Raw genomic sequence first — 55,120 nt, forward strand, 5'->3', positions numbered from 1 at the left:
GGAGTTTGGCCAGCTGGCATTTTTGGTGGGGCCGACGCGATCGGGCAAGTCCACCGCGCTGGAGGCGTTGCTGCACGCTCTGTTCTTGTCGTCGGCTACCGTCATGCCGCAGGTGAGGAAATGCGACCTGTTGCAGGTAGTTTTCCCGTGGGTGATGTGCGGTGGCAGGCCACTCGCTCCGGCCGTACCTCTCGCGGCCTGGTGTCGTTCAAGAATCTCAGTGATCCCTCGGCCGCGGAGCGGGTCTTTCCTGTCACGACCCACAAGGCGGGCGAGGTGGGTGCGGGTGGCTTCATCCAGGAGCTGCTCGACGTCCCGGCAGCCAGTCATGGGAATATCACGGTCGGGCTCGATCAGGTGCTGGGCAGCACGGTGGTCTTGAGGCAGCGGCGATCGCTTCTGCGTTCCTCGATGGCAGCGACGCCGAACGGATCTTGACATTGAAGGCCGTGCTCGGCTTGTGGGGGAGAGATCTGGAACAGCTTGAGAAGGCCGCCACCGAGGCGAAATCCCGCCACAACGCTGCCCGGCGGACGCTGACGCAGTTCAAGAAGCTGCGCGACGATGGTCTGCTGACTGACCCTGATGCCATCCGCGGGAACATGAACAGAAGGTCCGCGATCACCAGATGGCTGCTGCCCGGTGGCAGGAGGCCGAGGCACGGCTTGGTGGGTTCGCAGGTGAACGCGGTCGGCTCGATGCTCTCTACAAAGTCGCCGACAAAGCGCGCAGGAAGGCGCTCAAGAAGGCTGAAGAGGTATCTGCCACGTTAGGCAAAGCCATCGACGTGCACGCGCGCGCCGCGGCCGAGGCGAACTCGCCGGGCTGCTGCAGCCGGCCCCGGAACGCTGTTCACGCTGCCACCAGGTACTTCCCGAACGTGAGGCGGGGCTGTGTACCCAGTGCGGGCAGGCCTGCGGCGAAGGGCTTGAGGACCTGCATGAGACACGGATTGCGGCAGCACGCGCCAAGGTCGAGCACGCGCGGTTGCTGCGCACCGAGACGGAGAAGGCTGCCCGTGACGCACGTGAGGTAGCTGCTGCAGCGGACAGGGCGGCCGGGGATGCACTGGCTGCCCGTGACGCGTTCGATCGGGATGTGGTCGATCCTCAGCGGCGCGCTACCCGCGATCTGGAGAAGAAGGCAGAACGGCTGAGCGGTGAGGTGGAGCAGCTGAAGCGGAGGCTGAACGACGCGGACTTCATCGCCGTCCAGGAGGAGCAGGTCCGCTCACGCAAAGAGGAGATGGAGGGGCCCAGGCCCGGCGTGATGTAGCCCAAAGGGCACACGATCAGCGGCGCAAGGAACTGGTCCACAGTGGTCGGCGTTCTTCCGCGCACGCCTGCAGCAGATCCGGCCGGCCGTGGAAACAGCGGTGATCAGCCCCGAGGACTTCACCACGCTGGTGCGCGAACGCCACGACGAGGGCGCGCAGCTGTTTACCGAGGGCGCGGTAGCCGGTCACGCGCGCGCTGTCATCAACATCGCCATGCTGCTGAGCCTGCGTGACTTGGGACGCGCGGTCCCCGCGGTCCGCGTCCCGCCGCTGATGATCATTGACTGCCCCCTGGCCGGTCTCGACACCGGTGAGGCGGATCAGGAGACTGGCCTGCGGCTGTTGAACACGCTTGCTGCAGCGGCCGACGAGCGGGATGACGAGGGGCATGCCTGCCAGATCATCGCCACGACCAAGGGGCTGCTTCCTACAACGGCTGGCCGCGGCGTGAGCGATCCGTCTCGCTGAGGACCATCGCTTCTTCGACCACGCGCCCCGGCTAACTGCATGACCCGCTCCGGTGAGGGTGTCAGGGCGATACGGGACCGGGCTGCGGCTGGGCGGGCACCGGTGAAAGGGCGCTGGCCGTTGGGAGGGCTGTCTGCTCGGCGAGCTTGCGGTAGCCGGTCACGGTGAGAGCGCGCCAGGCGCGGTAGAAACCGAACGCGGTCGCTATGCCCAAGACAGTGGTGGCTCCCAGGATGAGCGGTCGGTGCTCGAAGGAGTAGCGCAGCATGGCCAGGGTTGCGGTGAGGGTCAGGGCCAGGGTGTTGAGGATCCATCCGCGGCAGATCCGCATGCGGGAGCGCGCGTAGTCGGCGCGGGCGGCCAGGATCGGAAAGTCAGCCAGGCGCAGGCGGGCTTGGGCGTAGGCGGTGCTGGAGGGGAAGAAGCGGGTGCGCAGCCGGCGGTGTGGGGTGAGAGCGGCGTCGGCCGCCCGGTCGAGGAGAATGCCCAGGGCGTAGGCTGCGGCGAGTCCGACTGCGGCAGCCGCGGACGAGCCCGCTAGGGGGGCGAGTTTGGCGGTGGTGACAGGGCCGATGAGGGCGATGAAGAGCAGGGCTGTCGCGGTGAGAGTGCCGATGCCGACCACGAGAACCTCGACGAACATCGCAGTGGCGGCCGCCAGGGCGGGGGGCTCCGGCGAGGTGGGACCGGTCATAGGGAAACCCCCCAAATCTGTGCCATATCGGTGAGCATGTCTTCCGGCAGTTCGCTGTGGTGCCAGGCGATCCGGAGCTCGACCGGGTGCGTACATTGTTCAGTCGTTCAAAGATGATCAGGCTCTCCGGCTGGCTGGCCAGCAGGTAGCGCCGCGCTTGAGGAAGAGTGCACTGGTGGGGCCGTATTCGTATATGCCTGCTCGAGGATGCTGCGGTGGTCCGCCACGAACTGAGTCAGCTGCTCGTTGTAGTGGGTGGTGTCGCCGATGGCGTGAGACAGGACCTCGCTGACCTCGCGGGAAAGGTCTGTGCTGTGGGGGTGGCTGGAGAAGGAGCGGTAGATCTGCTCTGCCAGCTCGAGGAGCTGGTGGGTGCGGGCCAGTTCGGGGCGTGCTGCCATGGCTTTCACCCCCGTTCAACCTCGTGGTCGAATAGTTCGACCAGGGCAATCAGACGGTACAGCGAGCGTCTGACATCGGCGGGCAGAGAGCCGTCGGTCTTGTACAGGAGCTTGTGGGACATGCGTGTCCACAAGTCGATTGCCTCGCTGCGCAGTTGGATCTCACACTCGTACGGGACTCCGTCCGGATCCCTTTCCCCGCCTGCCATGATGGCTTGGATGTGCAGCCGGGGTAGCGCAGGAGGTCCTCGTCGCCGGGGTGTCGCGGTCGTCCTCTATGCGGACGACGTCGAGGCAGCCTTGGATGACTTCAAGGGTGCCGTCGAGGGCCCCCCGGTGGGGGACGACGACGCGTATGCCCGCTTTATCAGTGATCTGCTTCCAGGGGTCCGTATAGCCCTTGCGGTAGATCTTGTTCTGGAAGCTGCTGGCTTCCTTGACGCGCGAGGTCACTGCGCAGGCGATTCCCTTGCGGCCGGTGGCGTCCAGGAGACGTGCCTCGGTCGCCTTGACGGCGCTCTCGATACGGGACCGCTCCTGCTGGAACCGCTGAAAGGCTTCGTCTGCGGTCAGAGGCATGGCGGACTCGAAAGAGGATATGCAGGACTGACACGGCTCACGACTGCGTCGGCGGGAGTTCACCGGTGACGGGCGGCCGCTCCGTCTGCGTGGTGCGTTTCACCTGCGTGGGGAGCGCGAGGACGCTTTCGAACCCTGGCAGTACTTCTTTCTGGGCCGGCCGTTCAGGAAGCTGCTGAGCAGGCTTGGCGGAGCGAGCCGCTGATGCGCCGCTGCCGGTGTTGGTCAGTTTTGCGGTGACGGTGACCGTGGTCCGGCCGTCGCCGAGATCCTTTACCTGGACCGTGCCGTCCTGCACCGCTTCCAGCGGTGCGACGAGGAAGGCACCGTTGGACAGGTCCACTCTCATCTTCTCGAGCCTGGTACTGATGAGTTCGGTGTTCTTCTCAAATACACCGACAGGAACGTCACTGTCGGCAAGGAACGCGGTGAGGTCGGCTTGATGCTGCTCTTGCAGATGCGTCTTGATGAACTCCGTGGGATCTAGATCCGAGACGGTGTTCTGGAGTTCCACCATGACGGCCATGACGTATTTCATACGCGCATCGGCCTCGATGGGACGGCTGTTGACCCAGTCCATCGTGGCATCGTGGAACCGGCGGGTGAGTTCGCGGGGGTCGTTCTGGTGCCGGCATCCCAGGAATCTTTCCAGGAAGAACCGCGCCACTGCCTTACCCGTCGTCTGCGGGTCGGCAGCCCAGCCCTGAAGTCCTGCACCCGTCGTTCCCTCTTCCGAGAAGAGGGCCACTTTGTACACCTTGGACTTCTGGGTGAACAGAAGATCGTCGAGGTACTCCATGGTGAAGGTACGCAGGCCGTCGGCCACGATCGCGTTGGTCTGCATGCCGGTCTCATGCTCCATCTTGACCACCAGCAACGCGCGCTGACCGTCGAGGCGAGCTGCAGCAACCAGGAGGAGCCCGGCAGAGCTAGAACCGTTCTGGCTGTCGCGCAGAGCGTAGGCCAGCTCCCCGGAGACTTCCACAAGCCCCCGCTCGGCGCCCAGGAAGGACCGGACCGCATCAGGCAGGGGGGACTTGAGCTCTGGGTCCTCGACAACCTCCCGGCCCAGCTTCGCGAAGACATCACGGAGCTTGCTCTGCAGTTCAGCGCGCACCTCTTCGTCGAGATGGCAGAATGTCTGGCTGAGCTGGAGAGGACGGGGCTCCTCGTTTCTGGCCTGCTTCGGCACACCATGCACGATGGCCTGCTCCACCACGAGACCTTTGAAATCGGTCCGCACTTCCCACCACACATCCTCGCCCGCTCCCCCAAAGGGCGGACGCCGCTGTCCATGCGCGGCCCGTGTCAGTGGTCGGTGCTGTCCTGCCCGCGGCGCGCTTCTGTGCTGAGGGCCTGGCGGGCGACCAGATGCTGTTTGTCTGTGTCACATGCCAAAAACCGTGTCGCTCATCGTAACGGAGCGTTTTAGGAGCTGTGGTTGGGATGCCAGGGGCGGTGGCCGAACTTCAACGGTGAGCGGGGCGCAGGGCCTCCCCTAGCCCAGAGCGGGCCCTGGTCACGACCACCGGGCGGCGCCCCGCACAAAGGCTCTGTAAGGCGTGACTGCTCTGGTCGACCGACTACTTCAGCCGGCCTCGGCCACACACTTCTGGCACGATCTGCCCGAACAGGCCCCAGACGGCGCTTCGATGACCGATACTGGTGAGCAGGTTCTGGCGTGCCCGCAAGAGGATGCACGCGGCCGACGAGCAAGAGAAAGGCGGCGCGGAAGAAGCTAAATGAATTGGCTTAAGGGTTTTATCAGCAGTCTTTTTGTTAACTGCGACAGTTGACCCACCCTGCCCAAAAAGCCGAAGAAAAGCTCCTCCGCAAAAACCGCCGAACCAAGTCTTTGAACCACCCCACGGGACCACCGAACCGGTTTCCAAGGGGGCTAGCAAGCCTGCCGTAAAACACACCGGCCCGCCCCGATGCGGCGCCGGGACCTCGGCATGCCCTCACACGGCGCACCCGTGCCACCTCACTCCGTCCCAGCCGCTCTCCTGCGGCTCGTTCAGGCATGAGGCGGCCCAGCCGTCACGTGCTGGAAGGGCATCCACGCGATGAACTCGTCCTCCCTCGGACCCATCGGCGGCATCCTGGCCGGACTTCCCGCCGTCCTGGCCGGTGCCCTGGGCGGCGCACCCTGGTGGGCGGTCGGAGCGATCGTCATCGCCGCGTATCTCGCCGTCCCCCTCACCAGTCTGATCCTCGACCACAACCGCCAGCGAAAAGGAAATCTCGTCGACGAGAAATTCGCGGGCCACCCTCGATCAGATAGCAGACCCGGAAAAAAGAATCCAAGCCATCATCAACTACCGTCAGGCCGCAGCCTCCACGGCCGTTCCGCAGCCACCACCGGAACCGCCACCGGGAGCGCTGCCGCCCCCGGGCCCAGACGGCACCAGCCAGTCAGCGGCATCCGCCTAGACGACCGGGGAGGGGCTGGCCGCGTCGCTCACCGAGTAGTCGCCGGGACGTCTCTCCTTGGCCTTGGTCGAGCACTGGATGAACTGGGCTTGTCAGTCGGCGTGGTGGCGGACAGGTGTCGGCAGCAGGCGGCGGCGTGCCAGTCCTGTGCGGGGTGCGGGTGCGTGACGGCCGGGATGTCGAGGCCGGCATCGCGAATCAGGTTGTCGAAGCGAACAGGGGTGCCGAAGCAGCCGGCGAACAGTCCGAGGTGGTCGGTGGTGCGCGGGGTACGGCGGCGGAAGGCGAGCGCGGCGGCGAGCAGGGGGCGGGCGCGGGGTGGGATGGCGTACATGTGCCGCGGGCCGGGCGGCATGCCGATGTGGATCCGCGAGTCACGGTCGATGGCCAGGCGGGTGGTGTGCTCGTCGACGCTGACGATCTGGGTCATGGACAACAAGGACTGATCGGTGCCGGTGAACAGCAAGGCGGCCGCTGCGGCGGCGCGCACGGATTGGGCAGGCGCGTGGACAGGACGTGGGCCACGTGCGGAGTGATCGGCACGGTGGTGATTCCGGGCCCGCCCCGTTCGTTGAGGTCTTCAGGGACGTCGAGCTGGAGGTGGCGGCTGAGGAACCCCCTCTGCGCTCCGCGTATGCGGGCGAGTGTGTGCTGAGAGCTGGGGCTCGAGACGGTCAGACGGGCCAGGAACAGGCGCAACCCCTCCATGTCCGGCCCGGCGTCGGGCTCTTCCTCGGCAGCAGCTGTGGCCAGTGGCCAAGGCGTGTCGATCGAGGCATGGTGCGGGCGAGCCAGGTGCGGGCGGCGGCGCAGCCGCCTGGTACTGGCCGTCGATGCGGCGAAGTCGGCTTCGTCCGAGATGGAGTCGGCACTCGTCGCGGAAGGCGGCAGGGTCGCCGCCGGGCAGGTCGGGCAGCGGATGGACCTGGTCGGGCGGAGGCGGGCGCAGGGCGGGTGGTGACGGGCGGGCCGATGGCCTCCGCGATGGCCGACGTGCCGGTTGCGGTCCGTAAGATCGGTGAATCGGGCGGCGGTGAGACGGTCGCGCAGACGTTGCTCAGCGGCCTGGTGGGTGTGTGGGCGATGAGGACGAGGCGGATGCCGGTCTCCACGCGCCAGGTGGCAAGACGTCTCAGTCGCTCGGCGTGAGGCGGTGGGCGCGCAGCACGATGGCCTCTTTGAGTCCTGTGTCAGGGTCCAGCAGGTCACGCGCGCCAGGCCGCGTCGGTGGACATGCGCTCGGCGTCGGGGTGGGCGAAGCTGTCGCGGCCCATGGCGCGCAGCAGGTCCAGAGCCAGGTAGGCGAGGCTGTTGGTGTGCGGGGTGGGATCAGCGGTGATGCGGCCGCCCTTGGGGTGAGCGCGCTGGCGGGCGGCGTGCTGGACGGCGCGGTCGTCGCCCTCGTCCAGGAGCAGCAGGACGGGCGGCAAGGTGGCCGGTGTGAGGGCGGCGGGGGCACGTTGGATCATGGGCGGCATGAGGTGTCGATGCGGTCGAGGGTCTGACGCAGCAGATCAGGGTCCGGCTGAGCGCGCCCGGTGGCGGACACGGATCGCTGCACGTGATGGGTGAGCAGGGCCCAGCGGCGCAGGCTGCCCTGGGCGAAGAGGCCGTCCAGGAGGCGGAGTTGGTCAGGAGCGACGGTCTGCCACACCGGGTGCAAGGCCCGGGCGGTACTCGGAACCGACACCCGGGCGAGCGGTCTGAGGGTCAGCCACTGGGCGGTGCGGGTGGCCAGCATCTGCCGAGCGCGCAGGGCCTTCTCGCCGCGCTGGCCGGCGATCAGGACCACGCACAGGCCGTCAGGGGTGTCGTCGTGCAGGAACCGCAGGTACTCGAAGCACGCTTCGGACATGCGGTCGGCTTCGTCGATGACCACGATGTACGCCTGTGCGGCGAGCGCGCGCCGGATGAGCGCATCGGCGAGTGCGGGCGCTGCAGGCAAAGCGTCGTGGAGGCCGAGAGCGTCGTGCAGGTGGGCGCGCAGATCGGCCGGTGTGGGCCTGGCTCCCAGACGCAGCGGAACGTGGGACCGGGGGAAGCGGGTACGGGCGACATAGTGGACGGCGAAGGTCTTGCCGACCCCGGCGTCGCCCAGCACGCACAGGAAGCGCCGCTGCTGGTGGGCGGCGGCGAGGGCGTCATCGGCTGCCCTCAGGCCGGGAGTGACCACGGTGCGGGCGCCGGCCAGGCGGAGGAAATGCAGGTGCCCGGGCGCGGCTGTCCCGGCCAGAGACACCAGCTGCGTGGCGGCACCGCCGGGCGGCCCAGGAGCGGTCAGCACCGGGCCAGGGCCCAGTCGACGACCTCGTCATCGACCTGTTCGGCGCCGAAGTACTCCATGCCCTTCAGGACGTGCTTGGTCACCTTCACCCACTCACGGAAGGAGCCGAGTGCGTACTGGGTGTCGATCCGCCTGAGCAGCGCCTCGTCGGCACCGCGCCACACGGGGTGGGAGTCGGGGACCGTTTTGAGGATCTCGTCCTCGGTCATCGCGAGGATCTCCAGACGGATGTAGATCCTGGAAGCGAGTGCCGGGTCGCTCTGCAGCGTCTCGTAGGCCTCGCGGCCGCCGACGAACACGATGGCGGGCTGAGGAGCGCAGTTGTCCCACAGCTTGCGCAGGAACTCGAAATTCTCCCTGCGGTACTGCTGCGCCTCGTCGCACACGATCACATACGGGCGGCGCGGCAGGGCTTCGCGCAGCAGCTTGTCGAACGCGGTCGGCGTGCCGGGCATCTTGCAGTTGAGCCGCATCTGGTGGAACAGCTCCTCGCGCAGGTCCTTGGGTCCAGGGCGGGAGCGGGCGAAGTCGAGGGGGAGGACCAGGTCCGGGTTCATCTCCTGGATCGTGGCGCGGGTGGAGAAACTCTTGCCGAGCCCCGGGTCGCCGTAGATCACGGACATGGCCCTGGACTCGACGGTGTCGATGACGGTGTCCTTGATCTGCAGCAGGGTGTCTGTGGCGACCAGCGTGGAGTCCTTCAGGCCGAGAAAGTGCTGCGGGTACAGGTCGGGACGGCGCCTGGATGTCTCGCTCGCCGGCGCGGCCGACTGACGGCGCTGGCCAAGGTGCTTGCGCTTGGGGGCAGCTGTCACCGGGTGCCGTCCTTGGGTTCGGTGTCAGTGGATTCCCTGTCAGTGCGGTCTTGGCCGGGGCGTTTCCAACCAGCCGGGACAGGAGTCAGGGGCCGGTACGGCTGGGTGCGGCGCCGCGGCGTGTCGGGCGCCTTCGTGCCGTCGAGTTCGGCACGGGCCTCCTGCTCGGTCATCCGCAGAGCCCGAACAGGCACTTCGGGCCGGGTGGACGGCAGGTGGCGTTCCCGCCGGCGCTCGCCGGAACGCTTCAGGGCCGCTCGCAGCGCCTTGCTGTGTTCGTCGCGTTCGAGGAGCACCTTGGCGCGCAGGTCCTCGCTGGCCTCGTTGCTGAGGAAGGCCCGGCCGAGGTAGCGGTTGCCGCGGAAGGCGTACAAGTCGATCTCGTGGGTGTGGTGCGGCATCCACCGCACCCGCACCTCCAGCCCGATCCGGCCCACCCCGTTCTTCGGCATGTAGGCGCGGCCCGCGAACTCCACCCCGTGACTGGTGATCTTGTGGACCTTGTGGTCGCTCTCCAACATGAAGGCGCGCAGCTCGCACGCGTTCGGTTCGGGCCGGATCTCGGTGGGATCTCTCTGCCAGGCTTCAAACGGCGTCATCTTGGTGCGCTCGATGACGTGCTCGGTGTTGTGCTTGGCCACCCACTCCCCCAGCAGAGCGACGAACGCCTCGAACGTCAGCGGCGGATCCCCATCACCGAGGCGACGGCGGTGATCGAGCCGGGGCGCCTTCGTGTAGCGGGGCAGGTCAGCGAAGAACCGGGTCATGCTCGTACGGTTCAGGCGCTCGATGCCGCCCTTGTGCCGGGCACTGCGCACCCGGTGCACCGGGACACCGAGGAGCCCGAAGGCCCGTCGGACGGTTGTGGACAGGAAGTCGGCGCCGCCATCCACACGCACCAAGTGCGGCAGCCCCCCGGCCGGGCCGTAAGGATCCTCGCGCAGCACCGACATGCGCACTGCGGCCAGGACCGAGCCCCGGTGCGCGGAGCCGGCGGTGACCGCCCAGCCCATCACATAGCCCGTGCCACGGTCCTCGAACCACGTCACCCACACCCTCGACGGCTTACCGTCCGGCATCATCACCACGGTCTCGGCCTGCTTGTGGTCGCCCTCCCACACCGCGTTCCGCGCCACCTGCGGCCGCTGAAAGCACGGGTCGAAGCCGCGGGCCGCCGGGATCCCCTCACGCAGGCCCGCCATGAAACCCGGATCGAGATCCCGCGCGATCGCATCATGCAGCGTCGTCAGCCCCGGCGGCTTCTCCTCTGCCGCCACCGCTACCTCGACCAGACGCTCGTGAGCACGCTTCACGTTGCCCTGATAGTCAGCAAGGACCTCGACGACCTCATCGGTGATCCGGAACCGGCAGCGTTCCGGCTTCTCCGGGCTGCCGGTCTCCTCCGCACGGGCCAGCCAGCTCCACACCGTCCTCTTGTGCACGCCCACCGCGTCAGCGACCAGCCGCACATGCGCCGTCGTCAACTCCCCGGACGCGCGCAGCCGCAGCAACTGGGCCACCGCAGCGGGCCTGAGCTCATCCCGATGCCGCCCCAAACCGCCATCCACGGCCCCAGGGGCACCACCGCCCGCTATCACCAGAGCCGACCATCGCACCAGGAGCGAACCGGTAACCAATCAGTGATCACAGCACCAGCCTCCGGCCGTCAACTACCGCCCCACACAGGGCAGTTCACATCGCACCCGCGGCAGGCACGACAGAAGAGACGCTAAAGCCGGCACCCCGGCCCCAGCCCCGCAGACCACCCGAGCGGGTGACACAGCCCCACTCCACCTCCACCCCCACACCCTCATGCGCTATAGAGCACGCCACAAAGGAGATTCGACAACCACAGCACCGACCGATCCGGGATCACGCCACCACCGAATCCGAGATACCACCACCAAGATCAACCATCCGAAATACCCACCCACCAGCACAACAACGAACTCGCATTAATGGCGAGAAACCCCGAACACCTCAGTGACCCCCTCCCCGAACCTCACAGCCTCAGAATGCCCGGCTCCTGGTTCCAGGTCTGGTGCAAGCTCGTGGCGCTACAGAACGCCAACCGCGCCGACGACCAAGTCCGCGCCGCAGCCCGCGGCTTCGTGAAAAGCAGCCAGCGCGACCTCCAGGCCCGGTGCAACCTCTCAGCGTCTTCCGTGAACGAGGCATCGCAGTTCTTCGCGCACATTGGCTGGATGCGCACCGCCAAGCGCGGCATTTTCCAGCTGAACCCGTGGCTGACGGTGGCCGGCACTTCCGACGAGCAAGGAAAGTGGCAGGTGGTGTGGAACAGGGCCAAGGGCCCGGCTTGCATCATCCCGCACGCCGACTACCCCGCAGAGTGGCGCCAGGCCCGCATCGCGGAGAAGAAAGCCGCCGAATCGGCCCGCCGTAGGATGAAAGTCGTCACACTCCAGCAGCCTCGCCCCGTACACCAGACAAGCGCATAACCCCGTGCGGCATATCCTCAGTGATGCAACGTCCACCTAAGCGGAAGCGGTGAGCCTCCGTGAGCAACTCTTACGTCCCCAGCCCGCCCACAGACGCACCCCTCACCATCGCTCGTAACGTCCTGCGCCTCCTGGCCCTGGTCGACATCTCCACCGCAGGCCGCCGCGTCCTGGACCAGCTGCTCTACCTCAGCGATCCAAAGACCGGCACCGCCGCTATCAGCCAGAACGAGATGTGTGCCGAACTGGGCGCCAGCAAGCCGACCGTGAACCGCGGCTTCAAGGAACTCCGCGAGTGCGGACTCGCCTGGAGCCTTGAGAACGGCCTCTACCAGCTCCACCCGCTGCTGACCGGCGGGGCTGTCTCTTCGCCCGTCATGATGGTCCCAGAGATCAGGGCTGCGGAACCCAGCCGCTTCACCGAACAACGACGAGCTCGCTTCGCCGCACAAACAGCCAACCTCACCGCCACCAACTGACTCCCCGTCACGGAGGCTTCTGTGCCAGGGCGGATCCGTTGCGCAGGTACCGAGGACGTCTATCCGTTGTTGCCGACAGCGCCGCAGTCAGGCGGGGAGCCAGCCGGTCGCTGAGCCGGCTCCCGGCGACAGCCGGGGTGACGAATCCGGCCTCAGTGAGTTCGCCGTCGGTGAGGGTGAATTCGGCGATCTGTTCTGTGGTGTGTGTGCCGCCATCGAAGACGAAGGCGAGTTGGTCGTCCCAAGGTTCATGGGGACTGGCCCAGTCGACGACGAGGAGCGCGCCGACAGTGCCCGATATGCCCTCATCATTGAGCGGGGTGGCCATGACTGTGGCCGGGTGAGGCACTTGGCAATACATGACGTTCTCCCGAGTAGCACTTCACACACTCGTCAACGCTCCGGCGTGCGGCCAAGTCTCGTACCCGGTTCTCCCCAGGACGAGCGGACGGAACTGTTCCACCCTCGATCGAGGGACGACGCGGCTGATACGAGCGCGCTCCTGTTGTCGGAGCTCGTCACCAACGCGGTGCGTCACGGCCGCGTCACGCCATCCGGGTCCACGTCGAGCAGCCCCGACCCGGTCTGCTGAGGATCGCTGTCACCGACAAGTGCCGCCGTGTGCCCCGTCCGCGCCGACCAAGCGGGACCCAGGCGGTCGCGGCTTGATGCTGGTCGATGCGCTCGCCCAGAAATGGGGCACCGACCTCCTCGTCTTCGGCAAATGTGTATGGGCCGAGGTGCGTAACACCGAGGCCTCACCGCATCACACGTACAGGGTCGAGCGATTGCAGTACGGCCCGTTCGTCGGTGGGAACGTACTGCCCTGGCTCACCTCCGCACGGCCAGGTGCTTCACGCCGCGAAGCCGATGTTCGATACGTACTCGTACTCTCCCCACTGCGACCCCAGATCGACCAGCACGTCGTTGGTCCACGTCTCGTCCAACGCGCTCATGTCCCCAGCGGCCCAGGCGCGCACGATGCGGTCCCAGTTGCGGACGTTCAGCGAGCGGTAGTCGATGACGCGCTGGCGCGGGCGCGGCACCTGGGACTGGTTGAGGGGATGGAACTCCACTCTGGTGCCGCGGCCCTGGCGGTTGAGGCGCGCCAGTAGGTAGCGGGCCACGTTAGCGCGGCGCACCGTGCGGTACGCGGCGTCGATGCGTTCCAGGTTCGCCTTCGACGGTGAGCGTTTGCCCTCCAGCCAGGCTCGCAGAGTGCGGTCCGTGACCGTCAGACCTGCCCGGCGGGCTGCTGCCGCCGCGTGGTCCGTACGGGTCAGGTAGCGCAGACGCGCCATCAGGCCGCGGCGTTGCGTGACCGGTGTGGCGATGAAATCGGCCAGACGGTCCAGCTGGCGGGCCACCGCCTCAGAGCCCCTGATCCCCTGAGCACCGAACTTACCGAACTCCCTGTTCCTGTGCGGCATATGCCCGCCCTCCCCCACTGAGGCCCTGCTGCCTCTTCGGCCTCTACAACGCCGCAAGACCTGACGGGAAACCGGGAAGAGCCACAAAAGGTGGACCGGGCGCCAGGAGACACCGACGGGAACTCGACGGTGATCACGACCGTCGACGGCGCAATGGACCGGACGCAGCCGTCCGCTCTCGGTCGGGGTGCATCACGGTGGACCACGAGGGCCTCCCTGGTGGGTGTAGACGTCGCAGTCCACACCAACCCGGGAGGCCCTTACCCATGCGAGATTCCTCAGCCAAGATCTGGCGGTCCCCTGCCGTGGCAACCGACGGCGACACCGCATACCCCAGGTCAGCGCCGTGCTTTGCAGTGTGTCCCTACCGGACGCCTTTGCAATCTGCGTAGGGCGCCGCTCCGGCTGATGCGTGACGGTGAGCGCGAGCAGCCCGGGGCGTACGAGGCGGCCGTCGGCCACGTCGAGGAAGGCGCGGGTCAGTCACTCTCGTGCGCCTGTTCCCAAGCCTGTCGCAGGTCGGCCGGGATGCGGCCGCGCATGGGGACGGTGTAGCCGTTCGCGCGGCCCCAGGCGCGGATGTCGTCGGGGTTGACGGGCGGGCGTACCGACGGCATCGGTGGCGTCCACTGTTCTAGGTTGGAGGGTTCGAAGCCGACGTCGCCTTGCAGGAGGTCCTTGGGGAACTGCCGGACCTTTGTTTCTCCGCTCAGTACGGATACCAGGAACTGTGTCAGGGTGCCGTCGAAGGTGAACCAGCGGGGCCCGCGGGCTTCGTTGACGGCGATCGTCCAGGCGTCCGGCTGTCCTTGGGGATCGGTGACCCAGAACAGTCGCTCACCGTTGTCGGTGCTACCGCACGGCAGCAGGAGCGCCGCGTCGACAGGGGCCGGGTAGATGTCCTGCGCTTGGTCGGACTTCATCTGTTGCCGGAGTTGGTCGCTGGCGGGACCGGTCAGGTTGACGTGGACGGAGGTCTGGCGGGGGTCGTAGATCCATAGGTAGCCGGCGAAGCAGCCCGGGTCGTAGATGGCGGTGCGGCGTTTGTAGTCCTCGGGAAGAGCGGTATCCAGGATGGACTTGACGTGGGCCCAGTCCACCGGGGGCTGACGGGTGGGGGGCGGGGGGGCAGAGCTCCGTGAGGCGCTCGAGGGGGCTCATTCGATTCCGCTCCTGCGTCGGGCCTGTTGCGCGGCGTGGTCGCGGTTTTCCAGGTGTGCTCTGAGCCGGTAGCCGCCGTCACCGTCGGCTTCCATCGTGATCCGCTTGAGTACGGATGTCTTCTTGTCGTCGGTGTGTTCAGATAAACGCTGTACGGACGATCTCCCCGGGGTGGCCCGGGGCGCCACGCACCGCATCACGGATCTGCAGCTCCAGGTCTCGCATGTGCGGTGAGTTGGTGGGGTTCTGGGTGATGGTGAAGAGGTTGACCAGGCTGTCTCCGGAGCCGCCCAGGACCTGTGCGAGCATGTGGCCCCGGCCCTGGTTGTGGTCGGTGCCGCGGACAAAGCCGGGGGCCGCAGGGACTGCCTGGCGTCGGTGCCCTCGCCGAGCATCCGCTGGCAAGGGCACGATGGCGTGCTCGGAGGTATGCGGTTCAGTCGCGGTCCTCGGCCCGATGCTCGGCCTCCACCCGACCACAGCCGTCCAGTGGCGCCGCCGCGCCGCCACTTCCATGGGCCGCGCGCCCAAGTGTGAAGTTGCCCACCTCACCTACTCCGAGCCGCCCGCCTTGCTGCTCTGGCACCGCACCGGCCCGCGCGTTCGTCCGCCCACCGCCGCGCAGCAGCGTCGCATCCGCGAGCCGGTGCTCCGGTCATGAGGCGGTGGGCGGGCGCACCCGCTGCGGCTGAGCTGTTGCTGCTGCTCGTACAACCAACCGGCCCCGTTGTCTGTCTTGTTCGGCGATGTCTGACCACCTCGGCCGCCGAACAGGACTGAACGCTTGATGAACCCAGCCAGACGCACGACCGCCACCGCCTTGGCTCTGGCCACGGCAGGCGGAGTGCTCTACACCACCGCCGTACCCGCTTCCGCGGCGGTGACTTGCACTTCCCCCGTCTTCACACGGCAGTTCTTCGCGAACACGACGTTCTCGGGTACGCCGAAGAAGACGGACTGCGATTCCACGATCGACCAGAACTGGGGCAGCGGGTCCCCCGTCTCCGGCGTGCCGTCCAACAACTTCGGGGTGCGCTGGTCGGTGACGCGCGACTTCGGCTCCGGCGGCCCCTTCACCTTCACGGCATCCGCCCTGGACGGCATGCGCGTCTATGTCGACGGTGTCCGCAAGATCGATGCATGGAAGAACGTTTCCACCGCCGTCAAGAAGACGGTCAACGTGACGATCCCCGCGGGCAAGCACACGATCCGGTTCGACTTCGTCAACTGGACGGGTTCCGCGAGTGTCAGGTTCGCTTATACGCCGCGCACCTCCGCCGCCTACGACAAGGTCAAGCCCCTCGTCCCGGCAGGCACGGCCGTCTCGTACAACTCCGCCACCGGCGCCGCCAAGCTCACCTGGACCAGGAGCAAGGAGATGGACCTGGCGAACTACCGGGTCTACCGCCGGCTGAAGGGCGCGCCGTACGGCAACCAGCTCGCAACGACCACCGCGACGTCGTACACCGACAGCGCGCTGCCCAGGACCGGAGCGGCCTACTACTACGAGGTGCGTGCCGTCGACAAGGCGGGCAATGTCTCCGGCGGCAGCCCCGACAAGCTCGTCACCACCGTCGACAGGACGCCGCCCGCCGCACCCTTCGTCGAACACGACGCCTGTCCGGCCGACCAGCCCTACGCGGCACCGCAGCTGGTCACCACCGCGCAGAACGCCGCCGACATCGTCCGGTACGAGATGCAGCGGCTCGACGCCGCCACGAAGCTCTGGAGCACCGTCTACTCCGGCACCAAGGGTGCGATCTGCGACACCGGTTACCGGGCCGACGGCAGCAAGGTCACCTACCGGGGGCGGGCCCGGGACGCCGCCGGGAACTGGTCGGCGTACTCGGCCGCCACGACGTTCACCACCCCCGACCTGACCCCGCCCGCCCCGGTCACAGGGCTCCGCGCCGAATACAGGTCGGGCGTTCCGCACCTGGTGTGGTCGCCCGTCACCGGGGCCGCCTCCTACCTGGTCCTCCAGTACGACCCGGCGACCGGCGGCTACACCGACGCTCTTCCCGATGAGGCCACCACCACCCGCACCGACGTGGTGCCTGGCCAGTCGGTCGCCGTCGCCGACAGTTACCGGTACGCGGTGCGCTCACTGGACGCCAAGGGCAACCCTGCCGCGCCGGTGGAGGTCACTCTGGAGATGGCCGACCGGCCGGAGGCGATCCCCGCGTTCAAGACCACTGCCCACAGGTTCGACGAGGGCGTGATGGTCGAGTGGAGCAGTGTCGACCCGTGGACCGTCGACGAGCAGCCTCTTCCCACGTACAAGATCATCCGAACCGACACCGCGACCGGCGAAACCGACATCGTCGACCGGTGCAAGCCGTTCACCTCGGTGGACCAGCCGCTGGATGACCCGGACACGTACTGGACCTGGGCGGACGACGACGCTCCGCTGTCCGCCCGCAAGCAGGTCAACGGCAGCTGCTGGGACGTCCAGGGCAAGTCGGAGACGACGTACGAGTACCGCGTCGTGACGACCGACCGGTACGGACATGTGTCGCAGGCCGGCCCGCCCGCCACCGAGACCACCCCGGACACGCAGCGTCCCGCCCCGGTCCAGGACCTGACCGCGGAGCGCGTCCCGCTCGGTGTCCGGCTGACCTGGACGCCACCCGCCGATGCGGACGTCACCGGCTACCACGTCTGGCAGGGCGTCACCGACCCGGACAGTGGTGAGACGGTCTGGAAGGAGAACTGCTGGTTCGGCAGCTCCCTGGCCAGGACCGAGATCCTCTGCCCCACGGTTGCCGACGGTGCGACCCACGTCTACAAGGTGGCAGCCACGGACGGCCGGCTCATGCACGACGACCGGGTACTCGACGTCCTCCACCCCGCCGAGGTCTCGGTCACCCTGCCCGACACCCGCCCGCCGGGCTGGACGGAGTCCGAGGTCGGTGAGGGCCAGTACCCACAGCTGTACATCGGCTGCTCCGAGAGCTCCGGACTCGGGGACTGTTCCCGGTTCGCGCGGTATCGCGTGGAGCGCTGGGACCCCGTCGCGGCCGCGTATGTCGCCCTGGCGGAGGGCGCGGTGGGAGACGTTGCGTACTACACGGACACCACGGTGCACGAGGACCGGCTCGGCCTGTACTACTACCGCGTCGTACGGTTCGACGCCTCGGGCGCCGAGGCCGAGACCCGGTCGACGGCGTACGGCATCTGGGACTCCTGGCTCTGACCGGACGTGGGACATGGGGTGCGGGCCGAAGGCTTCTTCCGCCCCTCCCCGTGTCCCCGTGCCGGGCGACGAGTGGGCGCCCGGCCCCAGGACCACGACCCGGGCACGCGCCGGGGCTCCTGCCTCGATGACTCTTCCTGCCGGAAGCGGGTGACTCCGGCGGTTCAGCGCCACCGTCACTGTGAGCGCCCGCCGCGGACGGCGAGATCTCAGGCTGGAAGATGCCCTTGTAGACGTTCCAGCCGGAGGCGAGCTTCACCCGGGGCTTGAGCGCGCCGGCCGCGGTCCCGTCGTAGCGGTAGAGGTTTCCGGAGGTGTCGCGGGCGACCAGGTCCTCGCGGCCGTCGTTGGTGAGGTCGCCGGCGCCGACGATGACGTTGTAGGAGTTGCCCCAGTTCTTGTACAGGGTGACCCGCGGCTTCCAGGTGCCGTCGCCGGCGGCGTCGTAGGGGAAGGGTGTGCCGTCCTTGCGGCGGGCGGAGACGTCGCCGATGCCGTCGCCGTTCACGTCGCCCGCCGGGACGATCGTGTAGCCGCTCCAGCCGGGGCCGATCCTCTTGCGCGCGGCCAGGGTTCCGTCGCTCTTGCCGGGATAGGCGTAGAGGTCGCCTGTGGCCTTGTTGCGGGCGAGCAGGTCGGGCAGGCCGTCGCCGGTCAGGTCGCCCGGGGAGACGAGGTCGTCGTAGTTGTTCCAGCCGGGGCCGATCCTGATGTACGTGAGCGAGGGGGCCAGGGGCTTGTCGCAGCCGGGGCGGTAACTGCGCAGTTCCCCGCCGGAGTTCCGGACGAGGACGTCGTTGCAGTTGTCGCCGTTCAGGTCGCCGAAGGGCACGGCCGTGGTCGTGGTGGGCCAGCCGGAGGCCGCTGCCTTGCCCGCGAACCTGCCCTCGCCGTTGCCCGTCTGGAACGTGAGGGCGCCGGAGGAGTTGAGGGTGAGCAGGTCGCCGTTGCCGTCGAGGGTGGTGCCGGGGCCCGCGTGGTCACGGCGTACGGGGGCGCCCTGCGCCAGGTGTACCGAGCCCTGCGTCTGCAGAGCGGTGCTTCCGTCGGCGGGTCGCACGGTCAGCGTCCAGTCGTACATGCCCTGGGGCAGGAACCGGTCGCCGACGGTGCCGAACCGGTAGTCGCGGCCGTACCAGCCCACCTTCCATACCCCTTGGCCCGCTCCGCCGGTGGCGGTGTCCACGACCGCCTTGGTGGCACGGGAACGGACCGTCAGGGTCCAGTCCGAGGTGGGCTTGGACAGCAGGAGAGCAGTAGGACCAGCCGGCCGTCGTCGAGGCGGACTTGGCCTCGATCTCCGTGGGGCGGCTGGAGTCGTCGGACATCACCGCCTCGACGTCAACGTGTTCCCTGCTGCACGTGCGGTACGGCCTCCTGCAGGGGTCCGTGCGCATGCCAGGAGGTACATGGCAGCGCCGACACGGCGCTCAAGGCGCCGGCAGGTGCGTAGGACGTGTGTTTGAAAGCAGCGAAGCGGAACACACGCTTACACAGTTCTTATTTCCGCTGACAGGAGACACATCATGGGCATCATCGCGTGGATCGTCATCGGCTTGCTCGCAGGCGCCATCGCCAAGCTGTTGATGCCCGGCAAGGACCCCGGCGGCATCATCATCACCATGCTCATCGGGATCGCCGGGGGTCTGCTCGGCGGCTGGCTGGGCAAGGTGATCTTCGGAGTCGACTCCATCGACGGCTTCTTCGAGTTGTCGACCTGGATCGCCGCCATCGTCGGCTCCATGATCCTGCTGGCCCTGTACCGCCTCATCACCGGAAACCGGCGACACGCCTGACAGGCCCTCATCATTACCAGTAGACGGCTCCCCTTTCGGAAGAGGGGGAGCCGTCTTCGGCTTTGCTGCGGGTGGTGGCGCGAGGCGTTCGTCGCGTGGGCGCGTTCTCCACCAGGACGTCACCTTCGTGCGACGACATCCGTGTGGCTTTGCGTGTGTCCTCCCGGCTGCGGGCTCAGCCGCGCGGGTTCTCCGCTGCGCGCGCGGCCCTCGCGTAGTCGTGGAGCATCGCATCGAACTCGGCTGCCTCGATGTCACAGTCCTCGAACTGCCCGTATACGTCGATCAGCCGGACCCTCTCGGTACTGACACGCTCAGCGGACGCGGAGGCAGTCGTCAGAGCGAAACCCGATCCCCGCCGCCGCGAATCGGCACGCCACGCCGCCAGGTAGGTGTCGGCGGCGTGGGCTGAGGCGATCCCCGGCGCCAAGGTCTCCACTGCCCTGCTCGCCGGAGATTCTCGCCGCCGGACGGCTCCCGGGAGGGGACCCAGTCCTCGTCCTCATCCAGGGCGAACGTCCACACCATGGAGCGGACAGACCCCCTCGTCTACTCCCTCCCTCGCACACCGCACGGCTCCGCAACAACCACGCGGTCGCGCAAGATCCTGACGCGCGGTCAGGCGTGCGGCGCGCCGCCGTCGGCCGCCAGGCGGGTGAGCCACTCGCGCAGGAGGTGCTGTTCGGCGTCGCTCAGGACGTCGGCTTCGTCGGGGAGGGCAGCGCGCAGCGTGCGGGCTGCCGCGGCGGGGCCGCTCTCCGCGGCGGGGAGGGCTGGTTCGGCACGGGTGATGGCGGTGATCATGGCTTCGCGCAGGGCGGTCAGCAGCGCCGGGTCGCGGTGTTGGGCCGGCGTGGAGTGCCAGGTGGTGACCGCGCCTCGGCCGGTGGCCTGGATGATCTGGGCAGCCAGGTTCTCGTCGGTGCGCAGCCACCCCGCGGCCGCCAGTCGGCGCACCCGGGCGTGCAGGATGTCCAGGCCCGCGCGGTGAGCGATGTCCGTCTGCCGACTGGTGGCTCTGTTCATCACCGCGAACAGTTCGGGGCGGGTGATTCCGAACTCCACGACCATGTCCCAGCCGCGGCGCAGCTCCTCCACCGCGTCCGGCGGGTCGGGGTCGAGTTGCGCGCGCTTGCTCTGCAGGAACTCTGCGTAGCCGTGTTCGGCGACGGCCCGCAGCAGTCCCTCCTTGTCGCCGAAGAGGCGGTAGATCGCCGGTGGCTGCATCCCGGCCGCGGCGGCGACCGCGCGGGTGCTCACCGCATCCGGGCCGCCTTGCTCCAAGAGCTCGACGGCCGCTTCGACGATGCGCCGGCGGGGGCTGTCGGGGGTGTCGGGGGCGTCGCGCGTGACCATGAACCGATGATACCGGTTGTTTGATATCACTGATATTCCAGTGTTACCGTCGCAGTGATTCCAGTGGAAACATCGTCGGGAGCCCACCATGATCATCGTGACCGGAGCCACCGGAAAACTCGGCGGCCGCGTCGTCGAGCATCTCCTCGAGCGCATCCCCGCCCAGCACGTCGGCGTCAGCGTCCGCGACCCCCGCAAGGCCCAGAACCTCGCCGAGCGCGGCGTCCGCGTCCGGCAGGGCAGCTTCGACGACCCCGCCTCCCTCGAGCACGCCTTTCAGGGGGCGGAGCAGCTGCTGCTCGTCTCCCTCGACCGCACCGGCGAGGAGTGCGTCACGGGCCATCGCATCGCCATCGACGCCGCCGTGCGGGCCGGCGTCGGCCGCATCCTCTACACCAGCCAGATGGGCGCCGCGCACACCTCCCGCTTCTCCCCGTGCCGCGACCACGCCCGCACCGAGGACATGCTGCGCGCCACCGGCCTGCCGTGGACCGCACTGCGCAACGGCTTCTACGCGGCCAGCGCCGTGCAGCTGCTGGAGTCCGCCCGGCACACCGGCGACATCGCCCTGCCCGCGGACGGCCCCGTCGCCTGGACCGGCCACGACGATCTCGCCGAAGCCGCCGCGACGATCCTCACCCACGAGGGCCGCTTCGAGGGACCCACCCCACCGCTCACCGGGTCGGCAGCGCTCGACCTCGACGCCGTCGCACAGATCGCGGCCCGCATCACCGGACGATCCTTCGCCCGCGCTGTCGTCGGCGACGACACCTTCCACCAGCAGGCCCTGGCACACGGATCCCCCGCCCCGATAGCCGACCTGCTGCTGGGCATCTTCACAGCAGCACGAGACGGCGAGTTCGCCACCGTCGACCCGACACTGGCCGAGCTGATCGGGCGACAGCCCGCCACGTTCGACGCTCTGCTGGAGCGCGCCTGGACCCCGTGAGACGTGCACGCCCGGGCGGCGTGGGTCCGCAGGGCCCACCCGGCAGAGGCGAGGACATAGTCATGGTCGGCACGAGGGGCCGGAGGCCGGCGCGAAGCGGCATCTGACCCGCGTCACGAGGCCTCCACCGGTGTGACGTCAAGGCTTGCGAACGGCCTCCCAACTGCAGCAGCACGAAGGACGCGAGCGCATCGCCGGGCTGTGCTGTCAGTGCCCGTCCGCATACTGGCGCCCATGCAGATATCGGCGTACACCCTCCGGCAAGCCTGGCACCAGGTCGTCACAGGCTCCGATGTGCTCCACGATGCGATGCTCCCGCCCATCGGCACCGCGCCCGAGCAGTACGAGGCGTGCGTCGGCGCCCCGCACGGTCGTCTCTTCCTCGTCCTGAGCGACGACGGCGTGGTGCGTGGCCACATCGGCCCCTACCGCGAGGTCTTCGCCACCCGGGACCTGGAGCAGGTGCTGTACTTCGCCGCCGAGGACGCGGTACGTGAACTCGCTGAGCACATTGCGGCCCGCGCCCCGGGGCGTGGCCAGGTGGCCAACATCGTTACCGGGCAGGCGCAGTTGCTGGACCGGATCGCTCCCGCCTGGGGCGCCAGGTTCCGTGACGGCGGCATCGACGGCACGCGGCGTCACGAGCGGTGTGGGCGGGACCCGCTGGAGCGGCTCGCCTGGATCGCCGAGAGCTGGCGTGAGCAGGACCCCTACACCCATCTCGCCTTCTTCCGCGGACAGGACGTCAGCGCGGAACGGATCGCCCTGCTGCACGGAGCGGACCCCGCCCAGATCGCCGCCGGGACCCGTCTCGCGGACCTGTGCGACATGGACGGCGGGACCTTCGACACCTGGGACGTCGCCTGGGAGACGTGCTCATTCGGCCGGGCCGGTGACTGGGCCTTCCTGATGTACCACGAGACACCTGGCTGGGAGCCGGGCCCCGAGGCGCTCGCCCAGCTCGGCGTCACCGAGACGGTGCACCTGACGGCCACCTCCGCGAAGGCCATCTACACCTTCGACTACCTGCGCGACGGCCGCCGCGTCGACGACGACCGGGGCATCCTGGAGCTCATCTGGTACGACCGCGGCCGTGCCCCCTACTACCGCGGCGGTCAGCTCGACTTCCTCAACCGGGCCCTGCGCCGCGCCGAACTCGACCATCCCGAACTCAGCCAGTTCCAGCTCTACTTCCACGCCCTGGAAGACGCTCTCGACCTCCAACTGCCTCGGCAGGACATCGAGCAGGGGACGGTTCGGGCCGCACGGTGGGAACGCCGGAACGGCTGACGCCCGCACCGGCTCCGCTTCCGTGCTGGGGCAGGTTGCGGGGACGGAAAGTGCGGACCGGGCCGTACTGGCGCGCACCACTGCCAGTCACTCCCTGCGGCATGCACCGAAGTGTCGGGAAGCGCGGAGTCAGAGGATTCCTGCTGTCCTGGTACGCGTCCAGGGGTGCAAACGCTAGGCGCTGGTCGGGGATCCAGCGCTCATCGCCAGGTATGTGGTGCGGTGGCGGGTTACGGGCGGGCGTAGGCGGGGCACTTCTGCCAGGGGCCAAGTCGCCGCACTGCCAGAAGTCTGTCCGTCTCCCTATTGCGGTCGCATCAGGTCCAGGTCCTTACCCCAGCATCCAGTACTCACTGTGTCCGTGATCTCCTCGCGCCACCGTGTCAGCCAAGCAGACCGAGTCCGGGATGCCTATGCCTCGGATCATTCCACTCCACGCCACAGACACGCCACAGAAGCGCTTCCACTTCGCGCCACGCGGCCGAAGAGAGGCACATCCGATGGACAGCATGCGGGCGTGTACCGACGGCAGGGGCCTTCCTCGAGTCGGTGACCTTACGTCTGAGCGATCCTGGCCCTCCGTCCTGGACAGCAAGGGTCGGGTGAGGCTGCACGCTGTTCAGGTGGTCGCGGTCCGCCAGATCTGCACCAGACAGAACTGGTCCTCCTCGCCCAAGGCGGGTTCATGACCGGTGGGCGTGGCCAGCACGTCGGAACAACCTCGTAAGGGAGAGGTGAAAGGACCGGTGTCCGGGTTGAACACCCACTGCCAGCGCATGCGGTACCTGCCGGGTGAGGGCAACAGCAGCGGAACAGTTTGCAGCCCGCCGTCGACAGTCTGCAGGCCAAGCTCGCCCTCAGGAAGGTCCACCTCGATCTCCTCGCGCCCCGCCCACTGCCCGGGTGGCAGCGCCGGCGCACCGCTCCACGCCTCCAGACGTATCACCGTCGTGCCCACCTCCGCGGGCACCTGCAGATAGACCAGGCCCGGCCCAGGAAGCAGCCACTTCGATCTGTCCGCATCATCATCGAACGTCTCAGCTCCCATGGTCGTGTCAACCAGTCCGAACAGCCGATAGCTCGCCGACACAGAAGCTGTGCAGGAATCCAGCAACCTACCCACCAAGCACCTCGCAAGTCAGGAAAGAACCACCACTCAACGACAGTTGCGTCACCGACCGTAACCATCGAACAGCGCCCGCTGTGAGCGGGGCCATTGAGGGTGGGTGCGTTGGGTGGGCGTCCCGCGGGCGGGACGCCGTGGGGAAGAATCAGGGCGATGTGCCTACGGGCCTGGGCGCGCTCGGGTAGGCCTCGCGGGTCAGCTGCGTCCCTCCCCCGGCCCGAACTCGGCCATCGCCGCCGTCACCATCGCCTCCAGGCGGTCGTGGTGTGCCCCGCGCCAGTACACGCGGGCACACTGCCCGCACTGGGCGAAGACGTCGTAGCCGGCGCGGGTGCCGCCTTGGAGGCGGTCGGTGATGTCTTCCTTGCGGGCCGCAGAGAGCGTGCCGTTGCAGGCGGCGCAGCGGGTCCAGGGGCGCAGTCGCGGGGCGAACCGGCCGAGGACGTCGCGGAGTTGGTCGTCGGGGCGGTCGCTGTAGACGTAGCCGCCCGCCCAGAGTTCGCGGCGGCGCAGCAGCCCGCGGTCGCGGCTGAGCAGGACCCGGCGTTCGGTCGCCGAGCGGGCCGCGAGGGCGGGATCGCCGATGTCGGTGGCCTCGTACGCGGTGTCGATGCCGAGCAGTCGCATCCGGCGGGCGAGGGTGCCCAGGTGGACATCGAGGAGGAAGCGCAGCGGCGCGCCCGGTACCGGCTGGGGCCGGGTCACGGCCCGCACCTCGACCCGCTCGCCCGCCGCCGGGATGTGCCCGGTGCCCGCCTCGGCGCCGTCCACGCGAAGCGCGCCGACCTCGGTGAGCGGCACCCCGAGCGATTCGACGACGTGCCCGAGCGTGGAGACACCGTCGACAGTGAGCGGCGCGGGCGTGCCCTCGCGGTAGACGCGCGGCACGAACAAGCCGAGCTCAAAGGCGACTTCGACAGAGATCTCCGGACCGTTCATCGGCACAGAATGCCACGGTGACGGGCGGGCCCCGCGACGAGGGCGAGCCGAACTGGTGGAGCGGACGCCCGGTCGTCAGCCGGACGCGCATGCTTGCACCGGATCCTGGTAGACCCTGATCTCGGCGGGTCTGAGCGTACTGACCGCAGTCCACACCTGCTGGTTCGTCACCGTCTGGGTCCAGTGATCGAGGTCGGGTCGTTGCGCGGGAACTTGTCCCCGGCAGGCCGTCGCGCGGTGCCACAGATGAACGGACGCGCAGTTCGCGCTGCGACCGCGCTCACTCGGGGACGTAGAGCTCCTGCGGCGAGGCGTCCAGGACGAACCCGTTGTCGAAGCGGACGCGCACCGTCACCACAGGCCCCTTTTCCTGAAACGCTGCCCATGCCGGCTGCAGGGCGGCGAGCTTCTGCTCCAGTTGCCTCCTGCTTTCCGGGGGCATGGAGTCACCGTAGGAGTCGAGCAGCGACCTCAGCCGCTCGTACTCGCGCGCATCGGCGCCCTCACGTGGGTGCTCGACGGCCTCTTCCACAGTTCCCGCGGTGCCGGCAGCGAGCAGGAGGATGCCGATGACCGCTCCGGACACCTCGATCGGTTCGGTCAGCCGGAGATCGGCGGCCAGCTTCACCCGTTGGTTCTCCTGCAAAGTCATGAGTTTCGCCGCTCCACGATCCGGTCGTCCTTGCTCGTCCTCGCTCCCTCGTCACTCACTGGACTCGTTCCACCGGACCGTCCTACCGACCCGGCCCGCCGGCACAAGAGAGCTGCCAATGGACAGTCTCCACCAGTCTCTACGGCACTTACCGGAAGGGAATGGCACTGATCCTGGTGGTCACGAAGCGCGGCTCGGGCATGGCTCCGCCGATTCCGCCCAGCGCCGTCGCCGCGGCGGCCTCGAAACCTGTCGCGCCGAACTTCGCCATCGTGTTCTGCGTGGCCGCCCCGATGGCGAGCGGGGACCTGCTGATGCCGGGGAAGTGACCGACCGAGGTGTCGCGTGCCGTGGTGAGTCCGAACACGCGGTGCAGTGCCAGCAGGTCATGGCTTGCGTTCATGTCGTACGCCACGGTCGTCACGTCCAGCGACGGAGGTTCGGGGCGCGTGCAGCGCACCTTCTCGACCAGCAGGCCGGGGCCGGCCTTCCCGTAGGACAACCGTGGGCCCGGTACAACGGTGTGCCGGCCGGCAAGGACGTCGATCCCAGCCGCCAGCACGTGTCCCGGCGCCATGCCCTCGTCGCCGAGCAGCAGGTGTACATCCAGCGCCGTGTTCCCCAGCACCTGAAGGCGGGTGACCTGTCCGCCCGGTGTGTCCACCACCCCGATCCGGTCCAGTACGGCGCTGGAGCGCCACAGGCCCAGCCGCGGCTGGGTGGCCCACGGCTCGTACGCGGTCTCCAGTACCTCCTCCTCGAAGGGGCTGAGCCACTGCGTGCGCAGGGCGAGCGCGCTCGCCAGCACCATCTGGGTGTCCTCGGTCGGGGTCACCGCCATGCGGTCGATCAGCCCGCCGGTCCGCTTTCGTGCCCAGGAGTCCAGGGCCCGTTGGTCCGCCGCAGGGTCGCCGGTGAGCACTCCGTGGGCGTCGACGGGTAGGCCCGAGTACCACTGCTCCGCCAACTCCAGCGTGCGCTGCGTCCACAGCCCCACGGCCGTGTCCAGTCCGCGCATCGCCCCCATGGCGGCAAGCAGCTCGCGCGCGGCGGCCGCGGCTCGCTCAGCGGGGAGCCCCAACGCCTCCGCCAGTTCGCTCCGCACCGTTCCCTCGGCTCCGTCGGCCAGGTGTGCCAGCAGCGGCCACACCCCCGCTGCCGAAAACACGGTCCCGCCCTTCGCGGTACCTGCCCACCGCGCCGTCACATCGTTCACCGAGCGAACCGTCGCCGTCGCAACTCTCATCTACGTCCTCATCGCCGAGCGCGCCGTCGGCGCACCGCCTTCTTCCACACGTGGAACGTCCGACTCACGCGAGGCCGTCCGCCCGTCCTCGCCGGTGATCCGGGCCCCCGGGCCCCCGGCATCAGCGTTCGGCGAGCTGCTCGGCGCGCTCCTTCAGTGCGCTGTTCATCGCCCGGAACTGGGGCAGGGTGTCGTTCTTCAGGCTGCCGGTGGCGAAGGGCACCGCCACGCCGGTGAACTTCTCGCTCTGCGTGAGGCGGACCGTGTCGCGTCCGGTGCGCTCGATGACGAAGCGGTGCTCGCCGTCGCCGATCCAGCCCGGGCCGATCTTGCCCAGCCAGCGCAGTTCGCGGTCGGCGCTGACCTCGAGGACGGTCGGGGTGAACGTGCTGGTCCCGCCCTTCTGTTGCAGGCGGTTGCGCATCGTCGCGCCCGCCCGCAGGCCGTCGTCGGAGGTGACGGCGGCCTCGGTGATGAAGGGGTTCCACCGCGGGTAGGCGTCGAAGTCGGTGAGCACCGCCCAGACTTGCTCCGGGGCGGCCTCGATCTCGATGGACGCGGTCAGTTGGACCGGAGGATGGGTGTTGGTCCACACCGTGTAGCCCCCCAGCACGGCCACGATTCCGGCCAGCGCCACCAGGATTCGGCGGCGGCGCCGCCGCGGCGGGGTGTGCCGTTGCGTGGCGTCAGGTGCGGAGGGCATGGACGCGGCGGATGCGGGTGCGGAGGCGGAAGAGGTGGCAGAAGCGGTGGCAGGAGACGTGGCGGACATGTCAGGTCCTCTCTGGGTGGGAGGTGCTGCCGGCCCTGGTCAGTACCTGGTCGACGAGCGTCTCGACGTAGTCGGCGCCGATCGGCGCCCCGGTGATCAGGAGCCGGTAGTAGAGGGCTCCGGCCAGCTGGTCGAAGAGCACTTCGGACGAGGTGCCGGAGGGCAGCGCGCCGCGTTCGCGGGCGTTGTCGAGCAGGCGGAGCGGCAGGGCGTTGCGCCGCGCGAACAGCCCGCGCACGGCGTCGCCCACGTCCGGGTGCCGGGCGGCTGCCGCCACCAGTTCGGCAACGACCCCGGCCGACCGGTCGGCCTCCCCCGCGGCGTCCCGGCCGACGCGGCGCATCCGGTCGAGGCCGGTCGCGACGGCGGTGAGGTAGACGGTCAGGTCGCGCCGGAGGTCGCCGGTGTCGGCGACCTCCACCTCGTCCTGGATCCGGCCGACGAGTGCGACGAGCAGGTGGTCCTTGGTGGGCCACCTGCGATAGAGCGTGGTCTTGGCCACGTTGGCGCGGGCGGCCACCTCGTCGATGGCGAACTTCTCGTACCCCCGCTCGGTCAGCAGGCCGTGCGCGGCCCGCAGGATCCGTCCGTCGGCGTCCTCGCTGCGGGGGCGGCCTCTGCGGGCGGGGGTGGTGGTCACGGCGCTGCTCCTGGTGCTGGTCACGGGCGGGCCCCGTATCTGTATTTCGATACGGCTGTTGCGTTATTGAGAGTAGGGAGGGGCTACCAATTACGCAACGGGCGTAGCGGAATTGGCGCGTGCAGCTTCATCGCGGGGTGGCGAGCCCGATCGGCGACCGGGCGACAGGCCGACGCGCCGCCGTGCGGAGTGGCCACGGTTGTTGCCAGTCAGTGGCTCGGCCGGCCAGCGGGACACACTGGCGTTGTGAGGGCGGCGGTGGCTGCGGTGCACTGGCAGCCATCACGTCGGCTCCCGAGACTTCGTCAGCGCATCTCGGGCGCCGATCGTTCACGGACGCTTCGACGCGGGTCTCCGTCCCCGCCGACGGCCCGGCTGTGGACACCGGAAGCCTGAGGCCACGAGGAGGAGGGCGGGGCAGCAGCGCCGAGGAGGAGGACGCTCAGGAACACGAGGTGGGGGCCGCGCCGGTCAACCGCCGTGTCTGACGCGCAGGTCCCGGTGCAGGAAGTACGCCGTCCCCGCGGTGAGGGCCCCGCATGTCGCGGGCACGAGCTGCCACGGCAGGCCCGTCCACGTGGACAGCAGGCCCCCGACGACACAGCCGGCCACCGAGACGAGCAGCAGTACCTTGCCGAACGGGCGCCACCCGAAAAGCCCGGGATCGCGCGGCCCGACGAGCCGGACCATCCCGAAGAGCAGTGCCTGCGCTGCCAGGAGCGCGGCGAGGGTTCCGGCGGCCGCGATCGGCTGGGGCTCGTCGCGCGGGGCGTCGGAGGAGTTCTGTCGGGATTCGCCGCGCGCGATCTCGACGACGGCGCCGCGCCAGAGGGTGGCCGTGACCCGGTCGCCCTTGTCGAGCGTGTCCAGTACGGGCCCCGGGTCACCGAACGGCACGGTCGTCCGCCCGTACGGCGCGGGGCCGCGCAGGGTGGCGCGCAGGTGTCTGACGTGGGTGTCGGTGTCCTCGACGGTGAAGGTGACCTCTCGCAGGCACTCTTCGGTCGCCGCCCGGGTGTGCGTACGGTCGGGGCACGCCCCGGCGGCGCGGTAGTCCTGGTAGAGGCCGCGCTCGTCCGGCAGCCAGAATGCGAAGATCGCGTAGCAGGCGGACGCGGAGAGCAGCGCCGCGACGATCAGCAGCGCGCCCAGGCGCAGGTTCCGGCCCGGTCCCGGCGCGGTAGGCCGTGCCGCGTCACCGTGCACCGTGCGCGCTTGCGCTTTGGCCGTCATGGATCCCCCGCCTTCCGGCCCGCGCCGGCCATGTCGTACGACGCCAGTCTCACCGGGCCACGAACCGCCGGACAACGTGGTTGATCAGCAGTGGAGAAGCGTCCCTCATTGCCGGTTCCCTACAACTTTGTGTTCGGAGCGTTCCTTGAGCACGGCGTGGCGGGCCGGCCCTTCTGCCGCGCCGCGGCAGGCCTCCGGCCCCGGACGGAGCGGGTCCGCCCAAGTCCTGCCTCCGAGGCTCGGTTGCGCTTTCGGCACGGAGTTTCACGAGACCGGCGGCGGGCCGCGACGCCGCGCAAACCCCGGTCGGTCGAGACACGTGGCACCGCAGATGCTCCTTGGGCAGTACACCTACGGGCAATCCCGGGCGATCGAGGAGATCAACGCCCTTCTTGGTCAAAGTGGGCCGACGGGCTGTATCGCGTGAATGTCGCGCCCAATCCGGCCCCGAAGATCAACACCTCAAGTTCAGCTCAAGCGGATTGCCGACGGTCTGCCGCGCGTGCAAGAGTTCATTTCGACCCGCCCTGCAAGTGCAGGGTGCACATAGATTTACCTCAGGGGGTAATTCGGTAATGAATGCCATTCGTACGGGCGTCAAGGCCACAGCTCTCGCAGTGCTGGCTCTGCCCATGCTCGTGAGCACCGCCCATGCCGCACCGCAGGCCGACGCCTCCGCCGCGTCGGCGGCCGCGGGCAGGGTGGAGACCTCGTGGGGCTGCGACAACAAGCCGACGGTGAACCGCTTCAACACGTCGTACACGCCCGGGAACAACTCCGTCACCGTCTACTACAACAACCACTGCAACCACAGCGTGAAGTGGCGTGTGGAATTCTTCGACACCAAGAACCAGCAGAACCACATGTCGAATTGTGTCATCACGCCTGCCGGCAAGAAGAGCAGCAAGAAGTTCGACAAGAGCGTCTTCGACAATGTCACAGGCGTCTGGAAGTGCTGACGTCGGCTTGATTTCCGTTCTCTCGTTCGACGGAGATTGAACAAAACGGGGTTTGCGGCTTTCGCCTGGCGCATTTCGGCACAGGCGGAAGCCGTCTGTTTTTCCGGTGCGGGGGTGTTGTGCCGGCGTCCGTTGTGAGGACGCGGGCAGCGAGGTGTTGGAGAGTGCGGGCGGCGCACGGCGTGGGTACGGGGGCCTGCCGTGGCGGAGGGCGTGCGTCGCACCGGGGCAGCCATGGGCTGTGTCGCGACTTCTGCGCGCTGGGCTGCGTCGCAACTCCTGCGGGACATGGCACCGCCAGGTGACGTACTACACACGTATCAACTGTCATGCGCGTACAACCCTTTCGCCTCATCGACGATCAATACCCCGCGGCCACTGTGGCCGTGCGTGATGCGGGGCCGTCCGTCCCACGACCTGCATCCGCCCCTCGACAGTCGATAACGGAGCCGCCTCATGTCCCAGCACTCCAGCGATAAGTTGACGTCCGGCAAGAAGGTGACCCTGGGCGTCAGCGCGCTGGCCGCCTCCGGGCTTGCCATCGGCCTGCTCGTCGCACCGTCCGCCATGGCGGACGGGACCGGCGCGGCCGAGGCGCTGAAGCAGAGCAAGGCCGCGGCCGCCGAGGCGTCGGCGGCGAAGGCCGCCGCGCCCAGGGCCTTCGCCGCGAGCAGCGCCGACTCCACCGTCGTCTCCGGCGTCACCGTCAACGGCGGCAACACCGCCCGCGTCGGGACGACGTACGCGCAGTCGGTCACCGTGAAGTGGACGATCAGCGGCGGGGCGACGCTCTACGGCAGCAACGCGTCGCTCTGGCGCGGCACCGACCGCGACAACGCGGAGCGGTTCCTCAACTCCGAGGAGTTCGAGGCGGATGCCGACCTCTGCGTTCAGTCCGGCGACACCACGTACAACTGCACGGCCACCTTCACGATGGATCCCCGTAGCTACCTGACGAACGAGGACGCCGGGGCCTGGAAGATCTCCCTCTGGGCGATCACCGACGCGACCACCGACGTGGACACCGAGAACGCCAGGACCTGGTACCTCAAGCGCTGGTCCCGGATGAGCAACAACGCGGCCCCCGAGCCCATCGCCAAGGGCAAGACGATCACGATCACCGGCAAGCTGGAGCGCGCCAACTGGGACACCAACAAGTACGCGGGCTACACCCAGCAGACCGTCCGCCTCCAGGAGCGTTCGCTGACCGGCTCGTACGCCACCACCAGCAGCCACCTCACCGGCACCGGCAGCCAGGCGGGCGTCGAGAAGCAGACGCGCAAGGCGACTGCCGACCGCTGCTACCGCTACCTGTTCGAGGGCACCTCCACCACGCCGCCGGTCACCGCCACCGGTGACTGTGTGGACGTGCGCTGAGCCCATTGAGCCGGCCGGCCGCACCGGGGCAGCGAAGCGACGCATCTGTCCTCGCACCGGTGCAGGCCGGCTCGTTCTTTTTTTGGCATCTCGCTCAACGGGCGTGGGTGCGCCGTGTGTTGCACCCGTGCCCGCGCCCGCTGTGACTCCATCGGCGGTCGCCCCGAAGGCGTGCTCGGCGCGAGCGCGGACCATACGCTGGGCATCCTGAGCGCACCGGGCAGCGGTTACGCCGATCCGGCGCTGCGTACGATCCGCTGGTGACCTCTCCTCTCTTCGCCACACCGCGCCGCCGGATCGGCGTCCTCGGTTCCCTCGCCTGCCTGTGTCTGTTCGCCTGGTGGGCCGTGCAGCCGGTCGGTCCCGCCTGCCCGGAGGGCCTGACCCTGTCCTCCGACCCGTGGGGGTCCACGTACGACCCGGCCGACGCGGTGAAGGGGTCCGGCGACATCGAGTACGAGGGCAGGTACGTGCCGCTCGAAGGTGCCACCCCGAGCCCCGGCACCTTCGGCAGCTATGGCACCTTCGGCTCCGGTGGCGTCGACCCCTGCGGGGCGGAGACCCGGCACCCGCGCCTGTTCGGCTGGGTCGGGCTGTAGCCGGGGGCACGCACGGCAACCCTCCCGCACACGCGTCGGCCGGACATTCGGCGCCGGCCGCCGCTCGCGTTCAGGACAGCTTGAGCAGCAGCTCGCTGAGTTCGACCGGCATGGTGATCATGCTGTCGTGGCCGGTGGGGAGCTCCCATATCTGGGCGGCGGTGCCGTTGGGCTGCCGAAGGGGGCCGGCTGTTCGGGGAGCGGGGGCACGCGCCAGCCGCTGTCGGACTCCAGGGCGGCCTCGAGCAGGTGCCGGGTGACGGGCTGGACGTCGAGGGCCCGATGATGCGTGCCGGGCCCGGGTGGTGCTCGGCATCGTCGGGGACAAGTGGTCGCTCCTGGTCGTGCGCAGCCTCCGGCACGGACCACGCCGCTTCAGCGAACTCAAGAGGGACGTGGACGGCATCAGCCAGCGCATGCTCACGGTGACGCCGCGCGGTCCGGAGCGGGACGGGATCCTGACACGCACCGTCCACGAGGTGATGCCGCCGCACGTCAGCTACGAGCTGACGGACATGGGCGTCACCCTGCGCGAGGCCGCCGCACCCCTGCTCGAGTGGAGCCTCGCGCATCTCGCCCGGATCGATGACGCCCGTGCCGCCTACGACGCCCGCGACAGCGACACGGACGCACCGCCGGTCCTATGACGGGCGACCGCGCCGACGGTCGGTCGCCAGGCATGTGACTTGCATCACATAGTGACGGACAAGGGGCGCCTGCCCGTACGCGCAAACGCCGTCGGTGCGAGGTGTGCGGCGCGTTATTCGATGGGGCGCCGGGTTCTCACTCTCCGTCTGTCTTCGAATCGGGTGCCGGGTGTGCCCCGGTGGCGGCTGGGGTGAAGGGCGGCTCGCCGACGGGTGGGCAGGGCGGGGCGGGCTGCCTCTGTGGTGTCCGGCGAGGTGGGGCCAGGGATGGAAAGCGGTGCCATTGTTCGGTTCTCGTCGCGACGGCGCTTATCACTCGTTGTGAATCGGCAAATTGAAGTGCGGCGCGAAACAGGGCCCCCGGAGTGGGGCTCATGAGGCTCAGGGGGACGCGTCAAAGGCCATTGTTTTGCGGCGGGTTGACGGGAACACTGTTCTTCACACGGAGTCGTTGCCGCATTCCCTGTTACCGGGCATTGGCGTCGACGCGTGGGAAAGTGAGGTGACGTCACATGGGTGTGAAGATGACGATGACCACCCGCTGTTCGGTCTCTGTGCGCTGGCAGCACGTGCGAGTGGTCATCATCGTCATGGTCCTCGTGTTCCTGATCTTGATGACGCACGGAGACGGTGACATGACGCTGGTCGACGCGCTGTTGCCGCGCGTCTGAGGGGCGAGGAGGCCCCTCCGACGAGGGCGGTTGCCGGGAGACCGGTGACCGCCCTTCGCTTTGTCCTTTGTCAGGCTAGCGCACAAAGTCCCGTCGCTGAAGGGGAATCCACTCGCATTCTCTCCAGCGTTCTTGGAACTATCCGGTAGGAGCCCCGGCAGGCGTCAGCCGTGTGCGAATTGAACACGACAGCAGGATCAGCTCAGCTCAGCTCACAGAGAGAACACGGCGGAATTCGGTGGTGCCGTACTCGTCAGGTGACGCAATGGCGGTTCCCTGCGCCTCCACCCACGCGTGGAAACGGTAGGGGTCGTCCGCCGTGCCGATGCACCACACGACCCTGCGGCCGGTCAGGGCCAGGACTCCGAGCGTGGCCAGGGACAACTCCAGGCAGGCGGCGCGCCCGGGGTACCACCGGGCTGCCCGCCGTACCGCCGCGAGGGAGGCCGCGGCCTGCTTCGGCGTGGCCTCCCGCCGGCACCAGGTGCGGGCGGTCCAGCTCACCGTTCTGGAGACGGTTCGCAGCGGCAGCCGGATCAGCAGCAGGGCGCCCAGCAGTGCGGCCAGAGCGAGTACCGCGGTCACGGCGCGGCGGACGGAGCGGTCGCCTTCGTCCCGCATCGGTTCGGCGGCCATGGTCACCTGCGCTGCGGCCGGGTGCGCTGCGGTGACGGGCGGGATCTCGCCCTGCGACAGGGCGTGCCGCGCGGATCCTCGATCCGCCGCGCGCCGGTCGGCGGTCGCCCGTGCCCGCTCTCCCGGGGAAGGCGCGGCAGGCGTCCGGTGCGGCGCGTGCGCGTCAAGGAGGCCCAAGCCGATCAGGGTCTCGGCGAGGCGGCGCGCGTCCTCGCGGATCCGGTCGTGCGGCGCATCCGGGTAACGGCTCGCCAGCACCAGCACCGCGGAGTCGAAGTTCCCGCTGCGGTGCCATTCCTGCCAGAGGGTGTGCGCCATGGAGTTCATCGCGAAGCAGTGGCCGGACCGCACGTCGAGGAGCACGCTGCCACCGTGCGGTGAGAGGCTCTTGCGGACGTGCTCGGACACGCTCAGCCGGGTCATGGCCGCTCCTGTGCGCTGTCGCCGGCCGTGAGCCAGAGGTCCGCGCCGAGCAGGCGGTTGAGTGCGGGGAAGGGCGCGGGCAGACCCGCGATCGCCCGGTCGACCGCGGCGATCACCCGCGAGGGTTCGATGATTCCGAGTTCGGCCAGCGGGGAACGCAGGAGCCGTGCTCTGATCTCTGTCGCCGAGCGGCGGGCGCCGCGGTAGTTCTCGGCCGTGTAGTCGCCCTTGGTTCTGCGCCGCAGTACGGGGTCGGGGACCAGGCCGGTCAGGGCGGCCGCCAGCAGCGGCTTGGCGGTGAACGGGTCGATGCGGTCGGGCAGCGGGAGGCGGGTGCAGGCCCGTACGACCTCGCTGTCCAGGAAGGGAGCGTGCGGCCGGACGCCGTACGCGCGCGCTGTGGACGTGAACCGGGCCTGCACGGCGGCGGAGGCGCGCAGCTCGATCAGGGTGGCCCGGGTGCCCGGTGTCGCGGAGGTCGCAGAGGACGCGGAGCGGGCCGGTCGGGCGTGTTCCTCGGCCAGTACCGCCAGTTCGGCCAGGTGCCGGCGTGCCCTGGTGGTCAGCCAGGTCGTCTCCGGTCCCGGGGCGGGCCACCAGGCGACCGCGTCCGCCCACTGCGGCGGGTGGTCCAGGGGTTCGTCGAGACAGGCGGCGAGTTCGCTCATCGCTTGGTGCAGGGGGGTGCGCGCGAGGCGTCTGGCCCGCAGGACGACGTCCGCCGGGGAGAGTTGCCGCATACGGGCCAGCGCGCGTCCGTCGCGCAGGAGCCGGCGCAGTCCGGCCGTGGCCGCGATGTCGCCGAGGTAGGAGGGGGGTGCGGCCAGGAGTGCGTCGCCGCCTTCCCCGGTCAGGTGGATGCCGGGGCCGCCGCGCGCGATGTGGTCGAGGCGCAGCCGGTGCCGGGCGCCGATGACCGCCGCCGGGTCGGGCTGGTCCGCGGAGCCGTGCTCGGACAGGCCGCTGTAGGGCAGGGAGTCCTCATCGCCGCGCACCACCGCGAGGTGGATCGAGGGGGCGTCCTCGGCGTGGGCCAGGGCGTGGGCGAGGTCGCCGGCGGGGGCGTCGGGGTGGTGGTGGACGAAGGCGTCCAGGGGCGGTCGGCCGGTGGTGCGGGCGGCCAGGAAGGCCAGGGACGTGGAGTCCAGGCCGCCGCTGAAGTCCGAGGTGATCCGTGCGGCGCTGTCGGTGCGCAGGGTGACGGCGCGCGTGAGGGCCGACCGCAACTCGGCCGCGCTGTCCTCGAACCGCGTGCCGGGATCGGGGGCGAGGTCCTCGTAGGTCCACTGCGTGCAGCTGCCGGAGGGAGTGACTTTCATGGCCTGGCCGCCACCGAGCCGGCGGATTCCGTCGTATGCCGTGCGCCCTTCCGTCAGTTCGGGAACCGCGGGGCAGACGATGTGTGCGGCGAGCGCGGCCGTGTCGAACCGGCCGGTCGCTCCGGACAGGGCCGCCGCGGTCCTCGCCCGGGTGGACAGGACCGTGTGTCGGCCGTGGCGCCCGTAGTAGAGGGGGAACTGCCCCGCCGGGTCGGCGTACGCGGTGAGGTGGCCGTCGTCCTGGAGCAGGAGGAGCAGGTAGGCGCCGGGCCAGCGGGTCAGGCGTTCCCAGCGGCCGTCCTGCGCCGCCCGCCGCAGGTCCTGACGCATCGTCACATCGTCGGCGAGGCACTGGCCGACGGCGGCCAGTCGGGTGTGCGCGCTCTGCGCGGTGCGGACCTCACCGGGGTGCCAGGGCCCCCAGGACCAGAGCAGGGGTTCGCCCGGCCACAGCCGGGTGGCTCCCCGGGGCGCGGGGGCGGGTGCCGGTGACAGCAGTCCCGCGATAGTGGGCCCGTCGGGAGGGGGAAGGTCAGGAGGCGGGCAGTGCGGGGCCGTGGCTGCGGCCGGGGCCGCGGGGCGGGGCATGGGAGCTGTCCGGTACGTCAGTAGTAGTACTGGGCATTGGCATCGGCGATTCCGCTGGGGGAACTGCCCAGCGTCACCTCACGGACATGGCCCAGGTCGATCACCATCGGCGGTTCATAGGCGGCCGGCTCCTCCGGGGGCGGCACAGCCCCGGCCTTCACCGCTTGTCGCGGATGCTCGACGGCCTCGTACGGGGATACGGCAATGGGCTCGTAGGTCATCGGGCCGCCTCGGGTCGGGGACATCAGCTGCCCCGGAAATGATCTGTACGGGAAATACGCGTGCGCCGGTCGTTCCGGCGTCGTCGGAGCCCCAAAGTGTAGCGATCCCCCGGCCACGCCAGGTGCCTAACCGGCCCGCGATCGCAACCGCTCCGGCCTGGCACTTCCCGCCCCTGATCGCCGGCAACGAGAGCGTTTCCCCTCTCGCCGGCGCGTCCGGTGACGGGGGAATGACTCATTCGGCCAACAGTTCTCACTCAATTGAACGAGCGCGGCGGTGAGATCGAGTCCACGGCGCCATATCGAAGGAGAAAGGGGCTTGCGCGGCACATGGGCCATCGGGCCTCTCCGTCGGCGCCCTGCAGGCCGGGACTCGCGGCCAGAAGCGGGGTCTAGGTGGGGTCGGCCGCCTGCTCCATGCCGCGCAGTCCCAGGATGAGAGCGCCCTGGGCTTCGGCCCTGGTGCCGAGTTCGCTGGGGCCCAGGACGAACTTGGAGTCCTCGGCGACCGCGCCGGGCAGCGCGAAACGGTGCAAGGACTCCCGGCAGCCGGCCTCCAGCAGCGGACTCTGGGCGAGCTGACCGCCGATGACGACGAGGTCGGGGTTGAGCAGGTTGCACAGCTGGGCCAGGGACTGGCCCAGGCGCCGGCCCGCGTCGTGGATCACGCGCATGCAGACCGCGTCCTGCGCCTGGGCGGCTCCGATGACCTGTTCCAGCGTCTCCGGCGCCGGCACGCTGTTGCGGGCCCGCGCGGCGCGGACCTGCGCGATCAGCGCGTCGGCGCCGATCATCGTCTCCAGGCAGCCGCGTCCGCCGCACTGGCAGACCGCGCCGTCCGGGTCCACGGTGAGGTGACCGAGTTCCCCTGCCATGCCGCCGTGTCCCCGCAGCACGTTGTTGTGCACGATGATGCCGGCGCCGATGCCCGTCGACGCCTTCACGTAGACCACCGTCTCGGCGTGTTCCCGTGTGCCGTAGGTCTGTTCGGCCAGCGCGCCGAGGTTGGCGTCGTTGTCGATGAGCGGGCGCACGCCCAGCCAGGTGCCCAGGTCCTTCGCCGGGTCGTCGCCCGCCCGCCAGGGCGGCAGGATCGGCGCGGTGAAGCCGCCGGTGCGCGGGTTGATCATCCGGGGTACGGCGATGCCGAGGGAGAACACGTCGGAGCGGCGCTGCCCCGTTCCTTCGATCGCCTCGTCGATCATCTGCTTGACCTCTGGCAGGGCCCGGGACCAACCCCTGCTGACGCCGTCGGAGCTGACGCGCGAGGTCACCTGGTCGAATTCCTTGTCGAGCCTGCGGGCGACCACGGTCATGTGGTTGAAGCCGAGGTGCACGCCCACGCCGACATCGTTGACCGTGGTGAGGCTGACCTTGCCGCGGCTCTTGGCGGCGGGCACGAGGCCGCACTCCGCGAGTTCGCGGACCGCGGCCGACACGGTGGCCTGCGAGAGCAGGGTGCGGTGGGCGATGTCGGCCTGGGTGCCGGACTTTATCGCCACGGCGAGGAGGACTTTCCGGCGGTTGGCTCCTCGGGTGGGGCCGGCCGCGGGCAACCGGCCCAAAAGATCGTCCTTGATCGCCATTGGTCCCCCGCCCCCGGTACCCGCATCTCGATTTTGTGGATCGAAGAGGGAGATATTACCAGTCGGGCCTTCAATTCGAACCTGGTTCGGCTTCGAATAAAGGGGTGACAGAGGGGTGTGCGGTGAGGATTCTGAGCGCCGTCGCGTGCGTCGACGATCTTTCCGACAGTCCACGATTGGCTGGAATTGATTGGAAAGGGTCATTGGCGCGGGCATTTCTGGTCGGGTTGTTCAGTCAGTCCTTCGTCAGTCCTTCGTCAGTCGAGGACCGCGGTGGCCTCGATCTCGACCAGGTGGGCCGGGATGTCGAGGGCCGCGACGCCCAGCAGCGTGGCCGGCGGGACCGGGGCGGTGTCCAGCTTGGCGGACGCTCGGGAGATGCCGCGCAGGAGTGCGGGCATCTTGTCGGGGGTCCAGTCGACGACGTAGAAGGTCAGTTTCGCCACGTCGTCGAAGGAGGCGCCGGCCTCGGCCAGGGCGGTGCCGATGTTGAGGTAGCACTGCTCGACCTGCGCGGCGAGGTCGCCTTCGCCGACCGTGTTGCCCTCGGCGTCCCAGGCGACCTGGCCGGCGACGTGGACCAGTTTCGATCCCGTCGCGATCGACACCTGCCGGTAGACGTCGATCTTCGGCAGCCCGTCCGGGTTCACGAGGTTGATGGTCATGGTGCCTGTCCCCTGTCCTGAGCGTGCGCCCGCGGGCATGTGATCGCCCGACCGACGCGCCCTCGGTCTCTTGTGGTTACTGGGAAACCGTAGGAGAGTCTGCGCTGACGTGGAAGAACGCACTTTTTGGTGACGGGGGAACCTGATGGTGACCAAGCAGATGAAGGATCCGGCCGAGGAAGCGGATCTCAGGCGCGCGGACTCGTTGGCGCGGGAGATCTTCTCCGACGTGGCCAACAAATGGGCGTTTCTGATCATCGAGACCCTCGGTGAGCGCACCCTGCGCTTCAGCGAACTGCGCAACGAGATCGAGGGCATCAGCCACAAGATGCTCACGCAGAACCTGCGCATGCTGGAGCGCAACGGTCTGGTCGACCGGAAGGTGCATCCCACCGTTCCGCCGCGTGTCGAGTACACCCTCACCGAGCCGGGCCAGGGTCTGCGCGCGACCGTCGATGCCATGTGCGACTGGACGCACCGCTACTTCGGCCGCATCGAGGCGGCCCGCCACCGCTTCGACGCCTGACGGCTGACCACTGACCACTGACGGCTGACGGCTGACGGCTGACGGCCCAGCGACCGCGCCTCGACCCGGCTGGGCCGCCGCCCTCGTCCGCCTACCGGACACCTGTCACCAGGGCACCTCCCCCTCGTCGTCGAAGAAGCGGCCCGTCGGCCCGTCGTCCGCCACGGTCGCCAGCCGGATCGCGGCGGCGGCGCCCTGTTGCGGGGTGCGGACGCCTCGGAAGCCGTTGAGGTCGGTCGCCGTGAAGCCGGGGCAGACGGCGTTGATCAGGACGGGTGTGCCGGCCAGTTCCTTGGCGTACTGCACGGTGACGGCGTTGAGGAACGTCTTCGACGGTGCGTAGGCGACGGCGATGGGGCCCGTCTCGGCGCCGGGCGTGGTCTGGAGCGTGAGGGAGCCGACGCTGCTGGAGACGTTCACGATCCGCGGCGACGGCGAGCGGCGCAGCAGCGGCAGGAAGGCGTTGGTGACGCGGATGACGCCGATGACGTTGGTCTCCACGGTCGCCCGGACCCGGTCCACGTCGACCGTGGTGGGTTCCTGGGGGCCGCCGCCGGTGATCCCCGCGTTGTTGACGAGCGCGTCGAGGCGCCCGGTCCGCTCCTCGAGAAGCCGGGCCGCCGCCCGCACGCTCGCGTCGTCGGTCACGTCCAGCGGCACGCCGAACGCGTCGGCTCCGGCCGCGCGCAGCTTGTCCACGGCGGCCTCGCGCCGTTCCTCGTCGCGCGCGCCGACGGCGACGGACCAGCCGAGCGCGCCGAGCCCGGCGGCGATCTCGTATCCGATGCCCTTGTTGGCGCCGGTCACCAGCGCGACTTTGTGGTGGTTCACGGTGTTCGTCTCACTCATGACGTCGATCCTTCTCCGCCGCCGGACGGGCGTCCAAGACCGTCTGGGTGGGGGCCGATACCGGCCGGGTATCGGCCCTGGCCGCCGCGGTTAGGCTGGCGGGGTGGAGACACGTGAGCTGCGGTACTTCGTCGCGGTCGCCGAGGAGCTGCACTTCGGCCGGGCCGCGCGGCGGCTCGGGATGGCCCAGCCTCCGCTGTCGCGGGCGATCGGCGGGCTCGAACGACGCCTGGGCGCCCGGCTGCTGGAGCGCGGCAGCCGGGGTGTCGAGCTGACCGGGGCGGGCGCGGTGCTGTTGCGGGAGGCGCGGGCGGCGCTGGACGCCGTCGAGGCCGCCGAACGGCGCACCCGCCGGGCCGCCCTCGCCGCGCCCGGCCGCCCCGCCGTGGTCCTGGCCGCGAAGGCGGGCGCGTCCGGTGAACTCCTGGCAAAGCTCCTCGGCGCCTACGCCGCCGAGCCCGGCGCGGCCACCGTGGACGTCGTGCTGTGCGGGCCGGGTGAGCAGACACGGCTGCTGCACGACGGGCGGGCCGACGTGGCCCTGCTGCACCGGCCCTTCGACGACACGGCCGGCTTCGACACCGAGACCCTGCGCACCGAGGGGCAGGTCGCGGTCCTCCCTGCGGGCCACCCGCTCAGCACCCGCCCTCATGTGCGGCTCGCCGAGGTCACCGGCCTGTCCGACCTGCCCCTGCCGCGCTGGCCCCGGCCCGACGGCTCCTTCCCCGAGGGACCGGGACCGCAGGTGCGCGACCACACGCAACTCACCCAGCTCATCGCCCTCGGCCGGGCCTGCGCCGTCGTCCCCGAGTCGGGTCGCAGCGGCCTGCACGACAACCTCGTCGCCGTACCGGTCTCCGACGCCCCTGACGTCACCACGGTCATCGCCTGGCCCCCGCACAGCCGCTCGACGGCGGTCGCGGGGCTGGTGCGTGCGGCGACGGTCCTGTGAGCGACGACGCATATGACGTCCAGGGCGGGGCACTGGGTGGTTCTGAGGGCTCAGGCATAGCGCCACGCCCTGACAGGAGGGAAACCATGATCGTCCTCGGAGCCATACTGCTCGTCATCGGCCTGCTGGTCGGTGTCTCCCTGCTGACGACGATCGGCGGCATCCTCGTCGTGGTCGGCGCACTTCTGTGGGTTCTCGGCGCCAGCGGGCGCAAGGTCGGCGGACGTACGCATTACTTCTAGTCCTGACGGAAGGGCGAGGGCGGGCGCGGTCAACCACCGCGCCCGCCCTCGTCGTTCGCCCGCACTCGCGGCGCGTCGCGGACGGGCCAGGTGTGCGGGAGTTCACGTCCGGCCCCTGCTGCTGACCGTCTGACCTCCACCCCGCACGGTCCCGGTCAGCCACGTGTGTGTTTCGGGGGCGGGTGTCACATGTGCAGGCAATGCGTGCCGGTTGCTTCTCGGTCACGTCTTCTGCTCCGCCCAGATACGTTGCACACTCTGTGTGTTTCATCTTCCTTCTCGGGGCGGGGCGTGCCATGGGTGCTGGGCGTGAACGCGGGCGGCGCCCGCTGGGGCTGACGAGCCTCACGGTCGCGGCGAGCGGGCTGCTCGCCCTGCTGATCGGTGTCGCGTTCGCCGTCCTGCTGTGGGCGATCAACGACGCGAACAACTCCATCTCGGCCAGACGGGCTTCGCGCACCGCGCTGGTCAAGGCGGGCACCATGGAGCAGCTCCTGCTCGACCTGGAGACAGGCCAGCGCGGATATGTGATCACCGAGCGCACGGAGTTCCTCGAACCGTGGGAGGCCGCTCGCAAGGCGCTGCCGCTGGAGACCCGGCGGTTCACCGACAGCGCGACCTCCCGGGAGCAGCGGCACACCGCCGAGCGGATCACGCGGGGAGTGGAGTCCTTCCTCGACGACTTCTCGGTTCCGCTGGTCGCGAGGGTCCGCGACGGTGATCCGGCCGCCGGTTCGCTGCGCGAGGCGACCGAGGGCAAGCGGCGCGTGGACGCGCTGCGGGCCCAGTTCGACACGTACATCTCCGACGAGCGCGTGCAGCTCGCGGAGCGCACCGACGCCGCGGGCGCCAACAGCCGTCAGGCGGTGCTCGCCGCCGCGATCGGTCTCGCGGCGTCCACGGCGCTGTTCGCCGTCTTCACGGTGCTCCAGCACCGCGCGGTGGTCCGGCCGGTGCGCGGGGCGGCGACCGCGGCCGGGGAGCTCGCGCGCGGTGACCTCGGTGTGCGGATCGCCCCCAGCCGGATCGCGGAGATCGGGGCGCTGGGCACCTCCTTCAACAGCATGGCCTCCTCTCTGCAGGACAGCCGTCGTCGCATCATGGAGAACACCGAGGCGGTCCACCGGCGTACCGCCCGCGATCTGCACGACGGGGCGCAGCAGCGGCTGGTCAGCCTGATGATCGGGCTGCGGCTCGCGCGGGAGTTGCTTCCCGGCACCGAGACGGCCGCGATCGACCTGCTCGACCAGTCCATCGACAACGCGCAGACCGCCGTCAACGAGCTGCGGGAACTCGCCTCGGGGATCTATCCGCTGGTGCTCACGGTCAAGGGCCTGGTGGCGGCGGTGAAGGACCTGGCCTCCCGGTGCCCGGTGCCCACCGTCGTCGAGTGCGTGGGCGAACGCAGGATGCCCTCCGCCGTCGAGTCGAACGCCTACTTCGTGGTGGCCGAGGCCGTGACCAACGCGGTCAAGCACGCGCAGGCGTCCCGTGTCGATGTCCTCGTGGAGTTCGGGGACGTGCTGCGGATCAAGGTCGCCGACGACGGGATCGGCGGCGTGGGCAAGGCGAGCGCGGGCAGCGGGATGACGGGTCTCGCCGACCGTGTGGCGGCGTTCGACGGGAAGCTGACCATCGACTCTCCGCCCGGCCGGGGCACCACGTTGCTGATCACCATTCCGATCCGGGACCGGGACTGAGAGCCGGGCGATGTCCCCACACATGTCAGGCCACACCCGCGCTCGTCACACGGAGGCGGATTCGCTGACCTCGCGCCACTGGGCGTCCTGGGCGGCGAGGCGGTCGGCCATCTGCCCGGCCACCGCGACGGCGTCCTTGCCGAGCAGCAGGCGCAGCGGGGGCTCCTCCGCCTCTACGACGTCCATGAGGATGCGGGAGATGAGGCCGGGGTCGCCGGGCTGCTTGCCGTCGGCCGCGCGGATGGCGCCGATGGCTCCGCCGACGACGGCCCGGTAGGGCTCGCTGACCGGCGGGGTGGCCATGGACGAGCCGGCCCAGTCGGTGCGCATGCCGCCGGGTTCGGCGACGGTGACCTTGATGCCGAGCGGGGCCACTTCCTGGGCGAGCACCTCGGAGAAGCCGCCGACCGCCCACTTCGCGGTCTGGTAGGCGCCCAGGCCCGGGACGCCGACGCGTCCGCCGACGGACGAGATCTGGATGATGTGCCCGGAGCCCTGTGCGCGCAGGACGGGCAGGGCGGCGCGGGTGACGTGGACGACGCCGAAGAGGTTGGCGTCGATCTGGTCGCGGAAGGCCTGTCCCGTCATGTCCTCGATGGCGGCCATGTCGGCGTAGCCGGCGTTGTTGACGACCACGTCGAGCCGGCCGAAGGCGTCCACGGCCGCCTGGACCGCCCGCTCGGCCGCGTCCGGGTCGGTGACGTCCAGGGTCACCAGGCGCACCCGCTCGCCGTAGGTGTCGGCAAGGTCCTTCAGCGACTCGGTGCGCCGGGCCGTGGCCACGACGTTGTGGCCTTCCTTCAGGACGGTCTCGGCGAGTGTGCGGCCCAGTCCGCGGGAGCTGCCTGTGATGAGCCAGGTTCTGTTCATGCCGGTTCCTCGTCTTTGTGTGGGTGTGCGGGGGTGGGCTTACGCGCCGTGTCGCGCGCAAGAGGCCACTGGACCTTTATGCGGGATTACTATAAGAGTCCACTGGCCTCTTGTCGATGGGCACACGCGGAGACACATGTGTCTGCCCGCTCACTCGCTTCGTCGCCGTCACTCCGCGGGCTGGAGCAGCTCGTCCCAGTTCACCCCGTCGAACTCCGTCCCCGGCGCGACCAGCGCGTAGGTCTGTGCGAGCCACTGCGCGACCGGCTCGGCGGCGATCTCGAAGAGCGCGATGTTCGTGTTGCCCAGCCGCATCCCGAGCGTGGCGGGCTCGCCGTCCTCGCCGTCCGCGTCGTACACCGGCCACAGCACCACATCGCCGACCCCGCTGCGGGTGACCAGCCCCTGGGCCAGCAACTCTCTGGCGATGACCCAGCGCACCGACCACTCCTCCCCCACCTTGAAGGTCACGGTGACGGCGAGCGGGTCACCCGCGTCGTAGGAGAACTCGCAGGGCACCTCCACGAGGTTGTCGCCGCCCAGCCAGCGGGTGATCGTCAGTGCGAGGTGGCTGGTGTTCATGGGTTTCTCCTCGGGTCCTGGGGAGTCCGCCGGTGGTCCGGACTCGACACGTCGGGCTGTCCTGGGCGTCGGCCCCAAGTCTCGGTGCGGGCAGGCGCCTTGGTCTGTCGTGCGTCCCCTCGCCCCTACTGGGGTGTCCCCATGAGGTGTCCGTAGGGTGCACCCCACACTTCCCGGAACATGTGTGACACGTGTGCGGGGGCGCGCGGGCTAGGATGCGGTCATGGGGCAACCACTGCGGGCAGTGCTGGGAGAGGACCAGCCGATCGTGCGCGAAGGCATCATGGCCATTCTCGGCAGGGCGGGCATCGATGTCGTCGCGGCCGTCGACAACGCGGTGGATCTGGTCCGCGTCGCCGAGGAACACCTGCCCGACGTCGTCATCACCGACATCAGGATGCCGCCGGCACTGGAGGCGGACGGGCTGCTCGCGGTGCGCAGGATCCGGGCCGCGCGGCCGGACACCGCCGTGATCGTGCTGTCCCAGTTCCTGGAGGCTTCCTACGCTCTCGACCTCGTCGGGGACGATCCCCGGGGCGTGGGCTACCTGCTCAAGGAGAAAGTGGCGAGCCCGCGGCTCCTCGTCGACGCCGTCGAGCGGGTCGTGGCCCGGGACTCGGCGCTCGACCCGGACGTGATCTCGGCGCTGCTCGGGCGCAAGCGTCCGCAGGACGATCCGCTGGCCGCGCTGACGCCGAAGGAACGGCAGGTCCTGGCGCTGATGGCCGAGGGCCACTCCAACACGGGCATCTCGGAACAGCTCTTCGTGAGTGTCGCCGCCGTGGAGCGCCATGTGACCGGCATCTTCTTGAAGTTGGGGCTCAGCCAGACGGCTTCGGGGCAGCACCGGCGGGTGGCGGCGGTGCTGCGCTACCTCGGGCATTGACTTGCTCCTCGGGCTGAAGCCCGAGGATTCTGGCCTTCTCGTCCGTTGCTGTGCCGCTACGTGGCACGGGGTTCGGGGGAGAATCCGTGGCTTCCTGCTTCGTCGCGCTGTGCCAGAACGAGTCCTGGTCCTACCTGCGCTCGACAGGCTGCGACCGCCAGTCCGGCGGCCGTTTTCACGTTCTTCGCGGCATTGTGGTCCCGGTCATGGACCGTGCCGCACACGGGGCAGGTCCACTCTCTGATGTGGAGAGGTTTGGGGCCGTCCTTGACGCCGCAGGCCGAACAGGTCTGGGAGGTCGGCTCGAACCTGCCGATCTTCACCAGGGTGCGCCCGTACCTGACCGCCTTGTATTCCAGCATGGCCACGAACTGTGCCCAGCCCGCATCATGCACGCTCTTGGCCAGCCTGGTGCGCCCCAGTCCCCTGACCGCCAGGCCCTCCACACCGATCGCTTGGTTCTCGCGGATCAGTTTCGTGGAGAGCTGGTGGTGGAACTCGCGGCGTGCGTCGGTCACTTGTGCGTGGGCGCGGGCGACCTTCAGGCGGGCCTTCTCGCGGTTCTTGGAGCCTTTCTGTTTACGGGACAGATCCCGCTGGGCCTTCTTCAGCTTCTTCTCCGCGCGGCGCAGGAACCGCGGAGAGTTGATCACGCGGCCGTCCGAGAAGACGGCGAAATGCGTCAGGCCCAGGTCGATGCCGACCATCTGGTCGCTGTCGGGCATCGCGGTGGCGTCGGCGGCCGGGTCCATGTCGATGACAAAGGACGCGAAATAGCGTCCGGCCGCGTCTTTGATCACGGTGACGGAGGAGGGGGAGGCGGGCAGGGTCCGGGACCACTTCACCTTCACCGCACCGACCTTCGGCAGGTTCAGCCGCCCGCTACCGGTGATCGACCAGCGGGCATTGGCCGTGAACCGGATCGACTGACGGCTGTCCTTGCGGGACTTGAACCGGGGCGCACCGCTCTTGACTCCCTTACGCTCGCCCTTGAGCGAGGCGAAGAAGTTCCGGTACGCGGACTCCGCATCGCGCAGGGACTGCTGGAGTACCACAGCGGAGACCTCGCCCAGCCAGGACCGCCCCACCGTCCGCTTTGCCTCGGTGATCAGCTTCCTGGACAGCTCACCGGCCGTCGGGAAGGCTGCGCCCGCTTTCCGGGCTTCCTCGCGGGCGCGCACCGCGTCGTTGAACACGACGCGGGCGGACCCGAACGCTCGGGTCAGCGCGATGCGTTGGCCGGTGTCCGGGTACAGGCGGAAGCTGTACCGAAGCTGCATGACGGCCTCGATACGTACTTGGGTTATGGGTGAGATGCAGGAAATCAGAACTGGTCGGCACTGTGCTTTCGTGATGCATGTGCACTTGGTCTTCGTAACCAAGTTTCGGCACGAAGTGTTCACGGACGCTCACCTGACGCGTATGGAGGAGATCATGCGCTCGGTGTGCGCGGACTTCGAGTGCGAACTGGTGGAGTTCAACGGCGAGAACAACCACGTCCACCTCCTGGTGAACTTCCCGCCCAAGGTCGCCGTCACCAAGCTCGTCAACTCCCTCAAGGGTGTCTCCTCCCGCCGCCTGCGCCAGGAGTTCCCCGAGCTGGTACAGCACTACTGGCGGGCCAACAAGCTCTGGTCCGGTTCCTACTTCGCAGGAACCGTCGGCGGCGCCCCGCTCTCCGTGGTCAAGCAGTACATCGAGCAACAGAACCGACCGGTGTGAGCATCGCCCGGCTACGCCGGGACCAGCCATCGCGGCGCTCCGCGCCACGGGTGAACACGCGGCACCCGGCTCCGCCGGCCAGGAATCCGCGGCGCTCCGCGTCGCCACGACAAGATTCGCTTCACCACCGGGCTGAAGCCCGATGCACTGCGAATGAATCCCGGTAGCCTCGGCCCGTGCCGCGTCCCGGCTGTCGGGCCGACGCGGGGAACGGGCGGGCGCGCGGAACGGGCGGGCGCGCGAGCGCTCAGGGCGCGGCAGGGGCGAACAGGTGGCGCAGGTCCGCGTCGGCCAGCCGGTCCTTGGCGACGAAGGACTCGATGCCCGCCCGCTCAAGTTCCTCGGGCGACCAGGGCGACTTGTCGGTGGACGTCAGGACGATGCGCGGCGGGTCCTCCTCGTCGGTGACCTGACGTGCGACCGTCAGTCCGTCCGTGTCGGGCAGGTGCAGGTCGAGCAGCATCCCGTCGGGGCGGTGTGCCCGCACCGCGGCCAGGGCCGAGGCGCCGTCCCCGGACTCCGCCACGACCCGCAGACCGCGCGCCGTCAGCAGCATCGTGGCGATGCGGCGGAATCCGGGGTCGTCGTCGACGACGACGATGTCGATGCACATGCTGTCAGCATGCCTGACGGTCCGACGGCGGGACCATAGGGGCTGCCCTACGGTTTGTGTACCACGCATGTAGGGCCCGGCCCCGGGGTCGGCTCCGGTCGACGCCCCGGGGCGCGCCGCTCGGCCCAGGTGGCGTCGTGGCGCGTCACTTGGCCTGCAGCGGGCCCGCGAACGACTTGCGCAGGGAGCCGGGGGCGACCAGGGGCAGGAGCGAGGCGAGCATCTTGCCCTTGAGCGTGGCGGGCTGCCGCGTCAGTTCGACGCCGATCCGGGTGCCGTCGCCCTCGGGGGTCATCGTGAAGACCCAGCCGCCGCCTGCCCCGAAGAGCTTGGAGTCCAGCGTGGTGACGGTGACCGTGTCGCCGGCCGGCTGCCACTCGTAGCGGGCCCGCTCCCAGGCCGCGGCGGTGCCTTCGGTGACCTCGGCCCAGGTGTCACCCAGGTCGTGGACCTCGAAGTGCTCGGCGTCGATGGTGGGCCAGGACTGCGCGCGGGAGGGACCGAAGTCGGTCAGCACCCCCAGCACGTCCTTGGGGGCGAGCTGGGAGACGAGCTGGAAACGGACGACCGCCATGGTTTTCCCTCATTCGAAAAGTAACTGGCCTGAGTGGTGATGTGAGAGTTTCACGACGGGCGTCACCCGTCAAGACGGTTCCGCGCCTGCCCGTCGCTCCGCCGTCATACGTATGACCATGATTCGTCGGCGAAGAGCCGCCCTTTTCTATGTGCGCGGACACTTCAGCGCTTATCGTGGGAGCGAACATGCCGGGCGAACTTCGGCCGTCGACACTTATCAGCATGTGCCTCGTGACGTGGGTACCATGCGCACGTCATTCATATCGAGGGAGTGAACGGTTGTGACCAGCCAGTCAGCCGCAGCGCTCCGATCGCGGTACGTCGAGCAAGCCGCGTCGGACCTGGAGGAGAACCGCCGCCTGCAGCAGGAGCTGAAGGAGAGGATCTCGATGCTGAAGCAGGAGGAGGCCCTCCTGGCGGACATCATCAGCCTCGCCGAGCGGTACGAGGGTTTCGCCGACGCCTCCCGCCTGCCGGAGCAGTTGCAGGACGAGCCGGTCGCCGCCAAGTCGAAGCGGGGCGCGGCCGGGACCGCTTCGCGGCGTGCGGCGCCGGGGAGGGCCGCGTCGGCGGGCGCCCCGGGCAGGGCGGGCGCCGAGGGGAAGCCGCGGCAGGCACTGCTCGGCGACCTGCTCATGAAGATCCTCGACCAGTACGACGAGCCCCTCCTGGCCAAGGAGCTGCGGGACGAGCTGCTCAAGGAGCACCCCGACCGCAACCCGACACCGCAGGTGGTGCGCAACACCCTTGAGTCCCTCGTCGCCAAGGGACGCATCCGGCGGCACAAGCAGCAGCGCTCCGTCATGTACACCCTGGTGAAGCAGTCCGACGCTTGAGGGCGGCCCCGGCGCGGCGAGGGGGTTCAGCCGCGCCGGGACCGCGTCGGTGGCCCTGGACCCGAGGAGGCCCGGGGCGGACTGCGGTGAGGTCTTGCACGCATCAACTCGCGTTGTCACCCGTCCAAATGGTGACGATGACATAATGCAACACCTTTCATCACCCGTCAAGAGGGTTATGCGCACGGGCCGTTGGTGCGCGCGTCCGTGTCAGACCGTGATCGTCTTGTACTCGGTGTACGTGCCGAGGCCGACCGCCCCGTACTCGCGGCCGATGCCGCTCGCCTTGAAGCCGCCGAACGGGCCGTCGAAGGCGACGGAGGCACCGTTGACGGTGACGGTGCCGGTGCGGATGCGGCGGGCGACGGCCAGGGCGTGCTCCTCGTCGCCGGACCAGACGCCGCCGGAGAGCCCGTACTCGGAGTCGTTGGCGATCCGTACGGCGTCGTCCTCGTCCTCGTAGGCGATGACGACCAGGACCGGGCCGAAGATCTCCTCCTGCGCGATCCGCATGGAGTTGTCCACGTCGGCGAAGACGGTGGGCGTCACGTAGTTGCCCTTCTCCAGGCCCTCGGGGACCTGCGGGCCGCCGGTGACCAGGCGGGCGCCCTCCTCGATGCCGAGCCGGATGTAGTCGCGCACCCGCTGCTGCTGGTCGGGGCGGATCATCGGGCCGATGAAGGTGTCGGGGTCGTTCGGGTCGCCGACCTTCAACGAGCCGACCAGGTCCTTCAGGGCCGTGACGACCTCCTCGTACCTCTCGCGCGGCGCGAGGATGCGGGTCTGGGCGATGCACGACTCGCCGTTGTTGAGCAGGGAGCCGAACTTCAGGCCCGCGACGGCCTTGGCGATGTCGGCGTCGGGCAGGATGACGGCCGCCGACTTGCCGCCGAGTTCCAGGCTGACCCGCTTGAGCTGCTCGCCGGCGATCGAGGCGATGCGGCGCCCGGCGCGTGTCGAGCCGGTGAACGCGATCTTGTCGACGTCCGGGTGCGACACCAGGTACTCGCTGGTCTCCCGGTCCGCGGGCACCACGCTGACCACGCCCTCGGGCAGACCCGACCGCTCAAGGAGTTCGGCCAGGAAGCCCATGCTCAGCGAGTTCTCCGGAGACACCTTCAGGACGACGGAGTTGCCCGCGAGCAGCGAGGGGATGACCTTCGAAGTGGCCGAGGAGAAGGGCGAGTTCCACGGGATGACCGCGGCGACCACGCCGATCGCCTCCCGGCGCACCACACTGCGTACGGGCGACGACGGGTCGGAGGGGGCGAGGGTCTCCTCCCAGCCGAACTCCTCGGCCGCCTTCAGGTAGGCGTTCGCCTGGCGGGTCAGGCCGGGCTGCCCGGCCCGGGTGAACCAGCCCGCCGAGCCGTTCTCCAGGGAGATCAGGTGCGCGACCCGCTCCGCGTTCTCCTCGCGCAGCGCGTTGAAGCGGCGCAGCAGCGCGATCCGCTCCGCCGGCGGGGTCAGCCGCCACTCCCCCTTGTCGAACGAGGCGCGGGCCGCGGCCACCGCACGGTCGATGTCCGCCGGGCGGGCCTGGGCGGCGCGGCCGATCGGCGCCTGGTCGTGCGGGGAGGCGATGTCGAGCAGCCCGGGATCGCTCGGCTCGACCCAGGAGCCGCCGATGTAGAGCTTGTCGTAGGTGATCATGAGCTTTCCCTCTTCCGCTGCTGTCGACCCGTAGGGCGCTTGCATCTTTAACTGCCACTTCAATGTAGCACTTCTTGCCCACAACCGCTCACTTCCGTGGACCTCGCGGTAGATATGTTTCTACACCGGCAGTGGCGCCTCACACGTCAGTCGCATGACTTAGCGTCTGTTCCGTGTGTGTGCGGTGGCGTCGTCCTCGTCCGACCGTCAGATGACTGTTGTCGCCGGTTACGCGGCGAACCAGAGTGTGTGTCGCTGGCACCGAGCACACATCGAAAGGGTTCGACATGATCAACAGGCGTACCTTCAGCAAGGCCGTCGGTCTGGGGACCGGCGCGGCCGCGGTCTCCCTGGCCGGGCTGCAGGGCTCCGCGTCCGCGGCGTCCGCGGGGCGCGGACCGGGGGCCTCGTCCGCTTCCGCCGCCCCCGTCGTGCCCACGATCACCCCCGGTACCCACACGGGCTTCCCGGTGCTCAAGCACGTCAGGGCGGGTGTGCTGAACATCGGTTACGCCGAACTCGGTCCCGCGCACGGCCCCGTCGTCCTGCTGCTGCACGGCTGGCCGTACGACATCCACAGCTACGTCGACGTCGCCCCGCTCCTCGCCGACCAGGGCTACCGGGTGCTCGTCCCGTACCTGCGCGGGCACGGCAGCACCCGTTTCCTGTCCCGGCGCACCCCGCGCACGGCCGAACAGTCCGCCGTCGCCCTCGACATCATCGCGTTCATGGACGCCCTGAAGATCCCCAAGGCGCTCCTCGCCGGCTTCGACTGGGGCTCACGCACCGCCGATGTCATCGCCGCCCTGTGGCCCGAGCGGGTCACCTCCATGGTCTCCACCAGCGGTTACCTGATCACCAACGTCAACGCGCAGCTGGACCCGGCCGCCCCGGCCGTGGAGCACAACTGGTGGTACCAGTGGTACTTCGCCAGTGAGCGCGGCAAGAAGGCCATGGAGGACGAGACGAAGCGCATCGACCTGTGCCGTTACGTGTGGACGCTCGTCTCCCCCAACTGGAACTTCTCCGACGCCGTCTTCGACCGCACCGCCGAGGCCTTCAAGAACCCCGACTACGCCGCCATCGTGCTCTTCAACTACCGCTGGCGCATCGGCCTCGTCGAGGGCGAACCCCGCTACGACCGCTACGAGAAGCGGCTCTGGGCGCAGCCCTCCATCGGCGTGCCGACGGTCACCCTCGACGCGGCCCTCGACCCCTTCACCGCGCCGCCCGGCGACGGTTCCGGGTACCGCTCCCACTTCACGGGCCCCTACCTGCACCGCACGATCGCCGACATCGGGCACAACCTGCCGCAGGAGGCGCCGACCGCCTTCGCCCAGGCCGTGGTCGACGCCGACCACCTCTGAAGCACCCCTGCACGTATCCCCTGTACCGCATTGCTGGAAGGAACTCCTGTCATGGTGAGCATCAAGGGTCGCCGCAAGCGATCGACCACGGTCACGGTCGCGGTGGCCTCGGCGGGGCTCGCGCTCGGCGCGTTCGCCCTCAGCGGCACCGCCAACGGCGCGGACGGGCCCGCGAGGAGCGCCGACGCCGGTCGGCATCCCAAGCCGACCGTCGTCCTGGAGCACGGCGCGTTCGCCGACGGCTCGAGCTGGAACGGGGTCGTCGCCGATCTGCGCGCCGACGGCTATCCGGTCGTCGCCGCCGCCAACCCGCTGCGCGGCCCGGCCGCCGACGCGGCCGCCCTGCGCACGGTCCTCGACCACATCGAGGGCCCCAAGATCCTCGTCGGCCACTCCTACGGCGGCAACGTCATCAGCCAGGCCGCCACCGGCGACCCCGACGTCAAGGCCCTGGTCTACGTCGCGGCCTTCCTGCCCGCCCCCGGTGAGACCGCCCTGGAACTCACCGACAAGTACCCGGGCTCCACCCTCCCCGACGCCCTCGACCCGGTCACCTACCAGCAGGCCGACGGCACCGCCGCCACCGACCTCTACATCCGGCAGGACAAGTTCCGCCACCAGTTCGCCGCAGACGTGCCCGCGCAGCAGGCCGCCCTGATGGCCGCCGCGCAGCGCCCCGTCGCCCAGGCCGCCCTGGAGGAGAAGGCCACCTCGGCGGCCTGGAGGACCAAGCCGAGCTGGTCCGTCGTCACCAAGGACGACCTCAACATCCCCGTCGCCGTACAGCGCTTCATGGCCCGCCGCGCGCACGCGCACACCACCGAGGTCGCCGCGTCGCACTCCGTCGCCGTCTCCCACCCGCACCTGGTGGCCGACGTGATCGAGCGAGCCGCCCGCGCCACCACCCACTGACCCCGCCGAGGGCGGCGGGGCCCCCAGCAGCCCCGCCGCCCTCGGACGGCGCCAAGGACATCGCCGACGGACACGCCGACTGACACCGGCCACTGTCACCGACCACCGACACCGACTGCTGACCCCGTCTACTGATCCCGTCTACTGACATCGACCACTGACACCACCCGGCACACCTCATACGTGTGCGGACCGCGGGAGCACCCACGTCATGAACCCGTCCTCCGACGCCCGTACGCTCGGGGAGTTCCTCAGGGCCCGCCGGGCCGGTCTCGACCCGCGCGAGTGCGGCCTGCCGCGGACGGGCTCCCGCCGGGTCGCCGGACTGCGGCGCGAAGAGGTCGCCCTGCTGGCCGCGATCAGCGTGGACTACTACACCCGGCTCGAACAGGGCCGCGTCCGGGCCTCCGCCGCCGTCCTGGAGACCCTCTCGCGCGCCCTGCGCCTCGACGAGGACCAGCAGAGCTACCTCTACGAGGTGGCCGGGCGGACCGACGACCTGCCGCGCCGCACCCGCCGCCCCGCCCAGCAGGTACGGCCCGCGATGCGCCGACTGCTCGCCCAGTTGCCGGAGACGCCCGCGCTCGTCCTCGGGCGGCGCCTGGACGTCCTGGCGTGGAACCGCCCCGCCGTCGCGCTGTACACCGACTTCGCCGCGATCCCGCCGGACCGCCGCAACTACCTGCGCCTGATGTTCACCGACCCCGCGGTCCGGGAGCTGCACCGGGAGTGGGCTCACGACGCCCGCGACGCGGTCGCCGCGCTGCGCATGGAGGCCGGCGCCGACCCGGACGATCCCGAACTCGCCCGCCTCGTCGGTGATCTGACCCTGCGGGACGCCGACTTCAGCGCCTGGTGGGCCGAGCACCGCGTCAACAGCGCCACGTACGGCACCAAGCACTACCGCCACCCCCTGGTCGGCGACCTCACCCTGGACTGCGACACCTGGGCCGGGGGCGACGGCTCCGGTCAGCGTCTGATGGTGCTGACCGCCGAGACCGGCGGCCCCTCCCACGACGCCCTGCGCATCCTCACCGCCTGGACGGCGGACCGGGCGGACCGGCCCGACGCGGAACCGGCGGAGACCCGGACCCCGTGAACCCTGCCCGGCCCGCACCTCACACCGAGGCGTTCTTGCGGGACGGCTGGAGGAAGAGGGCGAGGACGAGTCCGACGGCGAGGGCCGGGGCGATCCAGAGGTAGCCCGTGGCGGTCGCGTGGGCGAAGGCGTCCAGTGCCGTGTCGCGCAGGGCGGCGGGCAGCCGGCCGATGGTGTCGGGGCGGGCGGCGTCGAAGCCCCCGCCGGTCGGCAGAGCCCGGGCACGGTCGGCGAAGCCGCTGTTCAGCAGGGTGCCGAGGACGGCGACCCCGAAGGCCGCGCCGATGGACCGGGAGAAGGTGACCACGGCGCTGGCGGCGCCCAGGTCGGAGGCGGGCACGCTGTTCTGGACGGTGGTCAGGACGACCAT

60 protein-coding genes and 2 pseudogenes (1 of these 62 cut by a window edge) are annotated in these 55,120 nt (G+C 69.4%); 25 read left to right on the plus strand and 37 right to left on the minus strand.

Annotated elements, in window-relative coordinates:
* The 4 genes from N5I75_RS38545 to N5I75_RS38560 all read left to right on the plus strand — a co-directional run.
* A partial coding sequence (locus tag N5I75_RS38545; RefSeq protein ID WP_476685075.1) for a hypothetical protein occupies positions 1-438 on the plus strand: 438 nt, incomplete at its 5' end.
* 2 nt (positions 439-440) lie between these two features.
* Positions 441-773, plus strand: a complete 333-nt coding sequence (locus tag N5I75_RS38550; RefSeq protein ID WP_476685076.1) for a hypothetical protein — start codon at positions 441-443, stop codon at positions 771-773.
* Between the two features lie 325 nt (positions 774-1,098).
* Positions 1,099-1,275, plus strand: coding sequence for a hypothetical protein (locus N5I75_RS38555; protein WP_476685077.1), 177 nt, complete (start codon positions 1,099-1,101; stop codon positions 1,273-1,275).
* Between the two features lie 100 nt (positions 1,276-1,375).
* Positions 1,376-1,744 (plus strand): hypothetical protein, encoded by a 369-nt coding sequence (locus N5I75_RS38560; RefSeq protein ID WP_476685078.1) that lies wholly within the window; start codon positions 1,376-1,378, stop codon positions 1,742-1,744.
* 61 nt (positions 1,745-1,805) lie between these two features.
* On the opposite strand, the gene N5I75_RS38565 is transcribed toward N5I75_RS38560, so the two are convergent.
* From N5I75_RS38565 to N5I75_RS38605, 9 genes are all read right to left on the minus strand, one after another.
* Positions 1,806-2,438, minus strand: a complete 633-nt coding sequence (locus N5I75_RS38565; protein WP_476685079.1) for a hypothetical protein — start codon at positions 2,436-2,438, stop codon at positions 1,806-1,808.
* Positions 2,439-2,545: 107 nt separating this feature from the next.
* Positions 2,546-2,839 carry a hypothetical protein gene (locus N5I75_RS38570; RefSeq protein ID WP_476685080.1) on the minus strand — a complete coding sequence of 98 codons (294 nt, stop codon included), beginning with the start codon at positions 2,837-2,839 and terminating at the stop codon, positions 2,546-2,548.
* A 162-nt stretch (positions 2,840-3,001) separates the two neighbouring features.
* Positions 3,002-3,418, minus strand: coding sequence for a RelA/SpoT domain-containing protein (locus tag N5I75_RS38575; RefSeq protein WP_476685081.1), 417 nt, complete (start codon positions 3,416-3,418; stop codon positions 3,002-3,004).
* Between the two features lie 37 nt (positions 3,419-3,455).
* Positions 3,456-4,634: a nucleoid-associated protein gene (locus tag N5I75_RS38580; RefSeq protein ID WP_476685083.1), complete on the minus strand. Its 1,179-nt coding sequence runs from the start codon at positions 4,632-4,634 to the stop codon at positions 3,456-3,458.
* A 1,245-nt stretch (positions 4,635-5,879) separates the two neighbouring features.
* Positions 5,880-6,341 carry a hypothetical protein gene (locus tag N5I75_RS38585; RefSeq protein WP_476685084.1) on the minus strand — a complete coding sequence of 154 codons (462 nt, stop codon included), beginning with the start codon at positions 6,339-6,341 and terminating at the stop codon, positions 5,880-5,882.
* A 715-nt stretch (positions 6,342-7,056) separates the two neighbouring features.
* Positions 7,057-7,320, minus strand: coding sequence for a hypothetical protein (locus N5I75_RS38590; protein WP_476685085.1), 264 nt, complete (start codon positions 7,318-7,320; stop codon positions 7,057-7,059).
* On the minus strand, positions 7,317-8,135 hold the full coding sequence (locus N5I75_RS38595; protein ID WP_476684826.1) for an AAA family ATPase: 819 nt from the start codon (positions 8,133-8,135) through the stop codon (positions 7,317-7,319). The genes N5I75_RS38590 and N5I75_RS38595 overlap by 4 nt, the downstream gene beginning before the upstream one ends.
* Complete coding sequence (locus N5I75_RS38600; RefSeq protein WP_476684824.1) at positions 8,129-8,950, minus strand: AAA family ATPase; 822 nt, start codon at positions 8,948-8,950, stop codon at positions 8,129-8,131. Before N5I75_RS38600 ends, N5I75_RS38595 begins: the two co-directional genes overlap by 7 nt.
* Positions 8,947-10,518, minus strand: a complete 1,572-nt coding sequence (locus N5I75_RS38605) for a Mu transposase C-terminal domain-containing protein (protein ID WP_476684822.1) — start codon at positions 10,516-10,518, stop codon at positions 8,947-8,949. The genes N5I75_RS38600 and N5I75_RS38605 overlap by 4 nt, the downstream gene beginning before the upstream one ends.
* 447 nt (positions 10,519-10,965) lie before the next feature.
* Between N5I75_RS38605 and N5I75_RS38610 the strand changes: the two genes are divergently transcribed.
* Together N5I75_RS38610 and N5I75_RS38615 are read left to right on the plus strand one after the other, a co-directional pair.
* Positions 10,966-11,409, plus strand: coding sequence for a hypothetical protein (locus N5I75_RS38610; RefSeq protein WP_476685086.1), 444 nt, complete (start codon positions 10,966-10,968; stop codon positions 11,407-11,409).
* A gap of 59 nt (positions 11,410-11,468) precedes the next feature.
* Complete coding sequence (locus N5I75_RS38615; protein ID WP_476685087.1) at positions 11,469-11,888, plus strand: helix-turn-helix domain-containing protein; 420 nt, start codon at positions 11,469-11,471, stop codon at positions 11,886-11,888.
* Between the two features lie 7 nt (positions 11,889-11,895).
* On the opposite strand, the gene N5I75_RS38620 is transcribed toward N5I75_RS38615, so the two are convergent.
* The 4 genes from N5I75_RS38620 to N5I75_RS38635 all read right to left on the minus strand — a co-directional run bounded on the left by N5I75_RS38620 (position 11,896) and on the right by N5I75_RS38635 (position 14,995).
* On the minus strand, positions 11,896-12,216 hold the full coding sequence (locus tag N5I75_RS38620) for an NUDIX hydrolase (RefSeq protein ID WP_476685088.1): 321 nt from the start codon (positions 12,214-12,216) through the stop codon (positions 11,896-11,898).
* 526 nt (positions 12,217-12,742) lie between these two features.
* Positions 12,743-13,318 (minus strand): transcriptional regulator, encoded by a 576-nt coding sequence (locus tag N5I75_RS38625; RefSeq protein ID WP_476685090.1) that lies wholly within the window; start codon positions 13,316-13,318, stop codon positions 12,743-12,745.
* Between the two features lie 479 nt (positions 13,319-13,797).
* Positions 13,798-14,418, minus strand: a complete 621-nt coding sequence (locus N5I75_RS38630; RefSeq protein WP_476685091.1) for an Lsr2 family DNA-binding protein — start codon at positions 14,416-14,418, stop codon at positions 13,798-13,800.
* Between the two features lie 199 nt (positions 14,419-14,617).
* Complete coding sequence (locus tag N5I75_RS38635) at positions 14,618-14,995, minus strand: DNA/RNA non-specific endonuclease (RefSeq protein ID WP_476685092.1); 378 nt, start codon at positions 14,993-14,995, stop codon at positions 14,618-14,620.
* Positions 14,996-15,266: 271 nt separating this feature from the next.
* Here N5I75_RS38635 and N5I75_RS38640 point away from each other — a divergent pair, with 271 nt between their 5' ends.
* Positions 15,267-17,675 (plus strand): PA14 domain-containing protein, encoded by a 2,409-nt coding sequence (locus tag N5I75_RS38640; RefSeq protein WP_476685094.1) that lies wholly within the window; start codon positions 15,267-15,269, stop codon positions 17,673-17,675.
* 493 nt (positions 17,676-18,168) lie between these two features.
* Here N5I75_RS38640 and N5I75_RS38645 read toward each other — a convergent pair.
* Positions 18,169-18,756, minus strand: a pseudogene (locus N5I75_RS38645) (FG-GAP repeat domain-containing protein); the annotation flags it as partial.
* A 445-nt stretch (positions 18,757-19,201) separates the two neighbouring features.
* Here N5I75_RS38645 and N5I75_RS38650 point away from each other — a divergent pair.
* Positions 19,202-19,471, plus strand: coding sequence for a GlsB/YeaQ/YmgE family stress response membrane protein (locus N5I75_RS38650; RefSeq protein WP_476685096.1), 270 nt, complete (start codon positions 19,202-19,204; stop codon positions 19,469-19,471).
* A 175-nt stretch (positions 19,472-19,646) separates the two neighbouring features.
* Here N5I75_RS38650 and N5I75_RS38655 read toward each other — a convergent pair whose 3' ends face one another.
* On the minus strand, positions 19,647-19,910 hold the full coding sequence (locus N5I75_RS38655; RefSeq protein ID WP_476685097.1) for a hypothetical protein: 264 nt from the start codon (positions 19,908-19,910) through the stop codon (positions 19,647-19,649).
* Positions 19,911-20,089: 179 nt separating this feature from the next.
* On the minus strand, positions 20,090-20,827 hold the full coding sequence (locus N5I75_RS38660) for a TetR/AcrR family transcriptional regulator (protein WP_476685099.1): 738 nt from the start codon (positions 20,825-20,827) through the stop codon (positions 20,090-20,092).
* 88 nt (positions 20,828-20,915) lie between these two features.
* Between N5I75_RS38660 and N5I75_RS38665 the strand changes: the two genes are divergently transcribed.
* Both N5I75_RS38665 and N5I75_RS38670 read left to right on the plus strand, forming a co-directional pair.
* Entirely contained in the window at positions 20,916-21,776 is an 861-nt protein-coding gene (locus N5I75_RS38665) for an SDR family oxidoreductase (protein ID WP_476685100.1), read from the plus strand.
* A 234-nt stretch (positions 21,777-22,010) separates the two neighbouring features.
* Positions 22,011-23,066: a hypothetical protein gene (locus tag N5I75_RS38670; protein ID WP_476685102.1), complete on the plus strand. Its 1,056-nt coding sequence runs from the start codon at positions 22,011-22,013 to the stop codon at positions 23,064-23,066.
* A gap of 619 nt (positions 23,067-23,685) precedes the next feature.
* Here N5I75_RS38670 and N5I75_RS38675 read toward each other — a convergent pair.
* The 7 genes from N5I75_RS38675 to N5I75_RS38705 all read right to left on the minus strand — a co-directional run bounded on the left by N5I75_RS38675 (position 23,686) and on the right by N5I75_RS38705 (position 29,674).
* The gene (locus N5I75_RS38675; protein WP_476685103.1) at positions 23,686-24,189 is read right to left on the minus strand and encodes a hypothetical protein; all 504 of its coding nucleotides are present in this window, start codon (positions 24,187-24,189) and stop codon (positions 23,686-23,688) included.
* Between the two features lie 198 nt (positions 24,190-24,387).
* A complete protein-coding gene (locus tag N5I75_RS38680) occupies positions 24,388-25,131 on the minus strand; it encodes a Mut7-C RNAse domain-containing protein (RefSeq protein ID WP_476685104.1) in 744 nt (247 codons plus the stop codon).
* Positions 25,132-25,411: 280 nt separating this feature from the next.
* On the minus strand, positions 25,412-25,759 hold the full coding sequence (locus N5I75_RS38685) for a hypothetical protein (RefSeq protein ID WP_476685105.1): 348 nt from the start codon (positions 25,757-25,759) through the stop codon (positions 25,412-25,414).
* 172 nt (positions 25,760-25,931) lie between these two features.
* Positions 25,932-26,951: a serpin family protein gene (locus N5I75_RS38690; RefSeq protein ID WP_476685106.1), complete on the minus strand. Its 1,020-nt coding sequence runs from the start codon at positions 26,949-26,951 to the stop codon at positions 25,932-25,934.
* Between the two features lie 199 nt (positions 26,952-27,150).
* Positions 27,151-27,732, minus strand: coding sequence for an SRPBCC family protein (locus N5I75_RS38695; protein WP_476685107.1), 582 nt, complete (start codon positions 27,730-27,732; stop codon positions 27,151-27,153).
* A gap of 70 nt (positions 27,733-27,802) precedes the next feature.
* On the minus strand, positions 27,803-28,441 hold the full coding sequence (locus N5I75_RS38700) for a TetR/AcrR family transcriptional regulator (protein ID WP_476685108.1): 639 nt from the start codon (positions 28,439-28,441) through the stop codon (positions 27,803-27,805).
* Positions 28,442-28,912: 471 nt separating this feature from the next.
* Positions 28,913-29,674: a hypothetical protein gene (locus N5I75_RS38705; RefSeq protein ID WP_476685109.1), complete on the minus strand. Its 762-nt coding sequence runs from the start codon at positions 29,672-29,674 to the stop codon at positions 28,913-28,915.
* Between the two features lie 638 nt (positions 29,675-30,312).
* Here N5I75_RS38705 and N5I75_RS38710 point away from each other — a divergent pair.
* From N5I75_RS38710 to N5I75_RS38720, 3 genes are all read left to right on the plus strand, one after another.
* Positions 30,313-30,633 carry a hypothetical protein gene (locus N5I75_RS38710; protein WP_476685110.1) on the plus strand — a complete coding sequence of 107 codons (321 nt, stop codon included), beginning with the start codon at positions 30,313-30,315 and terminating at the stop codon, positions 30,631-30,633.
* 456 nt (positions 30,634-31,089) lie between these two features.
* The gene (locus tag N5I75_RS38715; RefSeq protein ID WP_476685111.1) at positions 31,090-32,010 is read left to right on the plus strand and encodes a calcium-binding protein; all 921 of its coding nucleotides are present in this window, start codon (positions 31,090-31,092) and stop codon (positions 32,008-32,010) included.
* Positions 32,011-32,270: 260 nt separating this feature from the next.
* Positions 32,271-32,609, plus strand: coding sequence for a hypothetical protein (locus N5I75_RS38720; RefSeq protein WP_476685112.1), 339 nt, complete (start codon positions 32,271-32,273; stop codon positions 32,607-32,609).
* 70 nt (positions 32,610-32,679) lie between these two features.
* Here the strand turns inward: N5I75_RS38720 and N5I75_RS38725 are convergent.
* Positions 32,680-32,906, minus strand: a pseudogene (locus tag N5I75_RS38725) (alpha/beta hydrolase); the annotation flags it as partial.
* A gap of 5 nt (positions 32,907-32,911) precedes the next feature.
* On the opposite strand from N5I75_RS38725, the gene N5I75_RS38730 reads away from it, so the two are divergent.
* The gene (locus N5I75_RS38730; RefSeq protein ID WP_476685114.1) at positions 32,912-33,256 is read left to right on the plus strand and encodes a winged helix-turn-helix transcriptional regulator; all 345 of its coding nucleotides are present in this window, start codon (positions 32,912-32,914) and stop codon (positions 33,254-33,256) included.
* A gap of 512 nt (positions 33,257-33,768) precedes the next feature.
* Positions 33,769-33,927 carry a hypothetical protein gene (locus N5I75_RS38735; protein WP_476685116.1) on the plus strand — a complete coding sequence of 53 codons (159 nt, stop codon included), beginning with the start codon at positions 33,769-33,771 and terminating at the stop codon, positions 33,925-33,927.
* Positions 33,928-34,134: 207 nt separating this feature from the next.
* Here the strand turns inward: N5I75_RS38735 and N5I75_RS38740 are convergent, their stop codons facing one another.
* The 5 genes from N5I75_RS38740 to N5I75_RS38760 all read right to left on the minus strand — a co-directional run bounded on the left by N5I75_RS38740 (position 34,135) and on the right by N5I75_RS38760 (position 39,365).
* The gene (locus tag N5I75_RS38740) at positions 34,135-34,986 is read right to left on the minus strand and encodes a lasso peptide biosynthesis B2 protein (RefSeq protein WP_476685117.1); all 852 of its coding nucleotides are present in this window, start codon (positions 34,984-34,986) and stop codon (positions 34,135-34,137) included.
* Entirely contained in the window at positions 34,983-36,893 is a 1,911-nt protein-coding gene (locus N5I75_RS38745; protein ID WP_476685118.1) for an albusnodin/ikarugamycin family macrolactam cyclase, read from the minus strand. Before N5I75_RS38745 ends, N5I75_RS38740 begins: the two co-directional genes overlap by 4 nt.
* A 17-nt stretch (positions 36,894-36,910) precedes the next feature.
* Positions 36,911-37,114 (minus strand): lasso RiPP family leader peptide-containing protein, encoded by a 204-nt coding sequence (locus tag N5I75_RS38750; RefSeq protein WP_476685119.1) that lies wholly within the window; start codon positions 37,112-37,114, stop codon positions 36,911-36,913.
* 392 nt (positions 37,115-37,506) lie between these two features.
* On the minus strand, positions 37,507-38,616 hold the full coding sequence (locus tag N5I75_RS38755; protein ID WP_476685120.1) for an ROK family transcriptional regulator: 1,110 nt from the start codon (positions 38,614-38,616) through the stop codon (positions 37,507-37,509).
* Positions 38,617-38,957: 341 nt separating this feature from the next.
* Positions 38,958-39,365, minus strand: a complete 408-nt coding sequence (locus N5I75_RS38760; RefSeq protein ID WP_476685122.1) for a RidA family protein — start codon at positions 39,363-39,365, stop codon at positions 38,958-38,960.
* Positions 39,366-39,510: 145 nt separating this feature from the next.
* On the opposite strand from N5I75_RS38760, the gene N5I75_RS38765 reads away from it, so the two are divergent.
* Entirely contained in the window at positions 39,511-39,891 is a 381-nt protein-coding gene (locus N5I75_RS38765; protein WP_476685123.1) for a winged helix-turn-helix transcriptional regulator, read from the plus strand.
* Positions 39,892-39,996: 105 nt separating this feature from the next.
* Here the strand turns inward: N5I75_RS38765 and N5I75_RS38770 are convergent, their stop codons facing one another.
* On the minus strand, positions 39,997-40,740 hold the full coding sequence (locus tag N5I75_RS38770; protein ID WP_476685124.1) for an SDR family oxidoreductase: 744 nt from the start codon (positions 40,738-40,740) through the stop codon (positions 39,997-39,999).
* 103 nt (positions 40,741-40,843) lie between these two features.
* Between N5I75_RS38770 and N5I75_RS38775 the strand changes: the two genes are divergently transcribed.
* From N5I75_RS38775 to N5I75_RS38785, 3 genes are all read left to right on the plus strand, one after another.
* Positions 40,844-41,692 (plus strand): LysR family transcriptional regulator, encoded by an 849-nt coding sequence (locus N5I75_RS38775; RefSeq protein WP_476685125.1) that lies wholly within the window; start codon positions 40,844-40,846, stop codon positions 41,690-41,692.
* 86 nt (positions 41,693-41,778) lie between these two features.
* The gene (locus N5I75_RS38780; RefSeq protein ID WP_476685126.1) at positions 41,779-41,934 is read left to right on the plus strand and encodes a hypothetical protein; all 156 of its coding nucleotides are present in this window, start codon (positions 41,779-41,781) and stop codon (positions 41,932-41,934) included.
* A 296-nt stretch (positions 41,935-42,230) separates the two neighbouring features.
* Complete coding sequence (locus N5I75_RS38785) at positions 42,231-43,634, plus strand: CHASE3 domain-containing protein (RefSeq protein ID WP_476685128.1); 1,404 nt, start codon at positions 42,231-42,233, stop codon at positions 43,632-43,634.
* A gap of 45 nt (positions 43,635-43,679) precedes the next feature.
* Here N5I75_RS38785 and N5I75_RS38790 read toward each other — a convergent pair whose 3' ends face one another.
* The gene (locus N5I75_RS38790) at positions 43,680-44,504 is read right to left on the minus strand and encodes an oxidoreductase (protein WP_476685130.1); all 825 of its coding nucleotides are present in this window, start codon (positions 44,502-44,504) and stop codon (positions 43,680-43,682) included.
* Positions 44,505-44,672: 168 nt separating this feature from the next.
* Entirely contained in the window at positions 44,673-45,086 is a 414-nt protein-coding gene (locus N5I75_RS38795; protein WP_476685132.1) for an SsgA family sporulation/cell division regulator, read from the minus strand.
* A gap of 223 nt (positions 45,087-45,309) precedes the next feature.
* On the opposite strand from N5I75_RS38795, the gene N5I75_RS38800 reads away from it, so the two are divergent.
* On the plus strand, positions 45,310-45,972 hold the full coding sequence (locus N5I75_RS38800) for a response regulator transcription factor (RefSeq protein WP_476685134.1): 663 nt from the start codon (positions 45,310-45,312) through the stop codon (positions 45,970-45,972).
* A 56-nt stretch (positions 45,973-46,028) separates the two neighbouring features.
* Here the strand turns inward: N5I75_RS38800 and N5I75_RS38805 are convergent, their stop codons facing one another.
* Entirely contained in the window at positions 46,029-47,252 is a 1,224-nt protein-coding gene (locus N5I75_RS38805; RefSeq protein WP_476685136.1) for an RNA-guided endonuclease InsQ/TnpB family protein, read from the minus strand.
* A gap of 25 nt (positions 47,253-47,277) precedes the next feature.
* Here N5I75_RS38805 and tnpA point away from each other — a divergent pair, with 25 nt between their 5' ends.
* Positions 47,278-47,694: an IS200/IS605 family transposase gene (gene tnpA / locus N5I75_RS38810; protein WP_476684532.1), complete on the plus strand. Its 417-nt coding sequence runs from the start codon at positions 47,278-47,280 to the stop codon at positions 47,692-47,694.
* A 247-nt stretch (positions 47,695-47,941) separates the two neighbouring features.
* Here tnpA and N5I75_RS38815 read toward each other — a convergent pair whose 3' ends face one another.
* Together N5I75_RS38815 and N5I75_RS38820 are read right to left on the minus strand one after the other, a co-directional pair.
* Positions 47,942-48,307 (minus strand): response regulator, encoded by a 366-nt coding sequence (locus N5I75_RS38815; protein ID WP_476685137.1) that lies wholly within the window; start codon positions 48,305-48,307, stop codon positions 47,942-47,944.
* Between the two features lie 145 nt (positions 48,308-48,452).
* Positions 48,453-48,881 (minus strand): SRPBCC family protein, encoded by a 429-nt coding sequence (locus N5I75_RS38820; protein ID WP_476685139.1) that lies wholly within the window; start codon positions 48,879-48,881, stop codon positions 48,453-48,455.
* 283 nt (positions 48,882-49,164) lie between these two features.
* On the opposite strand from N5I75_RS38820, the gene N5I75_RS38825 reads away from it, so the two are divergent.
* The gene (locus N5I75_RS38825; RefSeq protein WP_476685141.1) at positions 49,165-49,719 is read left to right on the plus strand and encodes a hypothetical protein; all 555 of its coding nucleotides are present in this window, start codon (positions 49,165-49,167) and stop codon (positions 49,717-49,719) included.
* Between the two features lie 210 nt (positions 49,720-49,929).
* Here N5I75_RS38825 and N5I75_RS38830 read toward each other — a convergent pair whose 3' ends face one another.
* Positions 49,930-51,372, minus strand: coding sequence for an aldehyde dehydrogenase (locus tag N5I75_RS38830; RefSeq protein WP_476685142.1), 1,443 nt, complete (start codon positions 51,370-51,372; stop codon positions 49,930-49,932).
* A gap of 287 nt (positions 51,373-51,659) precedes the next feature.
* On the opposite strand from N5I75_RS38830, the gene N5I75_RS38835 reads away from it, so the two are divergent.
* The 3 genes from N5I75_RS38835 to N5I75_RS38845 all read left to right on the plus strand — a co-directional run bounded on the left by N5I75_RS38835 (position 51,660) and on the right by N5I75_RS38845 (position 54,750).
* Complete coding sequence (locus N5I75_RS38835) at positions 51,660-52,739, plus strand: alpha/beta fold hydrolase (RefSeq protein ID WP_476685143.1); 1,080 nt, start codon at positions 51,660-51,662, stop codon at positions 52,737-52,739.
* Positions 52,740-52,790: 51 nt separating this feature from the next.
* The gene (locus N5I75_RS38840; RefSeq protein WP_476685144.1) at positions 52,791-53,651 is read left to right on the plus strand and encodes an alpha/beta fold hydrolase; all 861 of its coding nucleotides are present in this window, start codon (positions 52,791-52,793) and stop codon (positions 53,649-53,651) included.
* Positions 53,652-53,862: 211 nt separating this feature from the next.
* The gene (locus N5I75_RS38845) at positions 53,863-54,750 is read left to right on the plus strand and encodes a helix-turn-helix domain-containing protein (RefSeq protein ID WP_476685145.1); all 888 of its coding nucleotides are present in this window, start codon (positions 53,863-53,865) and stop codon (positions 54,748-54,750) included.
* 19 nt (positions 54,751-54,769) lie between these two features.
* On the opposite strand, the gene N5I75_RS38850 is transcribed toward N5I75_RS38845, so the two are convergent.
* A protein-coding gene (locus N5I75_RS38850; RefSeq protein ID WP_476685146.1) for an MDR family MFS transporter crosses the window boundary here: on the minus strand, positions 54,770-55,120 show its 3' portion. Its footprint extends 1,152 nt past the window's final position; only the last 351 of its 1,503 coding nucleotides appear in the window; its start codon lies off the right edge, out of view; the stop codon is at positions 54,770-54,772.

This window comes from Streptomyces sp. R818, from assembly GCF_056172735.1.

Bases quoted from the DNA above. Each gene is read 5' to 3' on its own strand.
- N5I75_RS38565 (WP_476685079.1), bottom strand. From the start codon at position 2,438: ATGACCGGTCCCACCTCGCCGGAGCCCCCCGCCCTGGCGGCCGCCACT.
- N5I75_RS38570 (WP_476685080.1), bottom strand. From the start codon at position 2,839: ATGGCAGCACGCCCCGAACTGGCCCGCACCCACCAGCTCCTCGAGCTG.
- N5I75_RS38575 (WP_476685081.1), bottom strand. From the start codon at position 3,418: ATGCCTCTGACCGCAGACGAAGCCTTTCAGCGGTTCCAGCAGGAGCGG.
- N5I75_RS38590 (WP_476685085.1), bottom strand. From the start codon at position 7,320: ATGATCCAACGTGCCCCCGCCGCCCTCACACCGGCCACCTTGCCGCCC.
- N5I75_RS38610 (WP_476685086.1), top strand. From the start codon at position 10,966: ATGCCCGGCTCCTGGTTCCAGGTCTGGTGCAAGCTCGTGGCGCTACAG.
- N5I75_RS38620 (WP_476685088.1), bottom strand. From the start codon at position 12,216: ATGGCCACCCCGCTCAATGATGAGGGCATATCGGGCACTGTCGGCGCG.
- N5I75_RS38625 (WP_476685090.1), bottom strand. From the start codon at position 13,318: ATGCCGCACAGGAACAGGGAGTTCGGTAAGTTCGGTGCTCAGGGGATC.
- N5I75_RS38635 (WP_476685092.1), bottom strand. From the start codon at position 14,995: ATGGAAGTGGCGGCGCGGCGGCGCCACTGGACGGCTGTGGTCGGGTGG.
- N5I75_RS38640 (WP_476685094.1), top strand. From the start codon at position 15,267: ATGAACCCAGCCAGACGCACGACCGCCACCGCCTTGGCTCTGGCCACG.
- N5I75_RS38650 (WP_476685096.1), top strand. From the start codon at position 19,202: ATGGGCATCATCGCGTGGATCGTCATCGGCTTGCTCGCAGGCGCCATC.
- N5I75_RS38660 (WP_476685099.1), bottom strand. From the start codon at position 20,827: ATGGTCACGCGCGACGCCCCCGACACCCCCGACAGCCCCCGCCGGCGC.
- N5I75_RS38665 (WP_476685100.1), top strand. From the start codon at position 20,916: ATGATCATCGTGACCGGAGCCACCGGAAAACTCGGCGGCCGCGTCGTC.
- N5I75_RS38670 (WP_476685102.1), top strand. From the start codon at position 22,011: ATGCAGATATCGGCGTACACCCTCCGGCAAGCCTGGCACCAGGTCGTC.
- N5I75_RS38680 (WP_476685104.1), bottom strand. From the start codon at position 25,131: ATGAACGGTCCGGAGATCTCTGTCGAAGTCGCCTTTGAGCTCGGCTTG.
- N5I75_RS38695 (WP_476685107.1), bottom strand. From the start codon at position 27,732: ATGCCCTCCGCACCTGACGCCACGCAACGGCACACCCCGCCGCGGCGG.
- N5I75_RS38705 (WP_476685109.1), bottom strand. From the start codon at position 29,674: ATGACGGCCAAAGCGCAAGCGCGCACGGTGCACGGTGACGCGGCACGG.
- N5I75_RS38715 (WP_476685111.1), top strand. From the start codon at position 31,090: ATGTCCCAGCACTCCAGCGATAAGTTGACGTCCGGCAAGAAGGTGACC.
- N5I75_RS38735 (WP_476685116.1), top strand. From the start codon at position 33,769: ATGGGTGTGAAGATGACGATGACCACCCGCTGTTCGGTCTCTGTGCGC.
- N5I75_RS38740 (WP_476685117.1), bottom strand. From the start codon at position 34,986: ATGACCCGGCTGAGCGTGTCCGAGCACGTCCGCAAGAGCCTCTCACCG.
- N5I75_RS38745 (WP_476685118.1), bottom strand. From the start codon at position 36,893: ATGCCCCGCCCCGCGGCCCCGGCCGCAGCCACGGCCCCGCACTGCCCG.
- N5I75_RS38750 (WP_476685119.1), bottom strand. From the start codon at position 37,114: ATGACCTACGAGCCCATTGCCGTATCCCCGTACGAGGCCGTCGAGCAT.
- N5I75_RS38760 (WP_476685122.1), bottom strand. From the start codon at position 39,365: ATGACCATCAACCTCGTGAACCCGGACGGGCTGCCGAAGATCGACGTC.
- N5I75_RS38765 (WP_476685123.1), top strand. From the start codon at position 39,511: ATGGTGACCAAGCAGATGAAGGATCCGGCCGAGGAAGCGGATCTCAGG.
- N5I75_RS38770 (WP_476685124.1), bottom strand. From the start codon at position 40,740: ATGAGTGAGACGAACACCGTGAACCACCACAAAGTCGCGCTGGTGACC.
- N5I75_RS38780 (WP_476685126.1), top strand. From the start codon at position 41,779: ATGATCGTCCTCGGAGCCATACTGCTCGTCATCGGCCTGCTGGTCGGT.
- N5I75_RS38785 (WP_476685128.1), top strand. From the start codon at position 42,231: ATGGGTGCTGGGCGTGAACGCGGGCGGCGCCCGCTGGGGCTGACGAGC.
- N5I75_RS38790 (WP_476685130.1), bottom strand. From the start codon at position 44,504: ATGAACAGAACCTGGCTCATCACAGGCAGCTCCCGCGGACTGGGCCGC.
- N5I75_RS38795 (WP_476685132.1), bottom strand. From the start codon at position 45,086: ATGAACACCAGCCACCTCGCACTGACGATCACCCGCTGGCTGGGCGGC.
- N5I75_RS38800 (WP_476685134.1), top strand. From the start codon at position 45,310: ATGGGGCAACCACTGCGGGCAGTGCTGGGAGAGGACCAGCCGATCGTG.
- N5I75_RS38805 (WP_476685136.1), bottom strand. From the start codon at position 47,252: ATGCAGCTTCGGTACAGCTTCCGCCTGTACCCGGACACCGGCCAACGC.
- tnpA (WP_476684532.1), top strand. From the start codon at position 47,278: ATGGGTGAGATGCAGGAAATCAGAACTGGTCGGCACTGTGCTTTCGTG.
- N5I75_RS38815 (WP_476685137.1), bottom strand. From the start codon at position 48,307: ATGTGCATCGACATCGTCGTCGTCGACGACGACCCCGGATTCCGCCGC.
- N5I75_RS38820 (WP_476685139.1), bottom strand. From the start codon at position 48,881: ATGGCGGTCGTCCGTTTCCAGCTCGTCTCCCAGCTCGCCCCCAAGGAC.
- N5I75_RS38830 (WP_476685142.1), bottom strand. From the start codon at position 51,372: ATGATCACCTACGACAAGCTCTACATCGGCGGCTCCTGGGTCGAGCCG.
- N5I75_RS38835 (WP_476685143.1), top strand. From the start codon at position 51,660: ATGATCAACAGGCGTACCTTCAGCAAGGCCGTCGGTCTGGGGACCGGC.
- N5I75_RS38840 (WP_476685144.1), top strand. From the start codon at position 52,791: ATGGTGAGCATCAAGGGTCGCCGCAAGCGATCGACCACGGTCACGGTC.
- N5I75_RS38845 (WP_476685145.1), top strand. From the start codon at position 53,863: ATGAACCCGTCCTCCGACGCCCGTACGCTCGGGGAGTTCCTCAGGGCC.